Source organism: Curtobacterium sp. MCPF17_046 (assembly GCF_003224295.1).
Lineage (GTDB): Bacteria > Actinomycetota > Actinomycetes > Actinomycetales > Microbacteriaceae > Curtobacterium.
The window spans coordinates 57,672-114,658 of sequence record NZ_QKLB01000011.1; the positions used below are offsets into that span (position 1 = coordinate 57,672).

A 56,987-nucleotide genomic window follows, 5' to 3' on the forward strand; every position below is an offset into this window, starting at 1 on the left:
CAGGCCCTCGGCGAACTCGGCGACGTTCTGCGGCACGAGCGCGGCGACCTGCTCGTCGAGGAGCGGGACGCCGACGTCGCCGCCGGAGACGACCTCCTTGGCGAGCTGCCCGACGACCTGGCCGAGCTGGATCGCGAAGAGCGCACCGCCGACCCCGCGCATGGCCTTCGAGACGTCGCCGAGCATGAGCTTGAGCTCCTCGGGCGCGCGCTGGTCGATCGCCTCGGTGAGGGCGGTCGCGATGCTCGACGCCACGGGCTCGGCGATCTGCGACCACACGGGTGCGGTCGCCTTCGCCCACTGCTCGCGCGTGTAGACGCTCGGTGTCGAGGTGAGTTCCGCGACGGTGGTCACCTCGTCGAGCCAGAGCGCCGCGACCTGGAAGGCCTGCGCCGCTGCCTGCGCGGTGGCGGGGTCGAGCGGCTGCTCGCCCTCGCGGGCGATCGTGGCGGCGCGTTCGGCCGTCACGGTGAAGTCGATGCCGTCGCCGCCGTCCTGCGCGGCCCGCTGGAGCTGGCTCATGAGGTTCGCGACGAAGGTCGGGTCGTTCGGCAGGCCGGCGGCTCCGGCGAGCTGCGACGGGTCGATCTGGCCCTCGCCGGACAGGAGCTTGCGGAGCATCTCCCGGAAGTCGTCGTCCGGCCCCGGCTGCGGTTGATCAGGCATGCCGACTACGCTAACCGCTGCCCGTGAGGCCGTGCCTGGGACCGGCCCGGGCAACCGCCCGTCCGGCTGCGCCGTGGGCGAACAGCCTCCGGAAGGACCCGTGTGACCCTCTTCGCCCCCGCCCCCCGTCGTCGCTCGCGCTCACGGACGGTCGGCTGGGCCTTCGTCGTCGGCGCCCTCGTCCTGGCGGTCGTCGCGAGCCTGCTGCCGAGCCCGTACCTCATCGAGATGCCCGGCCCGGTGTTCAACACGATCGGCACGCAGCGGCAGGGGACCGGCAAGGACGCGAAGGACGTCGAACTCATCCAGATCGACGGGCACCGCACCTACCCGACGTCGGGCGCGCTCGACATGCTCACGGTCAGTGTGCAGGGCACGGCGACCGAACGGCCGCCGTGGACGAGCGTCATCCGCGCCCTCTTCTCGGAGTCCGAGGCGGTGGTGCCCGCCAGCGCGATCTACCCGCCCGGACGGACGACCGAGCAGGTGAACGAGCAGGACGCCGCGGACATGACGAACTCCCAGCAGTCCTCCGTCGCCGCGGCCCTCGTGCAGGAGGGGTTCGAGGTCCCGAGCGAACTCGAGGTGGGCACCGTGCAGCAGGGCTCCCCGGCCGACGGCGTGGTCCGTGAGGGGGACGTCATCACGGCGTTCGACGGCACGTCCCTCACCACGAACTCCGACGCGTCGACCCTCCGGCAGCTCGTCGCGGAGCACGGCACGAGCGCACCGGCGACGATCACCGTCGAGCGGGACGGGGCGACGCGGGAGCTCTCGGTCACCCCGCGGACCGAGCAGGGCACCGCGCTGCTCGGCGTCGGCGTGGTCGAGCACTACGACTTCCCCTTCGACGTCGACATCGCGCTGCAGGACGTGGGCGGGCCCTCGGCGGGCATGATGTTCGCGCTCGGGATCATCGACGAGATCACGCCCGGCGCGTTGAACGGCGGCGAGCACGTCGCGGGGACCGGCACGATCACCGCCGGTGGCGCGGTCGGACCGATCGGCGGCATCCGGCAGAAGCTCCACGGCGCCGAGTCGGCGGGCGCCACGGTGTTCCTCGCCCCGAAGGCGAACTGCGACGAGGTGGTCGGACACGTCCCGGACGGCCTCGATGTGTACGCGGTCTCGACCCTCGACCAGGCGGTCACCGACCTCGAGACGATCGCGGCGGGCCGGAGCACGGCCGGGCTCGAGCGCTGCACCTCCTGAGCGCCAGGCGCACTGCCGCGGTCTCCGGGCCGCCGGCCTCCCGGACGACCGGCAGGGACGGCCCGGACGGCTCGGCCGGGAGGCCCGGGGCGCGATCCTGAGATGCGGCACAGGTTCACTGTCGGCCGGGACGAATAGGATCGGCAGCACTGACGGCTCGGCCTGCCGGCGCCGCCGGTCCGACACGTCTGGAGCACAACAAGTGACGAACACCTCGTCCACCGCGGGACGGCGCTCGCCGCGTGTCCCGATCGTGGTCACGATCATCGTGCTGGCCGCACTGGTGATCGGCTTCTTCATCTTCGCCAGCCTGTACACCGACTACGCGTGGTTCGCGCAGCTCGGGTTCGAGCGCGTCCTGACCACCCGGTGGCTCGCCGGGACGGCCATGTTCGTCGCCGGCTTCCTGGGCATGGCGATCCCGGTCTGGCTGAGCATCGTCCTCGCCTTCCGGTTCCGTCCGGTCTACGCGAAGCTCAACGCGCAGCTCGACCGCTACCAGCAGGTCATCGAGCCGCTGCGCCGCGTCGTGGTGCTCGGCATCCCCGCGGTGCTCGGCGTCTTCGCCGGTCTGGCGACCGCACCGCGCTGGAACACCGTCCTCGAGTACCTCAACCGGACGCCGTTCGGCAAGACCGACCCGCAGTTCGGGCTCGACGTCGGGTTCTACGTCTTCGAGCTGCCGTTCTGGCGCGCCGTCGTGGCGTACTCGTCCGCCGTCGTGCTCATCGCCGGCCTCGCCGCGCTCGCCGCGACGTACCTGTACGGCGCGATCCGCTTCGGCGGTCGAGAGGTCCGCATCTCGAAGGCCGCGCGCATCCAGCTCGCGATCACGGCCGCGCTCTACATCGCGCTGCAGGCCGCCAGCCTCTGGCTCGACCAGTACACGGCGCTGACGAAGGACAACTCCCTCATCACGGGCGCGCAGTACACCGAGGTGAACGCGACGATCCCGGGCCGCGAGATCATGGCGGGCATCGCGGCGATCGTGGCGATCCTGTTCATCGTGACGGCGGTCATCGGCCGCTGGCGCGTGTCGATCATCGGGACCGGGCTGCTCCTGGTGTCCGCGATCGTCATCGGCGGGATCTACCCGTGGATCGTCCAGCGCCTGCAGGTCGCACCGAGCGAGCGCTCGTTCGAGTCCGCGTTCATCCAGCGGAACATCGACGCCACCCGGGACGCCTACAACGTCGCCGGGGTCCAGGAACAGGACTACGACGCCACCACCACGGCGACGACCGGTGCCCTGTCCGAGGACGCCCAGACGACGGCGAACATCCGCATCATCGACCCCAAGATCGTCTCGGACACGTACAGCCAGCTCCAGCAGTACCGGCAGTACTACAAGTTCCCCGACCAGCTCGACGTCGACCGCTACCAGGTGGACGGCAAGACCGAGGACACCGTGCTCGCGGTGCGTGACATCGACCTCGACGGCCTCGGTGCCTCGGCCACCCAGTACAACCGGACGTTCGTCTACACGCACGGCTACGGCGTCGTCGCGGCGTACGGCAACCAGCGGGCATCCGACGGCAAGCCGGTGTTCATCGAGTCGGGCATCCCGGCCGGCGACACCCTCGGCAAGTACCAGCCGCGCGTCTACTTCGGCGAGAACTCGCCGGCGTACTCGATCGTCGGGGCACCGGAGGGCACGAAGGACGTCGAGCTCGACTATCCGTCCGGCTCGGACGACGACGACGGCAACGCCACCACGACCTACGCGGCGGACGGCGGACCGAAGATCGGCAACTTCTTCAACCGCCTGGTCTACGCGGCGAAGTTCCAGTCGGAGCAGATCCTGCTGTCGAACGCCGTCAACGCCGACTCGCAGATCCTGTACGACCGTGACCCGGTCAAGCGCGTGCAGAACGTCGCGCCCTACCTGAAGCTGGACCAGGACGCGTACCCGGCGATCGTCGACAACCGCATCAAGTGGATCGTCGACGGCTACACGACGAGCAACGCGTACCCGTACTCGCAGAGCCAGAGCATGACGGACAGCATCAACGGCACCGAGTCCGGCAGCTTCCGCACCGACCAGGTGAACTACATCCGGAACTCGGTGAAGGCCACGGTCGACGCCTACACGGGCAAGGTCACGCTCTACGCCTGGGACACGAAGGACCCGGTGCTCAAGACGTGGCAGAAGGTCTTCCCGACGTCGCTGCAGCCGGTGTCCGCGATGAGCGCCGACCTGCTCGCCCACGTGCGCTACCCGACCGACCTGTTCAAGGTCCAGCGGAGCATCCTCGGCACGTACCACGTCACCAACGCGAACTCGTTCTACTCGGGCGACGACGCGTGGACGACGCCGGTCGACCCGACCTCGACCTCGACGAGCGCCGGGGACGCCGACTCGGCGGGCACCACCACCGGGACGAACGCGAACACCACGAACGCGCTCGGGACGCAGACCACGGCGACGAACCCGGACCAGCAGGACCCGTACTACCTGACGATGAAGGTGCCGGGCGCGGGCACGGCCTACTCGCTGTACAGCACCTACATCCCGAAGCAGAACTCGTCGTCGAACGCGCGGAACGTGCTGACCGGCTACCTGGCCGTCGGATCCGACGCCAGCGGGGCAGGCAAGGGCAAGAAGGGCGAGGGCTACGGCAAGCTCACGCTGCTGACGATCCCGAAGACCGACAGCATCCCCGGCCCGTCGCAGGTGCAGAACCTGTTCAACTCCGACCCGGCCGTCTCGCAGGAGCTCAACATCCTCAAGCGGGGCAACAGCACCGTCAAGCAGGGCAACCTGCTGACGCTGCCGGTCGGTGGTGGGTTCCTCTACGTGCAGCCGGTGTACGTGCAGTCCACGTCGAGTGGGTCGTACCCGCTGCTGCAGAAGGTGCTCGTGGCCTTCGGGGACAAGATCGCGTTCGAGGACACGCTCGACGAGGCGCTCGACGAACTGTTCGGCGGCAACTCGGGCGCGGCCGCGGGTGACTCCGGTGCGGCTGCGGGGAACTCGGACTCCGACGACGAGGGCTCCGACACGTCGACGGGTGGGAGCTCGACGGGCGGTGCCACCGGTGGTGCGACCGGCGGCGCGACCGGTGGGTCGTCCTCCGGCGCTGCGACGCCGGACCTGCAGCAGGCGCTGTCCGAAGCGGACGAGGCGCTCCGGGCTCGTGAGCAGGCGTACGCCGACAACGACCTGGTCGCCGCCGCCGAGGCCGACCAGCGACTGCAGGAGGCCGTCGAGGACGCCATCGCAGCGCAGGGTGGCAGCGGCTCCGACGGTTGATGCGGGCGGGCGGGGTGCTCGATTTGGCACCCCGCCCGATCCCGTGTAGTGTTTTCCATGTGCCGCGGGGTGGAGCAGTTCGGTAGCTCGCTGGGCTCATAACCCAGAGGTCGTAGGTTCAAATCCTGCCCCCGCAACCAACGCGACACGAGAAGCCCCGGTCCTCACGGACCGGGGCTTCTTCGCGTTCCGGTGCTTGTTCGCGGCCCGGCGCGGCCCGGCGCGGCCCGGCCCGGCACTCTCGCACGGTCCGCACCGCCGGATGTCCCTCGCTCGTCGTGGCGCATCGCCGCGTCCGCTGTCGCGGCCGACACGCCGGGGTGCGCCGAGTCGGCCGGGAGGCTCGGCGCCGGCTGGCACCGAGCCTCCCGGCCGTCACGGCTCCTGCGCGGACGCGGTCGCTCGCTCAGCTCGTGGCGCGTGCGCCACGGACGCCGCGACCGAGCGCGTCGATGCGCGCGAGCTCGTCCGAGGTGAACGTGACGTCAGCGGCCGTGACGTTCTCGGCGACGCGCCCCGGGTTCCGCGATCCCGGGATCGGGACGATGTCGTCGCGCTGCGCCAGGATCCACGCGAGCGCCAGCTGCGAGAGGGAGACGTCCTTCTCCGCAGCGAGCTCGGTGAGCCCTGCGACGACCGCGGTGTTCGCGTCCCAGTTCTCCGGGGCCCACCACTCCAGCCACTGGCGGATGTCGTCCTCCGCGTAGGCGCTCCGCGGTCGCACTGCGCCGCTGAGGAAGCCGCGTGCCAGGGGTGAGTAGGCGACGAGACCGACGCCGAGCTCGTCGACGACCGGGAACAGGTCCTCCGACTCGCGGGCGAAGACCGAGTACTCGGTCTGCAGCACGGAGATCGGGTGGACCGCGTGCGCCCGGCGGATGTTCTCGGCGTCGGTGTTCGACAGGCCGAGGTAGCGGACCTTGCCGGCCTGCACGAACTCCTGCATGACGCCGACGACGTCCTCGACCGGGACCTGCGGGTCGTGCACGTGCTGGTAGAGCAGGTCGATCGAGTCGGTGCCGAGGTTCCGCAGACTGGCGTCGACGACGTCGCGGATGTGGTCGAGCTGCGAGTTCGGGGCGTACGTGTCCGTGAAGCCGAACTTCGTCGCGATCGTGACCTGATCGCGGATCGGCGCGAGTGCGGTGCCGAGGAGCCGCTCACCGCTTCCCCAGCCGTAGAGCTCCGCGGTGTCGAAGTGGGTGACGCCGAGGTCGTGCGCGTGCCGGATCGCGGCGACGGATTCCGTGTCGTCGCCGGGGCCGTACGCGAAGGTCGTGCCCATCGCGCCGTAGCCGATCGCGCTGACGACCAGGCCCTGTCGTCCGAGTGTTCGTTGCTGCATGTCGTCCTCCTGGAACGGATCGTGGTTCGAGTGGCACTGTACGCCGGACGTGTCAGAGGCTGTCAAGTGTGGCAGACACTGACTCAGGGGTACGATCGGACCATGAGCGAGACGGCGGAGGCACGGCCCGGACTGCGGGACATCGCCCGCGACGCAGTGCGAGCGCGCATCGCCGCGGTCGCCATCGCCCGGTTCGACGCGGAGGGGTTCGACCGGGTGACGGTCGAGCAGGTGGCTGCCGAGGCGGGCATCTCGGCACGGAGCTTCCACCGGTACTTCCCGGCGAAGGAGGACGCGGTCATCGGTGACCCGGCCCGGCACGGTGCCGCCCTCGCCGCGGCGTTCGGCGCACGTCCGGCGGACGAACCGGTCTGGAGCGCCCTGCGTGAGGCCTTCGTGGCGATGCTCGAGCACGGCAGCGACGACGATCCGGAGACCGGACGGCGCTCCGTCCGGGTGATGCTGAGCACACCGTCGCTCCGGGCGCGGAACACCGAGAAGCACCACGCCTGGGCCGAGGTGCTCCTCCCGTTGGTGGTCGACCGGCTCGGGGGGACGGACGGCGACCTGCGTGCGCGGACGGTCGTGCAGGCCGCGCTCGGGTGCTTCGACGTCTCGGTGGCGAGGTGGGCGGAGGGCGGCGACGACGTCGTGGGGATCCTGCGGCGGTCGTTCGACGTCCTCGACGTCCGGTCCTGACGGAGCCCGGCGTGGTTAGCCTGGCACCGTGACGACACTGACCATCGCCGCGGCGCAGTTCGCCCCCGGAGACGACCCAGCCGCGAACCTCGAGACCGTCCGCGCCGCCGCCGTCGACGCGGTCGCGCGCGGCGCCCGCCTCCTGGTCACGCCCGAGTACACCTCGTACTTCACCGCCGACATCGACGACCGCTTCGTCGCGGCCGCGCAGCCGCTCGACGGCTCGTTCGTCACGGGCCTCCGTCGGATCGCGCGGAGCACCGGCATCGCACTCGTCGTCGGCGTCGCCGAGGCGGGGGAGTCCCCGGGTCGGTTCCGCAACACGCTCGTCGCGATCGGTGCGGACGGCTCGGTCCTCGAGACCTACCGGAAGGTGCACCTGTACGACGCGTTCGGTTCCCGGGAGTCCGACCGCATCGAGGCCGGCGACCCCGCGCAGCTGCCCGTCGTGGAGGTCGACGGCGTCCGGGTCGGGCTTGAGACCTGCTACGACCTGCGGTTCCCCGAGGTGACGCGACGTCTCGCCGCGACGGACACCGGGGCCGCGGACGTCGTCGTGCTGCCGGCCGAGTGGGTCCGCGGTCCGGGCAAGGAGGACCACTGGCGGACCCTGCTCACGGCGCGCGCCGTCGAGAACACCGTGTGGGTGCTCGGGGTCGGTCAGGCGCCCCCGGTCGGAATCGGGGCGTCGCTGGCGCTCGACCCGACGGGCACCGCGGTCGCAGCGCTCGGCGCGGAACCGGGGCTCCTCGTGGTGACGGTGGACACCGCGGTCACGGACCGCGTGCGGGCGGTGAACCCGTCGCTGTCCCTCGGTCGTTACGCGGTGGTCCCGCGGGACTGAGCGAGCCCGGCCAGCCGTGACACGGCCTCCTCGAGGACCGACCGGCGCTTGCAGAACGCGAACCGGATGAGCGACCGGTACCCGTCGACGTGGTCGGGCCGGACGAAGGCGGACACCGGCACCCCCACGACGCCGACGAGCCGCGGGAGCTCGAGGCAGAGCGCGCGGGCGTCGTCGTGTCCGAGCGGAGCGGCGTCCGCGATGACGAAGTAGCCGGCGTCCGGGCGCAGCACCCCGAACCCGGCGGCGGCCAGACCGGTGGCGAGGAGCTCCTGCTTCGCCCCGAGGTCGGCGGCGATCCCGGCGAACACCGTGTCGGGCAGGCGGAGCCCGGCCGCGATCGCCGGCTGGAAGGGTGCCCCGTTGACGAAGGTCAGGTACTGCTTGACGGTCGTGATCGCCTCGACCAGCGCTGCCGGGGCCGTGAGCCAGCCGATCTTCCAGCCCGTCGTGTTGAAGGTCTTCCCGGCGCTGGAGATCGACACCGTGCGGTCCCGCGCTCCGGGCAACGACGCCGGCGGCACGTGGGTGCCGGCGAACGCCAGGTGCTCGTAGACCTCGTCGGTGACGATCACGGCGTCGTGGCGCTCCGCGAGCTCGACCACGGTGCGGAGCACCTCGATCGGCAGCACCCGACCCGTCGGGTTGTGCGGGGTGTTCACGAGGACCACGCGCGTCCGGTCGGAGAACGCGGCGCGGAGGTCCGCCTCGTCCGGCAGGAAGTCCGGCGCCCGGAGCGGGACCGTGACGTGCGCCGCGCCGGCGAGTCGGATGAGCGCGCCGTACGCGTCGTAGAACGGCTCGAAGGTGACGACCTCGTCACCGGGCTCGACCAGCGCCAGGAGGGTCGCGGCCAGGGCCTCGGTGGCACCGGCGGTGACGAGGACCTCCCGGTCGGGGTCGACGTCGAGCCCGTACCAGCGCGCCTGGTGCTCGGCGACGGCGGCACGGAGGTCCGGGGTCCCGCGGCCGGGCGGGTACTGGTTGGCACCGTCCCGGATCGCACGGACGGCCGCGTCGAGGACCTCTGCGGGCCCGTCCTCGTCCGGGAACCCCTGCCCCAGGTTGACGGCACCGGTCGCTGCAGCGAGGGCGCTCATCTCCGCGAAGACGGTCGGCGCCGGCACCCCGTCGGGGCCCAGCAGCATCGCTCCCTCGGCGGCTCGGAGCCACGGACCGGTCTGCCGCATGCGAGACCCCTCTCACCCTCGGGGCACCGGCCGGGAGGCTCGGCGCGCGTCGGGCCCCAACTTAGCGTCCGACCGGGGGTCGCCTCCGGTGGACATCCGGGGGACCGGCCACACAGCTGACGCATACGATCGGCTTGGTCAGCTCGCAGCTGCGCCATCAGGACCGCCCAGGTCGGTGGAGAAGACTGCAGGAGCTTTGGAAGGAGCACGTCCCGCATGAGCGACACACACCACGGACACGGCGACGACGACCGTCGCGACGAGACCACCGGCCCGGACGAGTCAGCCGGTACCCGCCACGGGCACCGCGACGCCGACGACACGGACGTGGTGGGGACGACTCCGGCGCAGGAGACCGAGCAGTTCGCTGCCGCCTCCGACCACACGGACCGGTACACCGCCCCGTACCCGACCGCAGGGTCCGCGGACGCGGCACCGACGGCCGAGTACGGCCAGTACGGCCAGTACGCGCAGCAGGGTCAGTACGGCCAGGGCGGGCAGTACGGCTCGGGTCGGTACGGCTCGGACCAGTACGGCTCGGGTCAGTACGGGAGCGGCCAGTCCGGCACCGCGCAGTACGGGCAGGACCAGTACGGCACCGCCCAGTACGGGCAGGGCCAGTACGGCACCGCCCAGTACGGGCAGGGCCAGTACGGCGAGCACGACACGTCCGGCGACACCCGGTACGGCCAGCAGGACCAGTACGGCCAGGGGCAGTACGGCCAGGGCCAGTACGGCCAGCAGGGCACGTACGGCCAGGACGCTCCCCGGTACGGCGAGCACGCGAGCGACCACCACACGGCCTCCGGTGCGAGTGCGTTCGGTGCGGCGGCCGACCAGCGGCCGGAGAACGGCCACTACTTCACCGGCGCCCCGGCCGCCACGAGCACGACCCCGCGCGACCGCTCGGGTCGGAACCGTCTCGTGCTGCCGCTGGTCGCGGCCGCCGTGATCGCCGGTCTCGTCGGCGGCGGCGCCGGTTGGGCAGCGGGCGCAGCGTCGGACGGCGGCACGGTCGTCGGTGGCTCGGGCACCTCGCAGAGCGGTGGCAACCTCACCGTGAACGACTACGACTCCGCCACCGTCGTGACCGCGGTCGCCGCCAAGGCCACCCCGTCGGTCGTCACGATCAACGTCTCCGCGAGCAGCGAGGCCGGCACCGGTTCGGGCGTCGTGCTGAACAAGGAGGGCTACATCGTCACGAACACCCACGTGGTGACGCTCGACGGTGACAGCGCGAACGGCACCATCTCGGTGACGACCTCGAACGGCAAGGTCTACAAGGGCACGCTCGTCGGCACCGACCCGACGGTCGACCTCGCGGTCATCAAGATCGACGCGCCCGACCTCACGCCGATCGACTTCGCCGACTCGTCGAAGCTCAACGTCGGCGACACCGCGGTCGCGATCGGTGCGCCGCTCGGCCTGTCGAACACCGTCACCGACGGCATCGTCTCCACGCTGAACCGCAGCATCCAGGTCACCTCGAGCGACCCGAACGCCGGCGGCGACACGAACGAGGGCCAGGGCAACAACGGCAACGGCCCGTTCGACTTCTGGGGCAACGGCGACAACGGCAGCAGCTCCGGAGCCAGCACGACCGTCTCCCTCCCCGTGATCCAGACCGACGCGTCGATCAACCCCGGCAACTCGGGTGGCGCGCTGCTCGACGACAAGGGCGCGCTCATCGGCATCAACGTCGCGATCGCCAGCGCCGGCAGTTCGGACTCGTCCAGCTCGCAGGCCGGCAGCATCGGCGTCGGCTTCTCGATCCCGTCGAACCTGGTCAAGCGCGTCGCGACCGAGATCGTCGAGAACGGCAAGGCCACCCACGGTCTGCTCGGCGCATCCGTCGGCGACGCGACCGAGGACGCGAGCGCCACGCAGGTGGGCGCACTCATCAAGGACGTCACCTCGGGCGGCGCGGCGGCCGACGCCGGGCTCCAGAAGGGCGACGTCGTGACGAAGCTCGGTGACGCCTCCATCGCGGACGCCACCGACCTCACCGCGCAGGTCCGCTTCTACGCCGGTGGTGCGACGACCGAGATCACCTACGTCCGCAACGGGGAGACCCGCACGGCGAACGTCAAGCTCGGCACGTACGACAGCTCGAACTGACCCGGGACGCTCCGGACGGGAGGCTCCCCACCAGCTGGTGGGGAGCCTCCCGTCCGTCTGCCGGTCCACGGCGGGGCGCGGCCAGGTGGCCGCCGCGGGTGCTTGATAGGCTCGGGTCCGCTCTGCGGAGCGGCCCCGGCGGGCCGTCCCGCGCCCGCCGGACCCCGAGGATCACATGCAGCACGACGGACAGACCCTGCCGGGTGTCTCCTACGTCATGCCCGTCCTCAACGAGGTGACCGAGGTCCGCGCGGCGGTGGGCAGTCTGCTCGAGCAGGACTACCAGGGGCCGTTCGAGGTCATCCTGGCCCTCGGCCCCTCGATCGACGGCACGAACGAGCTCGTCGCCGAGATGAGCGCCGCGGACCCGCGGATCCGCGCGGTCGAGAACGCGGTCGGCTCCACGCCGGCCGGGCTGAACGTCGCGATCCGGGCCTCCGAGCACCCGATCGTCGTCCGGGTCGACGCCCACAGCGTCCTGCCGCGGGACTACACGCGGATCGCCGTGCGGACGCTGCAGGAGTCCGGCGCGGACAACGTCGGCGGCATCATGCGCGCCGAGGGCCGCACCCCCTTCGAGAAGGCCGTCGCCCTGGCGTACGGCAGTCGCGTCGGCCTCGGCGGCACCCCGCACCACGTCGGCGGGCAGGCCGGACCGGCCGAGACGGCGTACCTCGGGGTGTTCCGACGGGAGCGGCTGTTCGCCGTCGGGCTCTTCGACGAGGGCATCAAGCGCGGGCAGGACTGGGAGCTCAACCGGCGCCTCCGCACCACCGGCGGCACGGTCTGGTTCACCCCCGAGCTCGTCGTCACCTACCGGCCCCGGCCGAGCCTCCGCCGTCTCGTCCGCCAGTTCGTCGCGACCGGGCTGTGGCGCGGTGAGCTCGCCCGACGCTTCCCCGCCGGCAACGGCCTGCGCTACTTCGTCCCGCCGGCGATGGTCGTCGCCGTCGCGCTCGGCCTGGTCGCCGGGCTCCTCGGTGTGGTCGGAGCGTTGCTCGGCAGTCCCGTCGCCTGGGCGACGGTCGGCTTCGCGATCCCGGCGGTCTACCTCCTCTTCGTCGTCGTCGGCGCCCTCGCGGTGTCACGACGGTCGGACCCGGCGACGCGAGCGTGGCTGCTCGTCGTCCTGCCGTGCATCCACGTCGGCTGGGGCGTCGGCTTCATCATCGGGTTCCTCACCCGGACCTCCGATCTGACCACGCACACGGGACGGTGACCGACATGGCCGACGACGACCGCGGGAACGGCGGCCTGCCGGGTCCCTCCGACAGCCGCGGGTTCGCACGCCCCACCTCGATCGCGGAACTCCGCGCCGTCGCCCAGCCGGACGAGGTCCGCGCCCGGGCGAACGCGGAGCACTGGACGGCCTCGCTGTACCTGCGGGACATCTCGCCGTACCTGACCTCGGTGCTGCTCCGGACCCGGGTCAGCGCGAACCAGGTCACCGGCCTGATGATCCTGGTCGGCTGGTCGACCGCGGCCGCACTCCTCATCCCGGGCATCTGGGGCGCGCTGCTCGCCCTCGTGCTCGGGCAGCTGCAGATGCTCGTCGACTGCTCCGACGGCGAGGTCGCGCGCTGGCGGGGCACACGGTCCCCGGCCGGCATCTTCCTCGACAAGGTCGGGCACTACACCACCGAGGGACTCATCCCGATCGCGCTCGGCGTCCGCGCGGCGACGTGGCCGATCGAGGGCGTCGACTGGATGTGGACGACGATCGGCTGCGCGCTCGGCCTGGTCATCGTGCTCAACAAGGCGCTCAACGACATGGTGCACGTCGCCCGTGCCCACGGCGGCATGGAGAAGCTCGCCGACCGCCGCGACGGGGTGACGGTGCCGTCCGGTGCCCGCCTCGCGACGCTGCGTCGGGTGGCGCGGTTCCTGCCGTTCCACCGTCTGTACCACTCGGTCGAGCTGACGATCATCACGTTCGTGGTCGCGCTCGTCGCCCTCGTCGTCGGGCACCCGCTGGCCGACCGGGTCCTGGTCGGGGCGCTCCTGCCGCTCGCGGTCCTCGCGACGGCCGGGCACTTCCTCGCCATCATCTCGTCGAAGCGGGTCCGCGCGTGATGCCGGGGACCGATCGGCGTCGCGCGGTCCCGCACCGCGAGCGGCCACGGGTCGCCGTGGTCAGCCTGACGCAGGGGACCCGGCCGGAGGACCTCCGCCGTGGCCTGGACAGCGTGCTCGCGCAGCAGGACGTCGACCTCGACGTCGTGTGCGTCGGGAACGGGTGGGAACCGGTGGACCTGCCGGACGGGGTCCGGGCGCTGGCACTGCCGGAGAACCTCGGGATCCCCGCCGGTCGGAACGCCGGGGCGGCGGCGGTCGACGGCGACTACGTGTTCTTCCTCGACGACGACGCCTCGGTGCCGTCGCCGACGTTCCTGCGCGACGCGATCGCGCTCTTCGAGCGGGACCCCTCGCTCGGGCTCGTGCAGCCGCGGGTCGTCGACGCGAGCGGCGCCGCGAACCCCCGACGCTGGGTGCCGCGCATCCGCAAGGGCGACCCGGAGCAGAGCTCTCCGGTGTTCTCGGTCTGGGAGGGCGCCGTCGTCCTGCCGATGGACGTCTGGCGCGCCGTCGGAGGCTGGGGTGCGGAGTACTTCTACGCGCACGAGGGGATCGAGCTCGCGTGGCGGGTCTGGGACGCCGGTCGTCGCACCTGGTACGCGGGGGAGCTCGTCGCGAACCACCCCGCGATCGACCCCGCTCGGCACCGTGAGTACGTGCGGCTCAACGCGCGGAACCGGGTCTGGCTGGCCCGACGGAACCTGCCCGCCGTCCTCCGGCCGCTGTACGTCGGCAGTTGGGCTGCCATCCAGGTCCTGCGCTGGTGGCGCTCCCCGCGGCGCCTCACCACCTGGTTCGCCGGCGTCGCCGAGGGGTGGCGCGCGGACTGCGGGCCGGTCCGGGTGATGGGATGGTTGACGATCGGCCGGATGACGCTCGCGGGTCGACCGCCCGTCGTCTGAGCCCCGGCGCGCGCCTCGGACTCGCCCGACCCCGACACGACCACCATCCACCGACCGACCACCACGCAGGAGCAGAGCATGGCCATCGTCAAGGACGCCCGCACCGCGATCCGTCTCGTGGCCCGCCTGCTCCGGTCGCGGAAGGTCCGCGCGCAGCTGGCCCGTCGCCTGCCCTCGGTCCCGCGGCCCGCACCGGGGTCGGTCGAGATCGCCGTGTACTTCGCCGACGGTCCCGTGAACATGTACCAGATCCGGCAGTGGTACGGCCCCCTGGCGGAGCTGGCGCGGCACCGCGGGGTCGCGATCATCTCGCGGAGCCCCGGCGCGATGCTCACGCTGCTCGACGAGTCGCCGGTCCCGGTCGTCTACGCCCGGCAGGTCGTGGACCTCGAGCGGTTCGTCGCCGAGCAGGCCCCGAAGACCGTGCTCTACGTCAACCAGAACGCCCGCAACTTCCAGATGATGCGGTACGGGCGCATGTGGCACGTCTTCGTGAACCACGGCGAGAGCGACAAGATGTACATGACGACGAACCAGTTCAAGGCGTACGACTACGCCCTGATCGCCGGTGACGCCGCCCGGGACCGACTCGCCGACGCGCTGTGGGACTACGACCTGGACGCCCGGACCATCGCCATCGGGCGTCCGCAGGCCGACCACTTCGTGGGGGAGCCGCCCTACCCGTCCGACGACCGCACCGTGGTGTTGTACGCCCCGACGTGGGAGGGTGACCGCGGCGCCGCTGCCTACGGGTCCATCGCGAGTCACGGGACGACGATCGCCGACCGTGTCCTCGCGTCGCCGCAGCACCGGCTCGTGTACCGCCCGCACCCGCGGAGCGGCGTGGTCGACCCCGCGTACAAGGCCGCGCACGAGCGGATCGTCGCTGCGATCGCGGCCGCCAACGCCGCCGACCCGTCGGCGCACCACGTGTACGACGACGGGCCGACGCTTGGCTGGCAGCTCGCGGACGCCGACGTCGCGATCACCGACATCAGCGCGATGATCTACGACCGCCTGGCCGTGGGGAAGCCGTTGCTCGTGACCCGACCGGTGTCCGCCGACGCCGAGGTGGACGAGCGCGGGTACCTGTCCGACGCCGACTGGCTGCGCGCGGACGACGCCGGGGACGTCATCGCCCGTGTGGAGCGCGCCGCGAACGACGCCGAGCAGCTCGCGCGACTCCGCCACTGGGTGCAGCGGTACTTCGGCGACACGACGCCGGGCACGGCGACCGCGCGCTTCCACGCGGCCATCGACCGCCTCGTCGCCCACTGGCACGAGGTCGCCGCCGCCCGGTCCGGTTCCTGACCGGTCCGGGCGGCGGCGGGCTCAGGGCGTGAGCCCGGGACCGGCGAGGGACATCCGCCACAGGTACTCGGACCGGTCCGGGCGACGCCACCGCACGATGACGACGCCGGTCTCCTCCGGTCCTGCGCCGAAGACGGCGAGGGACAGCCCCCGACCGGGCTCGAGCCGACGGACGACGAGCGGCGGGGAGTAGCCCGTCCCGAGGTGCGTCAGGTCGATGCCGTCGAGGGTCTCGGTACTGGTGTTGATGATCTCGTACCGCCGTGGGGCGGCCGATCGGTCGACGGTGAACGGTACTGGGTACGCGGTGGTGGGGTGGTGCATGGGCAGCACAGTAGGGGTGGGGTCCGACGCCGGGGCCCCGTCAGCCCCCCGGACGACCGGGGGCTGTGGAGCGCGGTGCGGGAGGCCCCGGTTGTGCAGGAGTGGCCTCAGGCCCCGTGGTCCGCGTTGTACCGGTCGAGGGCCTCGTCGATCGGCCCGTCGAACTGCAGGCGGCCCTTGTCCAGGTACAGCCCGCGGTCGCAGAACCGGCGCAGGTCCTTGTCGCTGTGGGAGACGAAGAACAGCGTCCGCCCGCCCGCCAGGAGCTCCTCGATGCGCTTGTAGCACTTCTCGCGGAAGGCCTTGTCGCCGACCGCCAGGACCTCGTCGACCAGGATCACCGGTTCGTCCAGCCGCGAGATGACCGCGAAGGCGATCCGGACCTTCATGCCGCTGGAGAGGTGCTTGTACGGGGTGTCGACGAAGTCGCCGATCTCGGCGAACGCGATGACCTCGTCGAACGCGGCCCGGATCTCGGCGCGGGACATCCCGTGCAGACCCGCCGTCAGGTAGACGTTGTCGCGGACGGTGAGGTCCCCGACGAACCCACCGGTGATCTCGATGAGCGGCGCGACGCCGGCCCCGACGTGCACACGGCCCTCGTCCGGGAGCATGACCTGCGCCACGAGCTTCAGCAGTGTCGACTTGCCCTGCCCGTTCCGACCCACCACGCCGATCGCCTCGCCCGGGCGCACGTCGAACGAGACGTTCCGCAGCGCCCAGAACTCGTCGGCCTTGCGTCGCCGCTGCCCGCGTCCGAACAGGTCCTTGAAGCTCCGACTCGCCCGCCGGTTCCGCTTGAACCGGATGCCGGCGTCGGTGACGGAGATCACCGGGGCGGTCGTGCTCGCGGTGACGGTCGGTTCGGTGGTGGCCATCACAGCTCCTTGAGGACGCGGTGCTCGCTGCGGCGGAAGACGACGAGCCCGACGGCCAGGACGACGGCCGTGACCACGACCGAGGCGAGCACCTCGACCCAGTCGAGCTGACCCGGGAAGAACGCCGAGCGGTAGATCCCGAAGATGCCGCTGAGCGGGTTGATCGCGGCCAGGTCGTGCAACGCCGGGGGGAGGGCCTGCGTGCCGTAGATGATCGGGGACGCGTAGAACATGAAGCGGAGCACGAGCTTCACCGCACGCTCGAGATCGCGGAAGAACACCACGAGCGGGGCCACGATGAGCCCGAGGCCGTAGACCAGGGCGGCCTGCAGCACGATCGCGAGCGGCCAGAGCACGACCTGCCAGTGCAGGTGCGCCCCGGTCGCGAGCACGAACACGGCGAGCACCGGGATGCTCAGCAGGAACTCGATCGCCTTCGACGCGTCGATGCGCGCGACCCAGATGCTCCGCGGGATCGTCGTCGAGCGGATGAGCTTCGACTCCTTGATGAACGCGCGGGTGGAGTCCGAGACGCCGCCGGTGAACCACATCCAGGGCAGCAGGGCGGCGAGCAGGAACACGATGTACGGTTCCTCGCCCACCGAGCCGCGGTGGAAGACCTGCGTGAAGACGAACCAGTAGATCGCTGACATCACCAGCGGGTCGAGGATCGACCAGAAGTACCCGAGTGCGGACGTCGAGTACCGCACACGCAGGTCGCGGACGGTCAGCAGCCAGAGCGCCTGCCGGTACCGACGGCCGGCGCCCCGGGACCGCGACGGCGACGCCGCGACTGCCGTGGCGTGCGTGCGCGTTCCGCTCATGGGTTCCCTCCGGTCGGGACCACGCCGGAGGCAGGCGACGACCAGGGGGTCCTGACGACGGTCAGGCGAACAGGTCGTTCGCGCGCTCGAGGTCCTCGGCGAAGTCGATCTCGACCGCGTACAGGTCCGAGATGTCGATCGGCGTCCAGCGTAGCCCGTCCTCGGCGATGGCAGCTTCGATGCCGCCCTCGAAGTACTCCTGGTCGTCGACCCGGCCGAGCTGGCGCACCAGGGCCTGCTTGTCGGCCGCGGAGACGTAGTTGATGCCGACTGCCTCACCCAGACCACCGACGACCTTCTTGGAGAGCTTCGCGATGAAGCCCTCGGCGTCGACCGTGTACTTGACCTCTTCGTCGGAGACCTTCTCGGTGTTGACGCTGACGAACGAGCGGCCCTCGTCGATCATGTCGGCGGCACGCACGAGCGCCATCGGGTCGAAGACGACGTCGCCGTTCATCCAGAGGACGCCGCTCTTGCCGGTCGCCTTGAGGGCACGCAGCAGGCTCTTCGAGGTGTTCGTGGAGTCGTAGGACTCGTTGTAGACGAAGTTCGCCTCCGGGAAGGCTTCGACGATGTACTCCGACTTGTAGCCGACGACGATGGTCACCCGGGCGCTCGACCCGAAGGCGGCGCGGATGTTGTCGAACTGCTGCTGCATGATGGTGCGGCCGTCGCTGAGCTCGGTGAGCGGCTTCGGCAGGCTGCGCCCGAGGCGGCTGCCCATCCCCGCTGCGAGGATGACGATCTGCGTGGTCATGCTTGTCCCTTCCGGTGTCCACCGGTGCCGGTGTCCGGGAGCTGCCCTGGCTGGGCGCGCTCCCTCTGGCGCTGGGTGGACTCTTCGAGTCTGCTCGCTGCCGGTTCGGGTTCGCAGAGAGTCCGCGCGATCCGGAGCGACACGCGCTCCGACCGGCGGATGCTCCGCGCGGCGCGGGCAGGTTTCCGAGTGGTGAACACTGCGTCGTGTCCCGGTGAATGATACGGAACCAGGCCGCGTCGGGGTACGGCTCGCCCGGCATCGTGTTCATTTCGTGACCCTGCCGGACGCGGCTCCCCGACCGGTCGGAACCGTTGGTACGGTTGGGCTCGTGTCGGCAGGAACAACGGGAGACGACGACGTGTACAGCACGTCGGACGCCACATGGACGGCCGATCAGGACGACGACGACGCGACCGCTGCCCCGGGGCCGGGCACGGGCGACCACGACGACACGGGGGACACGGGCGCACACGACGCGTCCGCGGGTGACGACATGACGGACCGGACGACCGGCAGCGCGGTGCGGGCAGGGGGCGGCGCGGAAGCCGGCGTCGCTGCTGCGGCCGCCGCCACGAGCACGCCTGCGCCGCGACCGACGAAGAAGGGCAAGAAGCGGTCCGGGCGGGCGACACGCCCACAGGGTTCGGCCGCGTCCCGGACCGCCGACGAGCGCGCGGAGCCCGAGGACGGGCGGGGCGACCAGGAGGCCCGGGAGGGTTCCGGCGCCTCCGGTGCGCCCGACCGGGCAGCGCGGACGACGAAGCGCCCCTCACCCCGGCAGAACGTGCCGCAGCAGCCCGTCGTGCTCCGCGCCGACGGCCTCGTGAAGCGGTACGGACAGACGCTCGCGGCGGACGACGTCGACCTCGAGATCCGCAAGGGCTCGATCTTCGGCGTGGTCGGGCCGAACGGTGCGGGGAAGACGACGACCCTGTCGATCCTGACGGGCCTGCTCCGCCCCGACGCCGGCACCGTCACCGTCCTCGACCACGACGTGTGGGCCGACCCGACCGCGGCGAAGCGGGCGATGGGCGTCCTGCCCGACCGGCTCCGGCTCTTCGACCGCCTGACCGGCGCGCAGATGCTGTTCTACTCGGCGACGCTCCGGGGGCTCGACGGCGCGACCGCTCGCAGCCGCAGCGCCGACCTGGCCGCGGCGTTCGGTCTCGGCGACGCGCTCGGCCGCCCGGTCGCCGACTACTCGGTCGGCATGGCGAAGAAGATCGCCCTCGCCGCCACCCTCATCCACTCGCCGCGCGTGCTGGTGCTCGACGAACCGTTCGAGTCCGTCGACCCGGTCAGCGCGACGACCATCACCGACATCCTCCGCCGCTACACCGCGGGGGGCGGCACCGTCGTGCTCTCCAGTCACTCGATGGAACTGGTCCAGCGCACCTGCGACTCCGTGGCGATCATCGTCGGCGGGAAGGTCCTGGCCGCCGGCACCATGGCGCAGGTCCGCGGGCGTCGCAGCCTCGAGGACACCTTCGTCGAACTCGCCGGAGGCCGCCCCGTCACGGAGAGCATGGAATGGTTGCACAGCTTCTCCGGCTGAGGGCCGACCTGCTCGCGGGCGAGGTCCGCGGGGGAGCCCGACGGTCCGTGGCCGTGGTGGTCGGCAGCCTCGTCGCACTCGTCGTCGCCGTCTGGGTCGCGTCCGTCTTCGGCGGCCTCCGTGGAGCGGACCCCGCGGTCGCCCGCGCCGTCGTGGTCCTGGTCGGGGCCGCCGTCGCCGTCGGGTGCACCTTCGTGTCCCTCGCCGTCGGGGTCGCGGACCCGCTCGACCCGCGACGCTTCCTCGTGCACGGCATCTCCCGCCGGGACCTCGCCGTCGGACTCGGCCTGGCCGGACTCCTCGGCGTCCCGGTGCTCGCGGTGGCGGTGCTCGCCGTCGGCCAGGTGGTGACGTGGAGCCGTGGAGCCGGGCCGGCGCTCCTCGGGGTGCTCGCCGCGGTCCTGGTCATCGCGACGAACGCCCTGCTCATCCGGGTCGGCAGCACCGTCGGCGCCTGGCTCTTCGCCGCGCACCGCGCCCGGGACGCCGCCTGGTTCGTGACGTTCGTCGTGGTCGTGCTGTCGGTCCCGACGGTCCCGCTGCTGCTCCGCCCGGCGTGGGTCGAACCCGCTGGCCCGGAACTGCAGCGCGTCGCGGACGTCGCCGGCTGGACGCCGTGGGGAGCGGCGTGGGCCGTCCCCGCGGACGCCGCGAACGGGGACGTGGGGTCGGCCGTCGGCAAGCTGCTGGTCGCGCTCGTCGTCGTCGGGCTGCTCGCCCTCGCCTGGTGGGCCCTCGTGGGGCGGCTGCTCGTCACGGTCCAGGGCCGGAGCCGGAGCCGGCACTACCGCACCCTCGGCTGGTTCGACCGGCTCGGTGCCACCCCGTTCGGCGCGGTCGCCGCCCGGGCGCTGACGTACTGGGGACGGGACCCGCGCTACCGGAGCTCGTACCTCATCCTGGTGTTCGTGCCGCTCGTGGTGGTGCCGCTCGGCGTGGCCGGTGTGCCGTGGGCATGGACCGCGCTCGCGCCGCTGCCGCTCATGGCGCTCATCGCCGGGTTCCTGCCGCACAACGACGTCTCGTACGACAACACGGCCGTCTGGCTGCACGTCGCCTCGGGTGCCCCGGGGTGGACCGACCGCCTCGGGCGTCTCGTGCCGCTCATCGTCGTCGGTGTCCCGCTGCTCGTCCTCGGTGCCGCGGTGTCGGCTCGGCTGTACGGGGACCCGGACGCGTTCCCGCTGCTCGTCGGTGTCTCGGCGAGTGCGCTGCTCGGCGGGCTCGGCCTGTCGAGCGTCGTGTCGGTGGCTCTGGCCTACCCGACGGTCCGACCGGGCGACCACCCCTTCCACCAGCCCCAGGCGGCGGGTGCCACGGCGACGGTCGCACAGACGCTGATGGTCCTCGGCACGCTGGCCTGCATGGTCCCGGCCGGGTGGTCGGCGGTCCACGTCCTGCTCGACGGCGGCGACCCGTGGCCGGCGATGTGGATCGGCGCGGGCGTCGGCCTGGCGGTGCTCGTGCTCGGGGTCGTCGTCGGCGGCGCGGTGTTCGACCGACGCGGCCCGGACCTCCTGGCCGCCGCGCAGCGGAACTGACCGTCCGCAGGGTCCTCGACGAGACCGGAGGGCAGCGCGTCCGCGGACGGCGACGTACGCTGGTGTCATGAGCACGACGGAACCCGGTGGTGGCGGCCTCGACGTGATGGACCGCGAACTCGAGAAGCTCCTGGAAGAGGAGGCGATCGAGCCCGGCGACCACGAGCGGTTCTCGCACTACGTCAAGAAGGACAAGATCCTCGAGTCCGCCCTGACCGGCAAGGCCGTCAAGGCGCTCTGCGGCAAGAAGTGGATCCCGGGCCGCGACCCGGAGAAGTTCCCGGTCTGCCCGGACTGCAAGGCCATCTACGAGAAGATGAAGTCCGAGTAGGACCCCCGCCGCCCGGCGCCCGCCCGCTCAGATGACGACCGTCGGGATGGCCGGATCGCCGCGACCGATGCGCTCGGCGTCCGCCGGCAGCTCGGCCTTCGCGCGCTTGTGGTGCGCCCGGGCTGCCTCGACCCCGGTGGCGCCGAGGAACGCGGGGTCGACCTCACCGGAGGTCACGACGGGGACGAGCAGGTCCCGCTCGTCGGGTCCGACGGATCCGGAGGTCAGCACGACCTCGGCGGTCGCGATCCCGTTGCGCAGGCGCCGGCCGGCCTCCTTGCGGCCGCCCGTGGACGCCTTGTCGGCCGACTTCTTCGCCACCGGGACCCACTCGCCGGCGGGGGAGTGGTGCGCGACGAGCTTGAACACCATGCCCGCGGCGGGGTGCCCGGAGCCGGAGACGACGGACGTGCCGACGCCGTACGAGTCCACCGGGGCGGCCCGGAGCGCGGCGATCGTGTACTCGTCCAGGTCGTTCGTCACGGTGATCTTCGTGCTGGTCGCCCCGAGCCGGTCGAGTTGGGCGCGGACGCTCGCGACGACCGACGGCAGGTCGCCGCTGTCGATGCGGACGGCGCCGAGCTTGCCGTTCGTCAACCGGACGGCGGTGTCGACGGCGGCCTCGATGTCGTAGGTGTCGACGAGCAGCGTCGTGCCGGTGCCGAGCGCGTCGATCTGCGAGCGGAACGCAGCCTCCTCGGTGTCGTGCAGGAGCGTGAAGGCGTGCGCGGCCGTGCCCATCGTCGGGATGCCCCACGTCCGCCCGGCCTCCAGGTTGCTCGTGGCGCCGAATCCCGCGATGTAGGCGGCACGGGCGGCGGCCACGGCGTTCCACTCGCCGGTGCGGCGGGAGCCCATCTCGGCGAGCGGGCGTCGGTCGGCGGCGGACACCATCCGGGCGGCTGCGGAGGCGATGGCCGAGTCGGCGTTGAACACGCTCAGCGCGAGCGTCTCGAGCATCACGGCCTCGGCGAAGGTGCCCTCGATCTGCAGCACGGGGGAGTTCGGGAAGAACACCTCGCCCTCGCGGTAGGCGCGGACGTCCCCCCTGAAGCGGTAGTCGGCGAGCCAGCGTGCCGTGCCCTCGTCGATGACGCGGCGGTCCCGGAGGAAGCCGATCTCCTCGTCGCCGAAGCGGAACTCGGTGAGCTGGGTGAGGAAGCGCCCGAGTCCGGCCGCGACGCCGTACCGGCGCCCGTCCGGCAGGCGGCGGGCGAACACCTCGAAGACGCAGCGGCGGTCGGCGGTGCCGTCCTTCAACGCGGCGTCGACCATGGTGAGTTCGTACTGGTCGGTCAGGAGCGCGGTGGTCACGCGTCCGACCCTACCCAGCGGGCCCGCCGCCCGGCCAGGGACCGCCGGGAGGTCCGGTGCGCGTCCGCCCCGTCGGTGGCGTCGGTACGCTGGTCACCGTGACGGATGCACCGATCGGAGTCTTCGACAGCGGCGTCGGCGGGCTCACGGTGGCCCGGGCGATCATCGACCAGCTGCCCCGCGAGAGCGTCCGCTACGTCGGGGACACCCTGCACTCGCCGTACGGCCCGAAGCCGATCGCGGACGTCCGGCGGTACGCGCTGCAGGTGATGGACGACCTCGTCGACCAGGGCGTCAAGGCACTCGTCATCGCGTGCAACACCGCGTCCTCGGCGGTGCTCCGGGACGCCCGCGAACGGTACGAGCAGGCGACGGGCATCCCCGTCGTCGAGGTCATCCAGCCCGCGGCCCGCGCGGCCGTCAAGCAGACCCGCACCGGACGGATCGGGGTCATCGGCACGATCGGCACCATCGCGTCCCGCGCCTACGAGGACGCCTTCGCGGTCGCCGCCGACGTCACCCTCACCACGGCCGCGTGCCCGCGGTTCGTCGAGTTCGTCGAGGCGGGCGACACCTCGTCCGCCGAACTCCGCGAGGTCGCCGCCGGGTACCTCGCCCCGGTCCGGGACGCCGGGGTCGACACCCTCGTCCTCGGCTGCACGCACTACCCGCTCATGTCGGCCGCGATCCAGTACGTGATGGGGCCGGACGTCACGCTCGTCTCCAGCGCCGAGGAGACCGCGAGCGACGTCTACCGCCGCCTGGTCGAACACGGGCTCGAGCGCACGAGCACCGAGCCGCCGAGCCACTCGTTCGAGGCCACCGGTGCCGACCCCGACGGCTTCGTCCGGCTCGCCCGTCGCTTCCTCGGACCCGAGGTCGCCGCCGTCGGCCACCTCGAGACCGGCACCATCACGCTCCCACGCGCCCTGCGCTGACCTTGCCCGGCCCGCCACCCGGCGGGCGCGCGACCGACCGGACCACCCGCACCGAGCCTCCAGGCCGGACCGAGAGGAACACCATGAACGCCACCGACGGACCCGTCCGCATCGACGGTCGGACGACCACCGACCACCGCCCCGTCACGATCGAACGCGGCTGGAGCAGCCAGGCCGAGGGCAGCGCGCTCATCTCGTTCGGGAACACGAAGGTGCTGTGCACCGCCTCGTTCACGAACGGCGTCCCGCGCTGGATGGCCGGCAAGGGCACCGGCTGGGTCACCGCCGAGTACTCGATGCTCCCGCGGTCGACGAACGAACGCATGCAGCGCGAGTCGATCAAGGGCAAGGTCGGCGGTCGCACGCACGAGATCTCGCGACTGATCGGCCGGTCGCTCCGCGCGGTCGTCGACATGAAGGGCCTGGGTGAGAACACGCTCGTCCTCGACTGCGACGTGCTGCAGGCCGACGGCGGCACCCGCACGGCGTCGATCACCGGCGCGTACGTCGCGATGGCCGACGCGATCGAGTGGGGCCGGTCGAAGGGCTTCATCGGCAAGAGGGCGACGCCGCTGACGGACAGCGTGCAGGCGATCTCGGTCGGGATCGTCGGCGGGGTGCCGATGCTCGACCTGGCGTACGAGGAGGACTCGCGCGCCGACACCGACATGAACATCGTCACGACCGGGTCGGGGAAGTTCATCGAGGTGCAGGGCACGGCGGAGCACGCGCCGTTCGACCGCGAGGAGCTCGACGCGCTGCTCGACCTCGGACTCGCGGGCAACGCCTCGCTCGCGGCCGTCCAGCGCGAGGTGCTGGGGCTGTCCTCGTGACCGGCACGGTCGTCCTCGCGACGCACAACCAGGGCAAGGTCGTCGAGCTGCGGGAGATCCTCGGCGAGGCCCTCGGCGGGGTCGAGCTCGTCGCGTACGACGGCCCCGAGCCGGTCGAGGACGGCGACACCTACGCGGCGAACGCGCTCATCAAGGCCCGGGCTGCGGTCGCCCACACGGGGCTGCCCGCGCTCGCGGACGACTCCGGCATCGCGGTCGACGCGCTCGGGGGTGCGCCGGGCATCCACTCCGCCCGGTACGCCGGCACCCGGGTGGACGCGGACAACATCGCGCTGCTGCTGCAGAACCTGGAGGGTGTGGTTGAGCGGACCGCGGCCTTCGTCTGCGCGGCCGCGTTCGTGACGCCCTCCGGCACCGAGCACGTGTTCGAGGCGGTGTGGAACGGCGAGGTCGGCACCGAGCCGGTCGGTGACGGCGGCCACGGCTACGACCCGGTGTTCCGGCCGGACGACGCGGAGGGGTCGGCAGCGGAGCTGACCCGCGCCGAGAAGAACGCGCTGAGCCACCGGTCGAAGGCGTTCCGGGGCATCGCGCCGATCGTCCGCGAGTGGTTCGAGGGCGCGGAGCGGTAGCCGCTCGCGGTCGGCGCGGTGCCCGGTGCCCGCTCGCGGTTGGCGCGGTGCCCGGTGCCCGGTGCCCGGTGCCGATCGGACGCGCACAACACGATCCGGCTCGAACCGCGGATCTCCGTGGTTCGAGCCGGTTCGTGTTGTGCTGGTCCAGCTCGCGCCGGCCTCGGTCGGGCCGGCGTCCGTCGGGCCGGCGTCCGTCGGCCACTGCGGCGGCTACGGCAGCGGGTCGGCCTGCTTCGCCTTGCGGGAGTTGCGGACGTACGTGATGACGGCGGGGACCACCGTGACGACGACGGCGGCGAGCAGGATCACGTCGATGTAGTTGCGCACGATGTACGCCACCGCGGGGATGTACCCGAGGAAGTACCCGAGGAACGTCACGCCGACGCCCCAGATGACCGCCCCGACGGCGTTGTACAGCGAGTACTTCCGGTAGTTCATCCGGCCGACGCCGGCGGCGATCGGTGCGAAGGTCCGGACGACGGGGACGAAGCGGGCGAGGATCACCGCGAGGGGCCCGTACCGGTGGAAGAACGCGTTCGTCCGGTCGACGTTCGCCTTCGAGAACAGACCGCTGTCCTTCCGCTCGAAGATGGGCGGTCCGGCCTTCTTGCCGATGTAGTACCCGAGCTCGCCGCCGATGAACGCGGCGGCGCCGATCATGAGCGCGACGACCCAGATCGGGATGCCGCCGATCTGCCCGTGGCGGTCGAAGGCGAACAGGCCCGTGATGACGAGCAGGCTGTCCCCGGGGAAGATGAACCCGACCAGCAGGCCCGTCTCGGCGAAGATGATCGCGCAGACGACGAGCACGGCGAACGCCCCGAAGTGGTCGAGGATGTACTGCGGATCCAGCCAGGGGATCAGGGCGAGTGCGACGGAGTCCATGGTTCTTCCGGTCGGCGGACGAGGGCGGATGGCACCCGCCGGACCGAGGGTACCGTGCGGGCATGTCCTGGCCATCCGTCGTCAGGCTGACGTCGATCGACGAACGCCGGCGCACGGACCGGGACCGGCGGTCCCGCGTCACCCGGTGCGGAAGGAGGGACTCGAACCCTCACGCCGAAGCACAGGAACCTAAATCCTGCGTGTCTACCGATTCCACCACTCCCGCTGGCCGCACCAGTGTACGCAGGAGGGCCCGTGGCGGAGGCGCAGTGGGCCACCCGCCGGGCGGCGGCCACACGCGGCGGGACACCGCCGGGGCGGCGCCGCTCAGCGCAGCGTGCGGGGCAGGTAGCGCGGCACGTAGCGGAGCAGGACGCCGGCGCCGACGAGCCCGAGCACGCCCATCACCCCGCTCGCGACCGCGATCGTCGCGACCGCGGTGACACCCGAGATGACGAGCGGGGCTGCCGCGGAACCGACGTCCCCGGTGAACCGCCACGCCCCGAGGAACGGTGCCGGACGGTCGGCGGGCGCGAGGTCGGCACCGAGCGTCATGAGGATGCCGGAGCCGACGCCGTTCGCGAGCGACATCGCCATCGCCACCGCGACGAACCAACCGACCCGGGCGTCGAGGTGGTCGCTCCCGGCGAGCAGGAAGTAACAGACGCTCAGGCCGAGCATGCAGGGCAGGGCGCTCGCCAACCGGCCCCACCGGTCCATGATCTGACCGCTCGTGTAGAACAGCGCGAAGTCGACCGCCCCGGCGATGCCGATCACGAGCGCGGCCGCCGAGTCGTCGAGTCCGACGTTGACCGCCCAGAGCGGCAGGATCACCTGGCGGCCCGCCCGCATCGCGCCGATGAGCGCGGCACCGCTGCCGAGCCGGACGAGGACCCGGTGGTGCTGACGGAGGGTGCGGAACAGCCCCTCGGACTCCGCCTGCACGAACTGCTCGCCCTCGTGCTCCGCGGGCGCCGGCCGGGAGGCGCGGCGCGGCCACTGCAGGCCGCGCGCGCCCGTCGCCGGGTCGCGGATGACGAGGAGCACGACGGCCGCGCCGAAACAGCACACGACGTGCACCCAGAACGCGCTCTGCGTCGTCCCCGTGAGGTGCACGACGCCCGCGGCGAGGAACGGGCCGACGAAGTAGCCGAAGCGGAACACCCCGCCCAGGCTCGACAGCGCGCGGGCCCGGATCCGGAGCGGGATCGCGGTGGTCATGTAGGCGTGCCGGGCGAGGGCGAACACCGCCGTCGACAGGCCGACCAGGAAGACCCCGACCGCGAGCACGACCGGGTTCGGCGCTGCCGTGCAGACGAGCAGGCCGACGACCGACACGACCGCGGCGCCGATCATCGCGTTCCGTTCGCCGATCCGCGCGACGACGACCCCGGAGGGCACGTCGCCGATGAGCTCGCCGACGAGGATGAGGGACGCGACGAAGCCGGCGATCGCGAGGCTCGCCCCGAGGGAGGCCGCGGCGATCGGGATGATCGGGATGATCGCGCCCTCGCCGATCGCGAAGAGCGCCGCGGGCAGGAAGCCGGACAGCAGGACGCCACGGAGGTCGAAGCCGTCGTTCGGGGTGCTCGTCATCGTCGAGCAACGGTACGCCGGTGTCGGAGTTACCCTGGACGCATGCGTGTTCTGGCGGCGATGAGCGGTGGGGTCGACTCGGCGGTGGCCGCTGCCCGGGCGGTCGAGGCCGGCCACGACGTCGTCGGCGTGCACCTCGCCCTGAGCCGGATGCCGGGCACCCTCCGGACCGGCAGTCGCGGCTGCTGCACCATCGAGGACTCGATGGACGCCCAGCGGGCCGCCGCCGCACTCGGCATCCCGTACTACGTGTGGGACTTCTCGGCGCGCTTCAAGGAGGACGTCGTCGACGACTTCGTGGCCGAGTACCAGGCGGGGCGCACCCCGAACCCGTGCATGCGGTGCAACGAGCGCATCAAGTTCGCCGCGCTGCTCGAGAAGGCCCTCGCCCTCGGCTTCGACGCGGTCTGCACCGGTCACTACGCCTCGATCGTCACCGGCGCCGACGGCTCGCGCGAGCTGCACCGCTCGGCGGCGTGGGCGAAGGACCAGTCCTACGTCCTCGGCGTGCTGACCGCCGAGCAGCTCCGGCACGCGATGTTCCCGCTGGGCGCCACCCCGTCCAAGGACGAGGTCCGGGCCGAGGCGGCGGCGCGCGGGCTGACGGTCGCGCAGAAGCCCGACTCCTACGACATCTGCTTCATCCCGGACGGCGACACCCGCGGCTGGCTGGCGGACCGTGTCGGCACCGCGCCCGGCGAGGTCGTGGAGCGCGACGGCACGGTGGTCGGCTCCCACGAGGGCGCCACCGGGTACACCGTCGGACAGCGTCGCGGCCTGGCCCTCGGCCGTCCCGCAGCCGACGGCAAGCCCCGCTTCGTGCTCGAGATCCGTCCGAAGGACAACACCGTCGTGGTCGGCCCGAAGGAGGCCCTCGACGTCGCCTCGCTCTCCGGCACCCGGTACACCTGGGCGGGAACGGCCCCGTCCGACCCGTCGACGCCGTTCCGGTGCGACGTGCAGATCCGCGCCCACGCCGACCCCGAGCCGGCGACCGCACGGGTCGAGGACGGCGCCCTCGTGATCGAGCCCGACGAGCCCCTGTCCGGCGTCGCACCGGGGCAGACCGCGGTCGTGTACGTCGGCACCCGGGTGCTCGGGCAGTGCACGATCGACACCACGGTGTCGGCCGCTCCCGTCCCCGCCTGATCCGGCGGTCCACGCCCCGGGACGGGCGCACCGCTGCTGCGCGCGGCGTCGGTGGAGCACGGTAGAACTGACTGCATGAGCGAGACCGACGCGACCTTCGAGACCATCGACCCCGCGGGGCTCGACGCCGCGCAGGCCGCTCGGGAGGTCGACCGGCTCCGCGCCCGTGTCACCGAGCTGCGTCACGCCTACTACGAGGGCAACGGTTCCCCCGTCGCCGACGCCGAGTACGACGCGATGATGCGCCGGCTCGACGCGATCGAGCAGCGCTTCCCCGAGCTGCTCACCGAGGACAGCCCGACGCAGACGGTCGGCGGGCAGGCCCAGACGACGCAGTTCGCGCCGGTGGAGCACGCCGAACGCATGCTCAGTCTCGACAACGTGTTCAGCCCGGAGGAACTGACCGACTGGGCGCTCAAGGTCCAGCGGGACGCCGGGACCGAGCGCGTGCGGTTCCTCACGGAGCTGAAGATCGACGGCCTCGCCATCAACCTGCGGTACGAGCACGGCCGGCTCGTCTCGGCGGCGACCCGTGGCGACGGCGTCGTCGGTGAGGACGTCACCGGCAACGTCCGGACGATGGGCACCATCCCGGACCGGCTCGCCGGCACCGGACACCCGCCCCTCGTGGAGGTCCGCGGCGAGATCTTCTTCCCGGTCGCGCAGTTCGACGAGCTGAACGCCCGGCAGCGCGACGCCGGCGAACGCGTGTTCGCCAACCCCCGCAACGCAGCAGCGGGCTCCCTGCGCCAGAAGGAAGAGGGCAAGTCCCCGGCGAAGCGCGAGCTCATGGTCGACCGCCTCCGCCGACTCCGGATGCTCGTGCACGGCATCGGTGCCTGGCCGGTGCGGGACCTCGAGCGGGACACCGACGTCCGCGCCCAGTCCGAGGTGTACGAGCTCCTGCACGAATGGGGACTGCCGACCGGCACGCACCACCGCGTGTTCGACTCGATCGAGGACGTCCTGGGGTTCGTCACGGACTACGGGGAGCGCCGGTCGGCGGTCGAGCACCAGATCGACGGCATCGTCATCAAGGTCGACGACCTGGCCCTGCACGAGGAGCTCGGCTCGACCTCCCGCGCGCCGCGCTGGGCGATCGCGTACAAGTACCCGCCGGAGGAGGTCCACACGAAGCTGCTCGACATCGTCGTGAGCGTCGGACGGACCGGGCGCGCGACACCGTTCGCGTCGATGGCCCCGGCCGAGGTCGCCGGCTCGGTCGTGCGACAGGCGACGCTGCACAACCAGCAGGTCGTCAAGGCGAAGGGCGTGCTGATCGGCGACACCGTCGTGCTCCGCAAGGCCGGCGACGTCATCCCCGAGGTCCTCGGCCCCGTGGTGGAGCTCCGCGACGGTACCGAGCGCGAGTTCGTGATGCCGACGGACTGCCCCGAGTGCGGTACCCCGCTCCGTCCGGCGAAGGAGGGGGACATCGACCTCCGCTGCCCGAATGCGGAGAGCTGCCCGGCGCAGGTGCGCGGGCGGGTGGAGCACATCGCATCGCGCGGGTCGCTCGACATCGAGGGCCTCGGTGAGGTCGCCGCCGCCGCCCTGACCCAGCCGGTGTACCCGGAGACGCCGCCCCTGGTGACGGAGGCCGGGCTCTTCGACCTGACGATGGAGGACATCGTCCCCATCGAGGTCATCGTGCGGGACGCCGAGACCGGCATGGAGAAGACCGAGGACGGCGGCGCCCCGAAGCGCGTCACCCCGTTCAGCCGGGCACGCAAGAAGACCGACCCGCCGTTCGACCCCGAGGCCCGCGGCGCCGACTACACGGGGGAGCCGGGCCGCTACCCCTCGAAGAACGCGTTCGAGATGCTCGCGAACATCGACGCCGCGAAGACGAGGCCGCTGTGGCGGATCCTGGTCGGCCTGAACATCCGGCACGTGGGACCCGTGGCGGCCCGCGCGCTGGCGAACCACTTCGGGTCGCTCGACGCGATCCGGTCCTCCTCGCGGGAGGACCTGGCGGCGGTCGACGGCGTCGGCGGCATCATCGCGGACGCCCTCCTCGACTGGTTCGAGGTCGACTGGCACCGCGAGATCATCGACCGGTGGACCGCGGCCGGCGTGCAGCTCACCACCCCCGGCCACCCGGGCCCGGGCGCAGCCGTCGCCGAGGGCGGTGTGCTCAGCGGCGTGACCGTCGTCGCCACGGGATCGCTGGAGGGCTTCACGCGGGAGGGCGCGCTCGAGGCGATCATGGCCGCGGGCGGGAAGGCCGCGTCGAGCGTCAGCAAGAAGACCGACTTCGTCGCTGCCGGGCCGGGTGCGGGGTCGAAGCTGACCAAGGCCGAGCAGCTCGGCGTGCGGGTCATCGACGCGGCGCAGTTCGCGGTCCTCGTCACCGAGGGGCCGGCAGCGCTCGCCGATCCGGCCCCGGACGACGCTGTGCCGGACGACGCGGTGCCGGACGACACGGAGAAGCCCGCGACCTGATGCGGACGCATGCACACCGGAGCGGGATCCGGCTGCTGCGACGCGCCAGGGCCTGTCCCCAGTACGGGGGGCAAGTTGCATCCCGCATGACCCCCGAAGGGCCGTTCTCCATACACTCGACAGCGCATCACCTGTCGTCTGCAGGGGAACGACAGGCTGGCCTTCCAGGGGGAGACCCGTTTGCTGCTCTTCGCCGCGGCGCTGCTGACCGCCTCGATGCACTCGCAGGGAGTGGTCGAGGCCCCGGCCGTGCCCGCCGTCGCCGTCGTCCAGGCGACCTCGTCCGCGCCCATGCGACACGCGCCTCCCGAGCAGGGACGGGACGGAGCCGTCGACGCTCTCGCCGACGCCACCGGGCAGCGCTGGCTCGAGGTGCTCGCGGCGGCACCGCCGACCGTCCTGCGCGCGGCCGACGCCGACGGCCGGGTCCTCACCACCGCGATGGACGACCCGCCCACCAGCAGCACGGTGACGGCGTGGTGGTCGGCGCTCTCACCCGCGACGCGGACCGTCCTCACCGACGACGCCCCGGCGGTCGTCGGCAACCTCGACGGGGTCCCCTTCGACGTGCGGGACGCGGCGAACCGAGCGGTGCTGACGTCGGAACTCGCCGACCCGCAGGCCCCGACGGCGCTGGCCGCGATGCTCGGACAGGTGCAGGAATCGCTCGAGCAGGAGCCCGGCGACCCGCGCAAGTACCTCGTCACGCTGGACACGCGGGGGAGCGGTCGGTGCGCGATCTCGGTCGGTGACATCGGGACGGCCGGGCACGTGTCGGTCGTCGTCCCGGGCATCTTCTTCACCGTGAACGGGCAGATGGCGGACTTCACCGCGACCGCCGGTGACGTGTACCGGGAGCAGGCGACCGTCGCCCCCGTCGCGGCACCCGCGGACGGACCCGGGGTGGCGGTCCTGGCCTGGATGGGCTACCGCACGCCGGGCATCTCCGACTTCATGTCGCTCGACCTCGCGCACCTCGGGGCGGACCGACTCGTCCGGACGCTCGACGGCATCCGATCCGTCCGCACCGGCCACGAGCCACGGCTCGGCGTCGTGGCGCACTCGTACGGGTCCACCACCGCGATGATCGCACTCTCCTCGGGGCGGGTCACGGTCGACAGCCTCACCATGCTGGGGTCGCCCGGCAGCGCGGTCACCACGGCCGACCAACTCGCGGTGACCCCGGGGCAGGTGTACGTCGGCGGAGCGCACTGGGACCCGGTCGCCGGGACCGGCTTCTTCGGGACCGACCCGGGCCTCGCCGCGTTCGGGGCGGCACGGCTCGACCTCCTCGTCGCGGACGACCCGGACGGAGGCGGCGACGTGTTCCGACAGCCGTTCGGGCACAACGACTACCTCAAGCCGGGCACCGCGTCGCTGCACGACGTGGCGCTCATCGCGGTCGGACGGGGTGACCTGGTCCGTGGTGAGCACCACGAGGGCGACGGCCGGCACGGCGACATCGTCCAGGCGACGCCGGACATGTACCTCGTCCGGCCGCAGGACCTCCAGCCGCGCGACTGACGACCACGGGGTCGGCGGACGTGACCGGATCGTGACCCGGGGGTGCGCTGGGAGGTGATCCGTGCCTCCTGGCCGCACCGTCGGGGCGGGTGCGAGCCGGTCGTGCGCCTTCCTGTGCGGCCGCGCAGCCCCGAGCCGGCGCGCAGCAGACCCGACCCAGCGCGGCTCCCTACCGTCCTCGACATGCGGATCGCGCGCTGGCCGGGGGCCTTCCTGATGTTCGTCGTCATGTCCGTGCTCGCCGGGCTGCTCGTCGCCGTCGCGGTGACGCCGACGGTGGCGGTGGCGGGCGAGGGGGCCTCGGGGGCCGCGGAGTTCTTCGAGGACCTGCCGAGCTACCTCGACATCCAGACACCGCAACAGCTCTCGACCGTCTACGCGAAGCAGGGTGGCAAGGACGTGCCGATCGCCTCGTTCTACGCGGAGAACCGCACGGACGTGACGTCGTCGCAGATCGCCGACAGCCTCAAGCAGGCCGCGATCGACACCGAGGACCCCCGGTTCCGCGACGAGGGCGGCATCGACGTCGTCGGCACCATCCGCGCCGCCATCGCCGACGCCCTGCACGCGGGTGTCCAAGGCGGGTCGAGCATCACCCAGCAGTACGTGAAGAACGTGCTCGTGCAGCAGTGCGAGCAGCTCACCGGTAAGGACCCCGCGTCCACCAAGACGAAGGTGGACGCCTGTTACGACAAGGTCGCCGGCCAGACCGAGGCCCGGAAGCTCCAGGAGATCCGGTACGCGATCGCGGTCGACCAGAAGTACACGAAGGACCAGGTCCTGACCGGGTACCTCAACATCGTCGGCCTCGGCGGGCGTGTCTACGGTGCGGAGGCCGGTGCGGAGTACTACTTCGGCGTGCACGCGGCGGACCTCTCCCTCGTGCAGTCCGCGACCCTGGTGGCGATCCTCAACAACCCGTCGTACCTGCGCATCGACGCGCCGGACAGCACCGCGAACGGTGCGGCGAACGGGTACCGGCTGACGAAGGTCCGGCGCGACTACGTCCTGCGCCGCATGCACGCCCACGGCACGATCTCGGCGGCTACCCTGCGGAAGGCGGTCGCGACGCCGATCACACCGCGGATCACCGACACCGCGAACGGGTGCTCGAGCGCCGCGACGGAGTACGACGCGGGGTACTTCTGCGACGCCGTGCGGTCACAGCTGCTCGCGGACCCGGCATTCGGGAAGACGGCCTCGGACCGGATCGCGACCCTCGACACGAAGGGGCTGTCGATCCACACCTCGCTCGACCTCGACCTGCAGCACACCGCGCAGGCGGCGCTGTCGTCGTACGTGCCGACCACCATGGCGGGCGTCGACGCCGGTGGGGCGAACGTCACCGTCGAACCCGGGACGGGACGCGTGCTGTCGATGGTGCAGAACACGGACTACACGCAGTCGGACGCCCCGACCGCCGGTGCCACGGCGGTGAACTACAACGCGGACCAGGCCGTCGGCAGCTCGGGCGGCTTCCCGACCGGTTCCACCTACAAGGTCTTCACCCTGGCGGACTGGTTGGCGAACGGACACACGCTGTCGCAGTCGGTGTCGACGACCGAGCACACGTTCCCGCAGTCGGAGTTCACGAACTCGTGCGTCGGTGTCGGCGGTGCGCCGTGGCAGGTCGCCAACGCCGAGCAGGTGGAACCGACGATGAGTGTGCTCGCGGCCACCGTGGAGTCGATCAACACCGCGTTCGGCGCGATGGCGAAGCAGCTCGACCTGTGCGGCATCCAGAAGACCGCCGAGGCGATGGGCATCCACCAGGCCGACGGCAGTGCACCCGACTCGAACCCGGCGTCGGTCCTGGGAACGAACCCACTGTCGCCGATCGACCTCGCCGAGGCGTACGCCGGCTTCGCGAACGGCGGCATCGTCTGCACGCCGACCACGATCGACTCCGTCACGACCGCCAGCGGCGGCACGATCCGACCGACCCCGCCCACGTGCTCGCGCGGCGTCAGCGCCGAGGTCGCCGGCACCGTCGACTACGCGCTCCAGGGCGTGCTGTCGGGGAAGGGGACGGCCGCGAGTGCGAACCCCGGCGACGCGGTGCCGAAGTTCGCGAAGACCGGCACGACGGACGGTGACGAGCAGAACTGGCTCATCGCCTCGTCGACGAAGTACACGAACGCCACGTGGATCGGCAACGTGCAGGGCCACGTCCGGTTGGCGGACTGGCCGTTCCTGCAGGGGACGACCGGGTACAGCGCGAAGTTCGGGGTCGGCAAGCAGATGATGGCCTACCTGGACGGCGTCGTCGGCGGGGGGCCGTTGCCTGCGCCCGACCCGGTGCTCATCGGGTCCGCGGCGCCCGCGCCGACCGCGGCTGCGCCAGCGGCCCCGGCCCGGGCTGCGGGCCTGGGTGGAGCGGCGGCAGCCGGGCCCGGTGGTGTGGGCACGGGGTCAGCCCCCGGGCAGGCCGCTCCGGAGCGCTGAGCACCAGGCGTCCTGCTCGAACGCTCGGCTCGGCTGCGGGTCCGGGTCCGGGTCCCGAGCCGAGGAGGGGCGTCCGACCTCCGTCCGGCCCGCCCAATAGACTGGGCGGCATTCCACGAACCGATCGACGGAGCACCATGCCTGACATCACGAGCGAGCAGGTCGCCCACCTGGCGAACCTCGCACGTATCGCACTCACGCCCGACGAGATCGAGAAGATGACCGAGGAGCTGTCACTCATCGTCGACAGCGTCGCGAAGGTCACCGAGGTCGCGACCCCGGACGTCCCCGCGACGAGCCACCCGGTCCCGCTCGAGAACGTTTCCCGCCCCGACGAGGTCGGCCAAACGCTCACCCAGGAGCAGGCCCTCTCGGGTGCCCCCGACTCGGACGGCGAGCGCTTCCGCGTGACCGCGATCCTCGGCGAAGAACAGTAGGCGGAACAGTGACCGACGACATCACCACACTGAGCGCCGCTGCGCTCGCCGACGCCCTCGTGGCCCGCGACGTCTCGAGCGTCGAGGCGACCCAGGCGCACCTCGACCGCATCGCCGCCGTCGACGGGGACGTGCACGCGTTCCTGCACGTCAACCAGAACGCGCTCGCCGCGGCCAAGTCGATCGACTCGCGCCGCGCCGCCGGGGACGACCTCGGCCCGCTCGCCGGCGTGCCGATCGCCGTGAAGGACGTCCTGTGCACGCAGGACATGCCCACCACCTCCGGGTCGAAGATCCTCGAGGGCTGGGTCCCGCCGTACGACGCCACCCCCGTCGCGAAGCTCCGCCGTGCCGGCCTGGTGCCGCTCGGCAAGACGAACATGGACGAGTTCGCCATGGGCTCGTCGACCGAGTTCTCGGCCTACGGCCCGACGCGGAACCCGTGGGACCTCGACCGGATCCCCGGCGGGTCCGGCGGCGGCTCGGCCGCTGCGGTCGCCGCGTACGAGGCGCCGATCGCCCTCGGGTCCGACACCGGTGGGTCGATCCGCCAGCCGGGCGCCGTCACCGGCACCGTCGGCGTCAAGCCGACCTACGGTGGCGTCAGCCGCTACGGCGCGATCGCGCTCGCGTCGAGCCTCGACCAGATCGGCCCGGTGTCCCGCACCGTCCTCGACGCCGCGCTCCTGCACGACGTCATCGGCGGGCACGACCCGAAGGACTCGACCTCGCTCCGCCAGGAGTGGCCGTCGTTCGCCGCCGCCGCGCGGGAGGGCCTGCAGGCCGACTCGATCCAGGGCGTCCGCATCGGCGTCGTCAAGGAGCTCGCCGGTGGCGAGGGCTTCCAGGCGGGCGTGACGCAGCGCTTCCAGGAGACCGTCGCGCTGCTCGAGTCGGCCGGTGCGGTCGTCGTCGAGATCGATGCGCCGTCGTTCGCCTACGCGATCAGCGCCTACTACCTGATCCTCCCGGCCGAGGCGTCCTCGAACCTCGCCAAGTTCGACTCCGTGCGCTTCGGTCTGCGCGTCACGCCCGAGGGCGGGGCCACGGTCGAGGACGTCATGGCCGCCACGCGTGAGGCCGGCTTCGGTCCGGAGGTCAAGCGCCGCATCATCCTCGGCACCTACGCGCTGAGCGCCGGCTACTACGACGCCTACTACGGCAGCGCGCAGAAGGTCCGCACGCTGGTGCAGCGGGACTTCGCCGCCGCGTTCGACCAGGTCGACCTGCTCATCAGCCCGTCGGCGCCGACCACCGCGTTCAAGATCGGTGAGCGCATCGACGACCCGCTCGCGATGTACCTCAACGACCTCACCACGATCCCGGCGAACCTGGCGGGTGTGCCTGGGATGAGCATCCCGAACGGCCTCGCGCCGGAGGACTCCCTGCCGACCGGCGTGCAGCTCATGGCGCCGCAGCGCGAGGACGCCCGGCTCTACCGCGTCGGCGCGGCCCTCGAGCGGCTCCTCGAGCAGCAGTGGGGTGCCCCGCTCATCTCCCGGATCCCGGACCTGGACGCCGTACAGCAGTCCGCCGCAGAGGAAGGTGTCATCTGATGGCCAAGGACGCACTCATGGACTTCGACGAGGCGATCGAGCGGTTCGAGCCGGTCCTCGGCTTCGAGGTGCACGTCGAACTCGCGACGAAGACCAAGATGTTCTCGGACGCGCCGAACTTCTTCGGTGGCGAGCCGAACACGAACGTGACACCGGTCGACCTCGGCCTGCCCGGGTCCCTGCCGGTCGTCAACGAGCAGGCCGTGCGCTACTCGATCCAGCTCGGGCTCGCGCTCGGCTGCTCGATCGCCGAGAGCTCGCGGTTCGCGCGGAAGAACTACTTCTACCCGGACAACCCGAAGAACTACCAGATCTCCCAGTACGACGAGCCGATCGCGTTCGAGGGCGAGGTCGAGGTCGAACTCGCCGACGGCACCATCTTCCAGGTGCCGATCGAGCGCGCCCACATGGAGGAGGACGCCGGCAAGCTGACGCACGTCGGCGGCGCCACCGGTCGCATCCAGGGCGCCGAGTACTCGCTGGTGGACTACAACCGCGCCGGCGTGCCGCTCGTCGAGATCGTCACGAAGCCGATCATCGGCGCGAAGGAGCGCGCGCCCGAGCTCGGTGCCGCCTACGTGCAGGTCATCCGCGACCTCGTGCGTGCGCTCGGCGTCTCCGAGGCCCGGATGGAGCGCGGGAACCTGCGGTGCGACGCGAACATCTCGCTGCGCCCCTGGGGACAGGAGGAGCTCGGCACCCGGACCGAGACGAAGAACGTCAACTCGTTCCGCGCGGTCGAGCGCGCCATCCGCTACGAGATCCAGCGCCAGGCCGCGATCCTCGCTGCCGGTGGGACGATCACGCAGGAAACCCGGCACTGGCACGAGGACACCGGCCGCACCTCGGCCGGGCGCCCCAAGTCGGACGCGGACGACTACCGGTACTTCCCGGAGCCCGACCTGCTGCCCGTCGTGCCGGACCCGGCCCTCATCGAGGAGCTCCGCGCCGGCCTGCCCGAGGCACCGGTGGCCCGCCGTCGCCGGCTCAAGGGCGAGTGGGGCTTCGCCGACCTCGAGTTCCAGGACGTCGTCAACGGCGGCCTGCTCGACGAGGTCCAGGCCACGGTCGACGCCGGTGCCGCTCCGCAGGCCGCCCGCAAGTGGTGGACCGGCGAGATCAGCCGCGTTGCCAACGCGCAGGACGCCGCTCCCGGCGACCTGGTGTCACCGCAGCACGTCGCCGAGGTCATCGCGCTCGTCGAGTCCGGCGACCTGACCGACCGGCTCGCACGCCAGGTCCTCGAGGGCGTCATCGCCGGTGAGGGTTCACCGGCGCAGGTCGTCGAGGCCCGCGGGCTGAAGGTCGTCTCGGACGACAGCGCCCTCACCGCCGCGGTCGACGAAGCCCTCGCCGGCCAGCCCGACGTGCTGCAGAAGATCCGCGACGGCAAGGTCCAGGCCGCCGGCGCGATCATCGGTTCGGTCATGAAGGCCATGAAGGGCCAGGCGGACGCCGCACGCGTCCGCGAGCTGGTCCTGGAGCGCGCCCAGCAGCAGTAGGGCGGGGCACTGCGAGACGGGAGGCCCGTGGCGGGATCGCCACGGGCCTCCCGTCCGTCCGCGGGCGGCTCGGACGCCAGCCACGGCGTCCGGACCATCCTGGGGACACGTCAGTGACCTGGTGACAGGATGGAGCGTGTCAGCAACGATCCGAGCCATCGGTACCGCCGTCCCGCGGACCACCCTCGGGCAGGCGGAGGTCCGTGACCTCTTCGCCGCCCAGCCCGGCCTGGGGCGGCTGGCGACCCGACTCGTCCCGGCGGCGTTCGACGCCTCCGAGGTGGAGCACCGTCACAGCGTCCTGCCTGAGCTCGACGCAGCGGCCGAGCCCGGGCCCTTCCGCGACGCCGACGGCGTGCTCGCCTCGCCGAGCACCGGGATGCGCAACGACCGCTTCCGCGAACTCGCGCCGCCCCTGTTCGTCGGTGCCGCCCGCGACGCCCTCGAACGCGCCGCCGTCGACCCGGCGACCGTCACGCACGTCGTGACCGTGTCCTGCACCGGCTTCACGCAGCCCGGTCCGGACCTGGCGATCGTCGAGGAACTCGGCCTGCCGCGCAACGTCTTCCGCCAGCACGTCGGCTTCATGGGGTGCTTCGCGGCGTTCCCGGCCCTCCGCATCGCGGACGCCTTCGTCGGAGCCGACCCGTCGGCCGTGGTGCTCGTCGTGTGCGCCGAACTCTGCACGCTGCACGTGCGTCACTCGGCGGACCCGGACCAGATCGTCGCGAACAGCGTCTTCGGGGACGGGGCCGCCGCCGCCGTCGTCACCGCGGACGGCGCCGGGCTGCGGCTCGACGCGTTCACCACCATGGTGCTGCCCGAGGGCGCGAGTGAGATGGCGTGGAACATCGGTGACGAGGGCTTCGAGATGGTCCTCAGCACCGCGGTGCCGAAGCTCATCGGCGTGCACGCGCAGGAAGCGGTCGCCCCGCTCCTCGACCCGCGCGGCTGGACCCCCGACGACGTGCCGGTGTGGGCCGTGCACCCGGGCGGTCGGGCCATCCTCGACCGCACCCAGGACGCCCTGCACCTGCCCGACAGCGCCCTGACGGCCAGCCGGACGGTGCTGCGCGAGCACGGCAACATGTCGAGCGCGACCGTGCTGTTCGTCCTGCAGGAAGCCCTGGCCGCGGGACCGACCGACGGCACCCCTGTCGTCGCACTCGCCTTCGGGCCGGGCCTGACGGTCGAGGCCGCGGCACTGACGGTGGTGGGTGCGTGACGGACCGGATCGACCTGTCCACGCGCGCCGTCGACCTGCGCGAACTCATGGACGACCCGGACTGCGACCCGACGACGCTCGACCGGACCTACCGGCGGTTCGCCGTCGTGAACGCGGCCGTGAGCGGCTGGCGGTCGGTGTGGCAGACGCACGTGGTGCCGGCGCTGCCCGCGACCGGACGGGCCCGCGTGCTCGACCTCGGCTGCGGCGGCGGGGACCTCGCCCGGTCGCTGAGCCGGTGGGCGCGGGGCGACGGCTTCGACCTCGAGGTCGTCGGTGTCGACCCGGACCCGCGCGCGATCCGGGCGGCCGAGCGGCTGTCGGCGCCCGGAGTCACCTTCCGGCAGCAGTCGAGCGCCGAACTCGTCGCCGCTGGTGAGCGGTTCGACGTGGTCGTCTCGAACCACGTGCTGCACCACCTCGACGACGCCGAGCGCGACGCGTTCCTGCGTGACTCCGCGGTGCTCGCCGGGTCGCGCAGCGTGCACTCCGACATCCGGCGGTCCGCAGCCGCCTACCGGCTGTACGCGATCGGGTCGGTGCTCGTCACCGCGGGGACGTTCATCCGCGAGGACGGGCTCCGCTCGATCCGCCGCAGCTTCACGGTGCCGGAGCTGGCCGCCGCCCTGCCGCCGGGGTGGCGGGCCGAGTCGGCGTCCCCGCACCGGGTCCTCGCGGTCCGGGGCTGACCCCCTCCGCACGACGGCGCGAGGGACACCGACCCCTACGGGCGCAGCAGCACCTTGATCGCCCGGCGCTCGTCCATCGCGGCGTACGCCTCGGCGGCGTCGTCGAGCGGCAGTTCGAGGTCGAACACGCGGCCCGGGTCGATCGTGCGGGCGAGCACGTCGGGGAGCAGCTCCTCGATGTAGGCGCGGGCCGGGGCCATGCCGCCGCCGACCGTGATGTTCCGGGCGAACAGGAACGGCATCGGCAGCTCCGGGTCGCCCGCGGGGACGCCGACGTACCCGACGTTGCCGCCCGGACGGACGACCCGCAGCGCCTGGTCCATGCTCTCCGCGGTGCCGACGGCCTCGAGCGCGCAGTCGGCCAGGTCGCCGCCGAGCAGGTCGCGGACCGCCTGCACGCCCTCGTCACCGCGGGCTTCCACGATGTCGGTCGCGCCGAACTCGCGTGCGAGGGCCTGGCGGTCCGCGTGGCGGCTCATGGCGATGATCCGCTCCGCGCCGAGTCGCGCGGCCGCGAGGACACCGGACAGGCCGACCGCACCGTCACCGACCACGACGACGGTCCTGCCCGGACCGACCTCGGCGGAGACCGCAGCGTGGTGCCCGGTCGAGAAGACGTCGGACAGCGTCAGCAGCGACGGGACGAGGTCGTCGTCCACCGGGCCCGGCACGACCACCAGGGTGGCTGCCGCATCCGGCACGCGGACGTACTCCGCCTGTGCGCCGCCGAGCGGGTGACCGTACGCGTCCGGCGTCACGCCGAACGTGGAGCGGTGGTCGCAGCCGCTCGTCATGCCGTGCGCGCAGGCCTGGCAGGTGCCGTCGTTCGTGGTGAACGGGGCGATGACGAAGTCGCCGACGTGCAGGTCCGTGACCCCGTCGCCCACCTGGTCGACGACGCCGACGAACTCGTGGCCGATGGCGCGCGGCTCGGTGGTGTCGCGGACGCCCCGGTACGGCCAGAGGTCGGAGCCGCACACGCAGGCGGCGGTGATGCGGACCACGGCGTCGGTCGGCTCGATGATCGTCGGGGCGTCACGCTCCTCGACGCGGATGTCGCGGGGGGCGTGGATGACTGTTGCGCGCACGGGGAGTGCCTTCCGTCGTGATGGTGGGGGACCGGCCGGTCGACGTCGTCCTGCCGCCCGTCGACAGTACGCTCGTGCGGGTGGACGAGGACCGGTACGGCAGCGACGTGCTCTCGGGCGACTGGCGCTCGCGAGGCGTGCGGAAGGTGCGGCAGGTGCCGCTCGAACGGGGCATGGTGCTCGAGGACCCGGCCTCCGGCTGGGCCGGCGCCGTGGTCGGGCTCGAGGCGGGCAACGTGTCGCTCGAGGACTGGAAGGGCCGCACCCGCGCCTTCCCCTTCACGGGGCAGTTCCTGCTCGAGGGCGAACTCGTCACCCTGACCCGCCCACAGGCTCCCGTCGGCCGCGCCGCCGCCGCGGCACCGCCGGCGAGGACGAGCGGACCGGCCGGGAGGCCCGTCCAGGCCCCGGCGGTCCGGCGTGCGCCCGAGGGTGGCCGCCTGCGCACCGCGTCCGGCTCGTTCGCGGTCGAGCAGCAGCGCGCCCGCGTGGCGCTGCCATCCCGGATCATGGTCGAGGGCAAGCACGACGCCGAACTCGTCGAGAAGGTGTGGGGCGCGGACCTCCGCGTCGAGGGCGTCGTGGTCGAGGAGCTCTCCGGCGTGGACAACCTGGCCGACGTCCTCGACGACTTCCGCCCGACCCGGGAGCGCCGGGTCGGCGTGCTGGTGGACCACCTCGTGCCGGGCTCGAAGGAGTCGCGGTTCGCCGAGGCCGTGATGCGCGGGAAGTGGGGCGCGCACGTGCTCGTCGTCGGGCACCCCTTCGTGGACGTCTGGCAGTCGGTGAAGCCCGCGCGCGTCGGACTGCGCGAGTGGCCGATGATCCCGCGGTCGATCGAGTGGAAGGCCGGCATCTGCCAGGCGCTCGGCTGGCCGCACGCTGAGCAGGCCGACATCGCCCGGGCGTGGCAGCGCATCCTCGGGCAGGTGCGGACCTTCGCCGACCTCGAGCCGCAGTTGCTCGGACGGGTCGAGGAGCTCATCGACTTCGTGACCGAAGCGCCATGATCACCCGCCCTCGCGAGCTCGGTCGGCGCTGGCGCCGCGCGCCGCTGGCGCCGCGCGCCGCTGGCGCGTCGCCTGAGCGGGGCGCGCGCGACTCCGTGACCGAACCGGTCTGACCCGAGCGCACCGGTCTGGCGGACCCACACCGGGCCTCCCGTCCGGACCCGCCCGGCGCCTCCGCGCGGATCCCGGGCGCGCCGCCTACGCTGGCGGGATGGACGGCATCGACGGACGCGTGCGGAACGCCGTCGACGTCTGGCTGCGCTGGCTGCCGCGGTGGCAGATCGGTTCCACACGTCCACGCACCCGGATCTGCCGACGCTGCACCGGGTCGCCGATCGCGGCGGCCGCGGGCTTCGGGCCGGACGTGCCGCACCCCGTCCAGCACGCGCTGATCGGTCGGATGTCGGCCATCGTCGAGGACGCGGTCGACGAGTACACCGCGCGGAACCTGCCGCTCCTGCAGCGGGAACTCGAGCGCGCCGCCGCCCGGAAGCGACGGGCCGGGTACCAGCCGGCGGAGGGACTCGAGCCCGAGTTCCAGGGGCTGGACGTCGACCCGCAGCCGCAGCCGGGTGAGCCGTTCCTGTTCACGCTCGGTGAGCTCGCCGGCACCGGCGCGAGCGAGCAGGAGCCGCGCGAGCCGCTGTCGGACGAGGCGAAGGCCGCGCTCCGGCACGAGATCGAGCTATCCGACGAGTGCGCCCGGTCGACCGGGACGGCGGTCTGCCTGGCGCTCACGGACCACCGGGAGCGCATCGCCGAGGCGGTCGACCGTCTGGTCGAACCGCAGATCGCCGCACTCGTCTCGGACATGTTCCGCGGGCTGGACGGACCCGACGAGGGCCCGCGGGGCGGACTCTTCTAGCGCTGCGGAGTGGCCGCACCGGTCGGGGCACCGGTCCGGCGGGCCCGGGCGCGCAGGACCAGTCGGGCGAGCAGTCGCCACCCGACCAGGAACACCCCGAGGACGATCGTCGTGACCACCACGAACGAGATCGGCAGCGGGTTCCCGTCCACCACGCCCTGCCCGGTCGCGACCCGGATGGCCAGACCGACGAAGACGGTCAGGACCCACACCACGACCGCGGTCGGCCAGGTGACGAGCGGCCGGGACCATGCCCCGGACGTCACGTACGCGATCGCCCACCCCGCGAGGAAGGGGTACGCGGTCGTCCACAGGCCGAGCGGCGCGAACGGTTCGCCGTGCGACCCGCGGCCGATGACGGCGAACGTCACGATGAGCACGACGTCGACGACCGCCGCGAGCCAGTTCCAGGGTCGAGTCTCCACGGCACCATCCTCGCAGGCGTCCGGGTGCGGCGGGCAGCCAGGAGTTCACCGTCCCGTCACGTGCCGTTGGGGCGGTCCTCCCACCATGGAGTGGTGACGACGCTCGAGAGCCCGGCCCCCGCACCGACCGGGAGGCTCGGCCCGCGTCCGCCGCGGATCGTCGCGTCCCGCGGTGCCCCGCGCGTCCGCCGCGAGGACACGCTGCCCGCCGTCGCGGTCGCCGAGGCGCTCGGCGCGGACGTCATCGCGGTCGACGTCCGGCGCACCGCCGACGACGTCGCGGTGCTGCTGCACGACGAGACCCTCGGGCGGATGTGGGGCGACGGCCGCCCGGTGTCGGAGGTGCCCTGGTGCGACGTCGCACGGCTCGGCAACGGACTCGACCGCATCCCACGGCTCGACGCGGTGCTCGAGCGACTCGACGGGTGCTCGGCGTCACTGCTGGTCCGGCTCGCCGACCCGGCCGACGCCGCCGTGGCGGTCCGCACCGTGCAGGCCGCGGCGGGGTCCGTGCCGGTCGCCTGGCGGGGGACCACCGACGCCGTGACGGCCGTGCGCGCGCTGCTGCCCGAGGCCGACGTGTGGCTGCCGTGGGACTCGCTCGGAGCGCCGACGGCCGCGCACCTGACGACGGTACGGCCCTCGACGCTCGACCTCGACGTCGCGTTCCTGACCCCGGCGACCGTCCGGGCCGCACACGCCCTGGGCCTCTGCGTGGCGGTGTGGACCGTGGACGACCCCGAGCCGACGCGCTGGGCGACCCGACTCGGGGCCGACCTGCTGCTCACCGAGGACGTCGCCACGGTGCACGCCGTGCTCGCTGCGGCGGAGCGGGACGGCTGGGTCCCGCGTCGCGAGCCGACCGAGCCCGAGGTCGCCGGACGGGCCCAGGCCCTGGCACACCGCATCGCGCACGAGGTGATCGCCTTCACCCGGGAGCACCGGATCAGCACGGACGCCGGTGACGCCGCCGCCCGGGTCCTCGACCTCGACCGCGCGATCGAGCAGCACGTCCGCGGCCGGGTCCGCGCGGTGTTCCCGGAGCACGGCTTCACGGGCGAGGAGTACGGCGTCGCGCCCGGGGACAAGCACCGGTGGTACCTCGACCCCGTCGACGGCAGCACGAACCTGGCGAACGGCGTGCCGTGGACGAGCACCTCGCTGTGCCTGACCCGCTCCGGACGGCCCGTCGTCGGCGTCGTCGCCGACCCGTGGCGCGGCGAGGTGCTGGAGGCCCGCCGCGGCCGGGGCGCCACCGAGCGGGACCGGGTCCTGCGTCTCGACGACAGCCCACGTGCCCTCGCCGGTGCGGTGGTCGGCACCGAGCTCGACGGGCACCGTCCGTGGCCGGGCCTCACCGCGTTCGTCACGGCGCTCGCCGCGCGGTCGTGCTCCGTGCGGGTGACCGGGTCCGGCACGCTGACGATCGCGCAGGTCGCGGCCGGGCGGGGGATCGGCGCGTGCACGCCCGCGTTCGACCCGGTCGACCACGGTGCCGCGGTCCTGCTCGTGCACGAGGCCGGCGGGGTGGTGCTGACCCTGGACGGACCGGTGTCCGACTTCCCGCCGGTCGGGGCACCGTTCCTCGTGGCACACCCCGGCGCCGCCGACGAGCTGGCCGCGATCTGGTCCGCGGCGCTGCTCGGTGCGGGGTCGGAGCGGTGACGCTCTGCGGCTGCTTCTGAGCACACACCCAGTCAGTCCGGGCCGGGGGTGCCTACCGTGGGCGCCAGCGGGCACGGTGTCCGCACGAAGGAGCACGTCATGGGATTCCTCGACCGTCTGCTCGGCCGCGAGGAGCGTCCGGCACAGCCACGACCCGGCGGCGGACAGCAGCAGGGGTACCAGTACGGCCAGCAGTCGTACCAGCAGCCGTACGGCGCACCGCAGCAGCCGACCGGCGCACCGCAGCAGCAGGGCGGTGGCGAGGACGAGCGCGCCGTCGCGCGCTACCGCTACCTGCTCCGCACCGCTCCGCCCGAGCGCATCGAGGAGGTGCACGCCGAGGCCTTCGCGCAACTCACCCCGGAGCAGCGCCGCATGGTCTACGAGGAGTTCACACGCACCGCACCCGCCGGTGAGGCCCCGCGCGGCGACGACCCCCGCTCCCTGGCCCAGTCGGCGACCCGCTCCGAGCTCCGCCAGCCCGGGTACATGGAGCGCTCGCTCGGCGGCATCGGCGGCGGCGGCGGGTTCGGCGGACGGCAGGGATCCGGCTTCGGCAGCATGCTCGGCGCCTCCCTGCTCGGCACCGTCGGTGGGTACGTGATCGGGTCCGCCCTGATGAGCGCCTTCCTGCCGGACCCCGGGTCGTTCGACGGTGGAACCGATGCAGGGGCTGCGGACGACGGCGGTCAGGGGGACACTGGTGACGGATCCGGTGACGGCGGTGCGTCCGACGGCGGCGGGTACGAGAACGCCTCCTGGGGCGATGGCGGATCCGACTTCGGCGGTTCGAACGACGGCGGCGGGTTCGACCAGGACTTCGGCGGCGACTTCGGTGGTGGCTTCGACGTCTGAGTGACGCTCCGCGCTCCACCGGCCCCTCCTGTCCAGCCGGTCACGAAGGAGCGACATGGCGATCATCGAGGCCACCGGCCTCACCAAGACGTACACGTCACGGTCGGGGCCCGTCCACGCGTTGGCGGGCCTCGACCTCTCGGTGCCGGAGGGCACCGTCACCGCACTGCTCGGCCCGAACGGCGCCGGGAAGACCACGACCGTGAAGGTGCTCACCACCCTGGTCGTCCCGGACGCCGGCACCGCGACCGTCGCCGGCACCGACGTCGTCGCCGACCCGCAGGGCACCCGGCGCGCGATCGGCGTGTCCGGGCAGTACGCCGCGGTCGACGAGAACCTCACCGGGGCCGAGAACCTCGAGATGATCGGCCGGCTGTACCACCTGGGACGCCGGGCCGCGCGCGACCGGGCCCGCGAGCTCATCGACGTGTTCGGGCTCGCCGAGGCGGGGGACCGGCCCGTGAAGGGGTTCTCCGGCGGCATGCGCCGGCGGATCGACCTCGCCGGGGCACTCGTGATGAACCCGCGGGTGCTGTTCCTCGACGAACCGACGACGGGCCTGGACCCGCGCAGCCGTCTCGCGCTCTGGGGGATCATCGAGGACCTCGTCGCTGACGGTGCAACCGTGCTCCTCACCACGCAGTACCTGGAGGAGGCCGACCAGCTGGCCGACGACATCGCCGTCATCGACGACGGTCGGGTCATCGCCGAGGGCACCTCGGACGAGCTCAAGGCGCAGGTGGGCGGACACCGGCTCGCGGTGACGCTGGTCGACGCCGCCGACGGGGAGCCCGCGACGGCCGTCCTCCGGCGTCACGGCAGCGGCGAGGTCGAGACCAGTGCGGACGGTCGGTCGCTGGCGGTCGCCGTCGACGCCGGGCCGGCGGCCCTGCAACGGGTCCTGGCCGACCTCGGGGCGGCCGACGTCGCGCTGCACGACGCGGGCATGCGCCGCCCCACGCTCGACGACGTGTTCCTCCGGTTGACCGGGCACGCGGCGACGGCGGACGAGGCGGAGGCGGGCGACGGGGCGGGCGCGGGCCGGGCCTCCCGGCGGGGCCGCGGAGCACCACCGCCGGACGACGGCACCACCGGCACCGGGGCGGGGTCGCCCGGTGACCCGGACGCCGGTTCACACCTGGCGGCGGGTGCCGGACGGGAGCGGAGCCGGTGACCGCGACGTCCACCGGGTCGGCCCTCGGGCGGCAGCTGCCCGTCGTGGTGACGTCCCCGCTCGCGGTGTGGATGGAGGACGGCTGGGTCGTCACGAAGCGGAACCTCACGAAGCTCAAGCGGTCGCCGGACATGCTCGTCTTCGCCGTCCTCCAGCCGATCATGTTCGTCCTGCTGTTCAGCCAGGTGTACGGCGGTGCGATCAGCGTGCAGGGGACCGACTACACGCAGTTCCTGATGGCCGGGATCTTCGCGCAGACGGTCGTGTTCGGGGCGACGTTCTCCGGGTCGGCGATGGCGCAGGACCTGAAGGACGGGCTCGTCGACCGGTTCCGCACCCTGCCGATGTCGGCGTCAGCGGTGCTCGTGGGCCGGACGGCCTCGGACCTCGTGCTCAACGGCATCTCGATGGTCATCATGATGGTGACCGGCCTCGCCGTCGGGTGGCGGGTCACCTCGTCGCCGTTCGAGTTCCTGGCCGGCGTCGGGCTCCTGCTGCTGTTCAGCTACGCGTTCAGCTGGGTGATGGCCCTGCTCGGCATGAGTGTGGGGACGCCGGAGGTCATCAACAACGCGTCGTTCATGATCCTGTTCCCGCTGACGTTCATCTCGAACGCGTTCGTCCCGAGCGAGACCATGCCGCTCGTGCTCCGGGTCTTCGCCGAGTGGAACCCGGTGTCGTCGCTCGTGCAGGCCGCCCGGCAGCTGTTCGGCAACGCGGGGTCCGCGCCGGTGCCGGACATCTGGACCATGCAGCACCCGATCGCCACCGTGCTCATCGGGATCGTGGTGATGCTCGCGGTGTTCGTGCCGTGGGCGGTGCGCAAGTACACCCGGATCAGCAGCACCTGACGCAGGGCTCCGGGCGGCCGCGGTGGGCCGCCCGGAGTGCTCCTAGTCGCGGTCGGTGATCGCGTCGCGCACCTTGCGGCGCAGGACCTTGCCGATCATCGAGCGGGGGAGGTCCTCGACGACCACCACGCGCCGCGGCACCTTGTACGCGGCGAGCTGGTCGCGGCACCAGGCGCGCAGGGCGTCGGCGTCGAACGAGGACGGGTCGGCGGGCACCACCGCGGCGACGACCTGTTCGTTGCCGGCCTGCGTGATGCCGACGACCGCGACCTCCTTGACGCTCGGGTGCTTCATCAGGGTGTCCTCGACCTCGGACGGCGAGACGTTGAAGCCGCCCGTGATGATGAGCTCCTTGAGCCGGTCGACGATCCGCACGAAGCCGTCCGCGTCGATCGCCACGATGTCGCCGGTCCGGAACCAGCCGTCGGGGGTGAACACCTCGTCGGTGGCGTCCGCCTTGCCCCAGTAGCCGCTGAACACCTGCGGCCCGCGCACCTGCAGTTCGCCGGACTCGCCGGTGCCGAGGACCTTCGTCTCGTCGTCGGGGTCCACCACGCGGCACTCGGTCGAGGGCAGCGGGAGGCCGATCGCGCCGAGTCGACGGGCGTCGGACACCGGGTTGGCCATGAGCACCGGAGAGCACTCGGACAGGCCGTAGCCCTCGACCAGGAAGCCGCCGGTGCGGGCCTCCCACGGTTCGATGACGTCCTGGGAGAGCGGCATCGCGCCGGAGATGCCGATGTCGATGCCCTGCAGCGACACCCCGGCCGAGTCGGCGGCGTGCTGCAGCCGCGCGTAGATCGGCGGCACGGCCGGCAGGAACGTCGGCGGGCGCTTCTTGATCGCCGCTAGCACGAGGGCCGGGTCGAACGCCGGGAAGAGCACGAGGCGCCCGGCGATGCTCATCGCGAAGGTCAGGCAGAGCGTCAGGCCGTAGGCGTGGAACATCGGCAGCACGGCGTGCACGACGCTGCCGTCACCGGCGCTGATCTGGGGGATCCAGGCGCGGGCCTGTGCGGCGTTGGCGAGCAGGTTGCGGTGGGTCAGGACGGCGCCCTTCGGGGTGCCGGTCGTGCCCGAGGTGTACTGGATGAGCGCGACGTCGTCGGTCTCCGGGCGCGGGTGCCGCTTCGACAGCTTCCGGCTCGACACCAGGTCGTCCCAGCGGGTCGTACCGGTGACCGGTGCGGTGAGCTTCGCGCGCGACTCGCGGGCCTTCGCGACCGGCAGCGAGAGCGCCAGGCGGGTGCGGCGTGGCAGGGCGCGCGTGAGGTCGACCGAGACGACCGCGTCGAGGGCGAGGTCCGACGGGAAGTCCTGCAGTGTGGCGACCGACTTGTCCCAGGCGATCGCGACCTTCGCGCCGTGGTCCTCGAACTGGTGCCGGAGCTCGCGCGGGGTGTAGAGCGGGTTGTGCTCGACCACGATCGCGCCGAGCCGCAGCACGGCGTAGAACGCGACGACGTGCTGCGGGCAGTTCGGCAGCACGAGGGCCACGCGGTCGCCCTTCGTCACCCCGAGCTTCCGCAGGCCGTTGGCCGCGCGCGCAATCTGCTCCTCGAGTTCGGCGTACGTCGTCGTCCGCGTGAAGAACTCGAGCGCCACCGCCTTCGGCCAGCGCGCCGCGGACTGCTCGACCAGGTCCGGCAGGGACCCGGTCATCGGCTCGATGTCGTGCGGCACCCCTGACGCGTAGGAGGCAAGCCAGGGACGAGGCGTGTCGATGCTCACGCGGACCAACCTAGCGGGCGGACCCGAGTCCTCGTCAGGCATGCTCCCGGGCGGACGGAGGGCGCACTGTCAGGGGCGCGACGGACCATTGCACCATGTCGTTCGTCTCCGATGCCTTCCGCACCCGTCTGCAGGCCACGTTCACGGGCAGCACCGCCGGCAGTCCGGAGTGGGTGGACGCCCTCGAGCAGGGGACCGACGCCGGCTTCTTCGGCCCGGGCTCGGCCACGTGGTCGGTGCACGGCGGCAACCAGACCATCGTCGCCGGCGTGCGCGCGTTGCTCGTCCAGGCGCTGCACCCGGGTGCGCTCGCCGGCGTCGCGGACCACTCCCGGTACAAGGAGGACCCCTTCGGTCGGCTCGCCGGCACGATCCGGTGGATCTACACCGTCACGCACGGCGACACCGCGACCGCCCGGGCGGGGAGCGAGTGGGTGCTGAAGCTGCACGAGCGGGTCCGCGGCGTGTACGTCGACGGGCACGGCGTCGGACGGCCGTACACCGCGAACGACCCCGACCTGGCGCGCTGGGTGCACCTGGCGTTCACGGACGCGTTCCTGCGCACGGCGCAGCGCTGGGGGCAGCCGATCCCCGGCGGGGCGGACGCCTACGTCAAGGAGTGGGCGGTCGCCGGTCGGCTCATGCGGGTCGCGGACGCCCCCGAGTCCGAGGCCGAGCTGCGCGCCCAGATGGACGGGTACCTCGACCGCGGGGAGCTCGCGGTGACGCCCAGGACCCGGGAGGTCCTGCGCTTCATCAAGAACCCCCCGCTCGCCCAGCTGCTGCGACCGGGCTACCGGGCGGTGTACCAGGGCGCGGTCTCGACCCTCGACCCGCGGCACCGGTCGCTGCTCGGCATCCGGACGCCCGCGATCGGACCGATCGAGCTGCCCGTCGACCGGGCGACCGGGGTCGTCCTCGACGGCATCGGCAGCGTGCTCGGCACCCAGTCCGGCACCGAGCGTGCGGCGCTCGCCCGCATCGCCCGGCTGGAGCGCGAGGCGGCGGCGGAGCGGGGCATCGACGGCGCCTGACGGCGTGGCCGAGGTCGCACGATCGGCCGTCCGGACACGTCCCGGCCGAGCGTTCGTGCGACCTCGGCGCCGCGCGGGCGGCGTGTCGTGCGACCTCGCGGGCGGGACCGGCCCGGGTGCGGACAGCTCGTCCGGCCCGGGGTGCGGACAGCGCTGGCACGGACGGGAGGCGCGGCACCAGCTGGTGCCGCGCCTCCCGTCCGCCGGTGCCTCAGAAGCCGGACGGCACCCGCGGGGTGTAGGCCTGCTCGAGTCGCTTGACCTCGTCCTCGGTCAGCGTGATCGCGGTCGCCGCGACCGCGTCGTCGATGTGGTGCTCCTTCGTCGCGCCGATGATCGGCGCGGAGACGGCGGGCTTGCCGGCGACCCACGCGAGCGCGACCTGCGCCATGCTCGCGCCCCGCTCCTCGGCGACCTGCCCGACCGCGTCGACGATGGCGCGGTTCGCGTCCTCGTCCTGGCGGTACAGCGTCTTGCCGAACTCGTCGGTGTCGGCACGCGAGCCGGAGCCCTGCGCGTCCCACGGGCGGGTGACCTTGCCGCGCGCGAGCGGGCTCCACGGGATGACACCGACGCCGGTGTGCTCGCAGAACGGGTGCATCTCGCGCTCCTCCTCGCGCTCGAGCAGGTTGTACTGGTCCTGCATGCTCACGAAGGGCGTCCAGCCGTGCAGCTCGGCGACGTGCTGCATCTCGGCGAACTGCCACGCCCACATGCTCGACGCGCCGATGTACCGGGCCTTCCCGGACTTGACGACGTCGTGCAGCGCCTCCATCGTCTCCTCGACGGGCGTGTCCGGGTCGAAGCGGTGGATCTGGTACAGGTCGACGTAGTCGGTGCCGAGGCGGGTCAGCGAGGCGTCGATCTCGTGCATGACCGCCGCACGCGACAGTCCGGCACCGTTCCGCCCGGGGCGCATCCGGTTGTAGACCTTCGTGAAGACCTGGACGTCCTCGCGCGGAGCGAGTTCCGCCAGGAGCTTCCCGGTGATCTCCTCGCTGCTGCCAGCGGAGTAGACGTTCGCGGTGTCGAACGTGGTGATGCCCGCCTCGAAGGCACGGCGGACGAAGGGCCGGGCGTCATCGAGTCCGACGCTCCAGGCGTGCGAGCCGGCGGCCGGGTCCCCGTAGGACATCATCCCGAGGACGATGCTCGAGATCTCGAGGCCGGAGCTGCCGAGGCGGGTGGTGGGGACGGTCGTGGTGTCGGACATGCGGGTCCTCCCGGGACGTGACGGTGCAGGTACCGACGGGACGGTCAGGCGGTCGTGCGGGCGTCGCGCCCGGTGACCGCGAGGAGCTTCACCTGCAGCGGAGCATCGTCGTCCACCTGCACTGGGGCCGCGTACAGGCCGGTCGCGGCGAGGGACTGGATCTGCGGCTCGAAGTGCGTCCACACCGCCTCGACGAGTTCGTCCGGCAGGTGCTCGTCGCTGCCGGTGGCCCGCGCGAGGTCCCACGTGTGGATCGCGATGTCGCTCGTCTGCTCCGCCAGGTACTCCCCGGCGCTCACCACGTCGGTGGCCAGGTGCACCGGGGTGTCCTGCGGTGCACGCTGCCACGCCTCGATCGCCGCGCTCGAGTGCCGCTCCCACGCCGCCACCAGGTCGTCACCGATCGGCTCGAGGTCGGCCGCGGCCTGCTCGTGGTCGCACCCCGTCAGGAGCTTCGGGATCCACCGCTGCTCGTCGACCACGTGGGCGACGAGGTCCCGGGTCGTCCACTCCGAGTCGGGGGTGGCGGCGTCCCAGTCGGTGACCGCGGCGACGCGGCGGCCGAACTCCGCGGCCGCGATGGTCTGCAGGGCGATCCAGTCGGTGGGCATCGTGGTGACTCCTGTTCGTCAGCGGTGCTGCTCACGCTACCGCTCGGCACGTCGTGCGTCGGGACACGGGACGAGCCCCGACGCCGAGGGCGCCGGGGCTCGTCGAGTGGGACCGCGGGTCAGGCCGCCTGGAGGACGAACTGCACGTCGAGGTTGATCGTGACGTCGTTGCCGAGCGTGAAGCCACCGGCCTCGAGCGCGGCGTTCCAGTTCACGCCGAACTCGGTGCGGTCGATCTTGGTCGTCGCCTCGGCGCCGAGCTTGGTCTGGCCGTAGCCGTCGGTGGTGACGCCGCCGAACTCGGTCTTGAGCGTGACGTTCTTGGTGACGCCGCGGAGCGAGAGCTCGCCGTCGATGAGCATGTCGTCGCCGCCCTCGCGGATGCCCGTCGAGCGGAACGTCATGTGCGGGTGCTCCTCGGTGAGGAAGAAGTCACCGGTCGCGAGGTGCTGGTCGCGCTGCGCCTGGTTGGTGTTGATGCTGGCGACGTCGATCGAGGCCTCGAGGGTGGTGTCGAGGGGGTTCTCGGCGGTGACGAGCGTCGCGTCGAACTGCTCGAACTTGCCCTTGACCTTGCTGATCGCGAGGTGGCGGACGGAGAAGCTGACCTCGGAGTGGGTCGGGTCGAGCTTCCAGGTGCCGGTGACGTAGCCGGGGATGGCGGAGGCGGTGAGAGCCATGGTGTGTCCTTCTTCGAGCGATGTGTCTTCGAGCGGTGAGTCGGGGGGCCGGCGCGGTGGTGCATGCGCCTGCATCGACCTTGATGCTACCCCATCCTGCACCCGTTTGGTTGAAGCATCAACCATTGTTCACCGAGGAGTCGACCCGGGTACTGCGGAGACCCCTCACGAGAGCGCTCACTCCAGTAGCGTCGGGCACATGGAATTCAGGTACCTGGGCAACTCCGGACTCAAGATCTCCGAGATCACCTACGGCAACTGGCTGACGCACGGCTCGCAGGTCGAGAACGACGTCGCCACCCAGTGCGTGCGGGCAGCGCTCGACGCCGGCATCACCACGTTCGACACCGCGGACACGTACGCCAACACCGCCGCCGAGACCGTCCTCGGCGAGGCGCTCAAGGGTGAGCGTCGGCAGTCCCTCGAGGTCTTCACGAAGGTGTACTGGCCGACCGGCCCGAAGGGGCACAACGACGTCGGCCTCAGCCGCAAGCACATCATGGAGTCGATCAACGGCTCGCTCGAGCGGCTGCAGACCGACTACGTCGACCTCTACCAGGCGCACCGCTACGACTACGAGACGCCGCTCGAGGAGACCATGCAGGCCTTCGCGGACGTCGTCCGCCAGGGCAAGGCGCTCTACATCGGCGTCAGCGAGTGGACCGCCGAGCAGATCCGCGCCGGTGCCGCGCTGGCGAAGGAGCTCGGCTTCCAGCTCATCTCGAACCAGCCGCAGTACTCGATGCTGTGGCGCGTCATCGAGGGCGAGGTCGTCCCGGCCTCGAAGCAGCTCGGTCTGTCCCAGATCGTCTGGTCCCCGATCGCGCAGGGCGTGCTCACCGGCAAGTACAAGCCGGGCCAGCCGCTCCCCGAGGGCTCGCGCGCCACGGACGAGAAGGGCGGCGCCGACATGATCAAGCGGTTCATGCGCGACGAGGTCCTCGAGGCCGTGCAGCGCCTGCAGCCGGTCGCGGACCAGGCCGGACTCACGCTCGCCCAGCTCGCCATCGCGTGGACGCTGCAGAACGAGAACGTCGCGTCCGCGATCGTCGGGGCATCGCGCCCGGAGCAGGTCACGGACAACGTCAAGGCCGCGGGCGTCACCCTCGACGCCGACGCGCTCGCCGCGATCGACGACGCACTCGGCGACATCCCCGAGCGCGACGCGTCGAAGAACGTGTCGCCGGCGCAGCGCCCTGCCTGATCCGGCGGGTCGCGGTCGCGACCGACCAACCGACGGGAGGCCCGGTACCAGCTGGTACCGGGCCTCCCGTCCGTCGTGCACCCACCGGCAGGCGACCGCTGCTCGGCTCGTGACCGGCGGCGGAGGCGCAGGGCACTCCGGTGGGGACACCGCGTGATCGGTGCGGGAAACCGCAGACGCGTCCTCGTGCCCTGTGCGGGAACCCGGGCCGGTGTTGTGATGACGGAGCACCGCTCACCACGCTGCTGCCCGGCGACCCGAACGACCGAAGGCTCCACGATGCCCCTGCTCCCGCACGCCCGCGACCTGCTGCGGTGCCCGTGACCGCCTCCTCGATCGGAGCCCGCCGGTCGTTCGCCGACAGCGCCGTCGCCGCCGCGGCGCGCACGTCCGCGAGCGACCTGGCCTGGCTGCTCCCGGTCCTCGCCGTGACGGCCGCCGTGCTCGTGGTCGGCCTGGAGGGCAACCCGCAGCGGATCGACGACGAGGGCACGTACGCGGCCCAGGCGTGGTCGGTGTTCCACCTCGGCGGCCTCACCCACTACACCTACTGGTACGACCACCCGCCGCTCGGGTGGATCCAGATCGCGTTGTACACCGAGGCGACCGGAGCCTGGGTGCGGCACGCGACCGCGGTCGGCGCCGCGCGCGAGGCGATGGTGGTGTTCGCGGTCGCATCCGCCGCCCTGCTGTACGTGCTCGCGCGCAAGCTGCACGTCAGCCGCCCGGCCGCCGCCGCGGCGGTGCTGGTGTTCGCCCTCTCGCCCCTGGCGGTGCAGTACCACCGCGACGTGTACATCGACAACGTCGCGACCCCCTGGCTCCTCGCGGCCTTCGTGCTCGCCGTGTCCCGTCACCACCAGCTCGTCGAGTTCGCCGGCTCGGCCGCCTGCATGGTCGCGGCGGTCCTCAGCAAGGAGACCTTCCTGCTCGCCCTGCCGTTCCTGGCGTGGACGATGTGGCGGTCGGCGCACCCGGAGATCCGCCGGTACACGCTCAGCGTCGCCGCGGTCGTCCTGGCGCTGGGCGGGTCGTCGTACCTGGTCTTCGCGGCGACGAAGGGCGAGCTCGTGCCCGGGCCCGGACACGTCAGCCTGTGGCAGGGCGTCACGTTCCAGCTCGGGGACCGGAGCGGCAGCGGCTCGGTGTTCGACCCGGCGACGCCCGCGAACCACGTGGTGAGCCTGTGGCTCGGCCTCGACCCCGCCTTCGTGGCGCTCGGGGTGGTCGCGAGCGTCGCCGCTCTGGCGGTGCCGCGTCTGCGCTCGGTCGCAGCCGTCGCCGTCTTCCTCATCGCGGTCGTGCTGCGTCCGAACGGGTACCTGCCCGTGCCGTACCCGATCGCGATCCTGCCGTTCGCCGCCCTCGCGATCGCCGGTGTCTCGGACGTCCTCGTCCGGGCGGTGGTCGATGCGGTCCGACGGGCACGGCTGGCCCGGGCGTCCGGCGAGCCGTCGGGCAGACCGGGTCGCCTGGTCGTCTCGGTCGTCGGACTGACGGTCTGGTCGGTCGCGGCGGTCGGGGTCGTCGGCGCCGCCGCTCCCGCCTCCGCCGCCCGGCTCGGGTCGTTCATGACGACCTCCGCGGACGCGCCGATGCTCGGCGCGCAGGACTGGAT

The 56,987-nt window shown here is 72.3% G+C and carries 49 protein-coding genes and 2 tRNA genes (2 of these 51 cut by a window edge); 34 read left to right on the forward strand and 17 right to left on the reverse strand.

The window, feature by feature from the left end; genetic code table 11:
- Window positions 1-666, reverse strand: partial view of a zinc-dependent metalloprotease gene (locus tag DEJ32_RS10980; RefSeq protein WP_110823700.1) — the start only. The gene continues 771 nt to the left of window position 1, outside the view; the window shows 666 of its 1,437 coding nt (coding positions 1-666); the start codon lies at window positions 664-666; the stop codon falls past the left edge of the window.
- 102 nt (window positions 667-768) lie between these two features.
- Between DEJ32_RS10980 and DEJ32_RS10985 the strand changes: the two genes are divergently transcribed.
- From DEJ32_RS10985 to DEJ32_RS10995, 3 genes are all read left to right on the forward strand, one after another.
- Window positions 769-1,878: a PDZ domain-containing protein gene (locus tag DEJ32_RS10985; protein WP_110823701.1), complete on the forward strand. Its 1,110-nt coding sequence runs from the start codon at window positions 769-771 to the stop codon at window positions 1,876-1,878.
- 202 nt (window positions 1,879-2,080) lie between these two features.
- Window positions 2,081-5,131, forward strand: a complete 3,051-nt coding sequence (locus DEJ32_RS10990; RefSeq protein ID WP_181420657.1) for a UPF0182 family protein — start codon at window positions 2,081-2,083, stop codon at window positions 5,129-5,131.
- A gap of 63 nt (window positions 5,132-5,194) precedes the next feature.
- Window positions 5,195-5,271: transfer RNA gene (locus DEJ32_RS10995), tRNA-Met, on the forward strand.
- Window positions 5,272-5,537: 266 nt separating this feature from the next.
- Here the strand turns inward: DEJ32_RS10995 and DEJ32_RS11000 are convergent.
- Window positions 5,538-6,476: an aldo/keto reductase gene (locus DEJ32_RS11000; protein ID WP_110901312.1), complete on the reverse strand. Its 939-nt coding sequence runs from the start codon at window positions 6,474-6,476 to the stop codon at window positions 5,538-5,540.
- 102 nt (window positions 6,477-6,578) lie between these two features.
- On the opposite strand from DEJ32_RS11000, the gene DEJ32_RS11005 reads away from it, so the two are divergent.
- On the forward strand, window positions 6,579-7,175 hold the full coding sequence (locus DEJ32_RS11005; RefSeq protein ID WP_110823703.1) for a TetR family transcriptional regulator: 597 nt from the start codon (window positions 6,579-6,581) through the stop codon (window positions 7,173-7,175).
- Between the two features lie 28 nt (window positions 7,176-7,203).
- The gene (locus tag DEJ32_RS11010) at window positions 7,204-8,019 is read left to right on the forward strand and encodes a carbon-nitrogen hydrolase family protein (RefSeq protein WP_110901313.1); all 816 of its coding nucleotides are present in this window, start codon (window positions 7,204-7,206) and stop codon (window positions 8,017-8,019) included.
- Here the strand turns inward: DEJ32_RS11010 and DEJ32_RS11015 are convergent.
- A complete protein-coding gene (locus tag DEJ32_RS11015) occupies window positions 7,995-9,209 on the reverse strand; it encodes an aminotransferase class I/II-fold pyridoxal phosphate-dependent enzyme (RefSeq protein WP_110901314.1) in 1,215 nt (404 codons plus the stop codon). The two genes, DEJ32_RS11010 and DEJ32_RS11015, sit on opposite strands and share 25 nt — an antisense overlap.
- Before the next feature lie 216 nt (window positions 9,210-9,425).
- Here DEJ32_RS11015 and DEJ32_RS11020 point away from each other — a divergent pair, with 216 nt between their 5' ends.
- The 5 genes from DEJ32_RS11020 to DEJ32_RS11040 all read left to right on the forward strand — a co-directional run bounded on the left by DEJ32_RS11020 (window position 9,426) and on the right by DEJ32_RS11040 (window position 15,616).
- Window positions 9,426-11,327 (forward strand): S1C family serine protease, encoded by a 1,902-nt coding sequence (locus DEJ32_RS11020; RefSeq protein WP_110901315.1) that lies wholly within the window; start codon window positions 9,426-9,428, stop codon window positions 11,325-11,327.
- Between the two features lie 175 nt (window positions 11,328-11,502).
- On the forward strand, window positions 11,503-12,546 hold the full coding sequence (locus DEJ32_RS11025) for a glycosyltransferase family 2 protein (protein ID WP_110901316.1): 1,044 nt from the start codon (window positions 11,503-11,505) through the stop codon (window positions 12,544-12,546).
- Between the two features lie 5 nt (window positions 12,547-12,551).
- A complete protein-coding gene (locus tag DEJ32_RS11030) occupies window positions 12,552-13,400 on the forward strand; it encodes a CDP-alcohol phosphatidyltransferase family protein (RefSeq protein WP_110823999.1) in 849 nt (282 codons plus the stop codon).
- Entirely contained in the window at window positions 13,400-14,305 is a 906-nt protein-coding gene (locus DEJ32_RS11035) for a glycosyltransferase family 2 protein (RefSeq protein ID WP_110901317.1), read from the forward strand. The genes DEJ32_RS11030 and DEJ32_RS11035 overlap by 1 nt, the downstream gene beginning before the upstream one ends.
- 78 nt (window positions 14,306-14,383) lie before the next feature.
- Window positions 14,384-15,616: a CDP-glycerol glycerophosphotransferase family protein gene (locus tag DEJ32_RS11040; RefSeq protein WP_110890289.1), complete on the forward strand. Its 1,233-nt coding sequence runs from the start codon at window positions 14,384-14,386 to the stop codon at window positions 15,614-15,616.
- A gap of 21 nt (window positions 15,617-15,637) precedes the next feature.
- Here DEJ32_RS11040 and DEJ32_RS11045 read toward each other — a convergent pair whose 3' ends face one another.
- From DEJ32_RS11045 to DEJ32_RS11060, 4 genes are all read right to left on the reverse strand, one after another.
- Window positions 15,638-15,940: a hypothetical protein gene (locus tag DEJ32_RS11045; RefSeq protein WP_110901318.1), complete on the reverse strand. Its 303-nt coding sequence runs from the start codon at window positions 15,938-15,940 to the stop codon at window positions 15,638-15,640.
- A 107-nt stretch (window positions 15,941-16,047) separates the two neighbouring features.
- On the reverse strand, window positions 16,048-16,818 hold the full coding sequence (locus DEJ32_RS11050; RefSeq protein ID WP_110890288.1) for an ABC transporter ATP-binding protein: 771 nt from the start codon (window positions 16,816-16,818) through the stop codon (window positions 16,048-16,050).
- Entirely contained in the window at window positions 16,818-17,642 is an 825-nt protein-coding gene (locus DEJ32_RS11055; protein WP_110901319.1) for an ABC transporter permease, read from the reverse strand. The genes DEJ32_RS11050 and DEJ32_RS11055 overlap by 1 nt, the downstream gene beginning before the upstream one ends.
- Before the next feature lie 61 nt (window positions 17,643-17,703).
- Window positions 17,704-18,399, reverse strand: coding sequence for an NTP transferase domain-containing protein (locus tag DEJ32_RS11060; protein WP_110823712.1), 696 nt, complete (start codon window positions 18,397-18,399; stop codon window positions 17,704-17,706).
- Window positions 18,400-18,730: 331 nt separating this feature from the next.
- Here DEJ32_RS11060 and DEJ32_RS11065 point away from each other — a divergent pair, with 331 nt between their 5' ends.
- The 3 genes from DEJ32_RS11065 to DEJ32_RS11075 all read left to right on the forward strand — a co-directional run bounded on the left by DEJ32_RS11065 (window position 18,731) and on the right by DEJ32_RS11075 (window position 21,829).
- Window positions 18,731-19,957, forward strand: a complete 1,227-nt coding sequence (locus DEJ32_RS11065) for an ABC transporter ATP-binding protein (protein ID WP_258369016.1) — start codon at window positions 18,731-18,733, stop codon at window positions 19,955-19,957.
- Window positions 19,933-21,498, forward strand: coding sequence for an ABC transporter permease (locus tag DEJ32_RS11070; protein WP_146234140.1), 1,566 nt, complete (start codon window positions 19,933-19,935; stop codon window positions 21,496-21,498). Before DEJ32_RS11065 ends, DEJ32_RS11070 begins: the two co-directional genes overlap by 25 nt.
- A gap of 67 nt (window positions 21,499-21,565) precedes the next feature.
- Entirely contained in the window at window positions 21,566-21,829 is a 264-nt protein-coding gene (locus DEJ32_RS11075) for a DUF3039 domain-containing protein (protein WP_110823714.1), read from the forward strand.
- Window positions 21,830-21,856: 27 nt separating this feature from the next.
- Here the strand turns inward: DEJ32_RS11075 and DEJ32_RS11080 are convergent, their stop codons facing one another.
- On the reverse strand, window positions 21,857-23,104 hold the full coding sequence (locus tag DEJ32_RS11080) for a nicotinate phosphoribosyltransferase (RefSeq protein WP_375342318.1): 1,248 nt from the start codon (window positions 23,102-23,104) through the stop codon (window positions 21,857-21,859).
- A gap of 137 nt (window positions 23,105-23,241) precedes the next feature.
- Here DEJ32_RS11080 and murI point away from each other — a divergent pair, with 137 nt between their 5' ends.
- The 3 genes from murI to rdgB all read left to right on the forward strand — a co-directional run bounded on the left by murI (window position 23,242) and on the right by rdgB (window position 25,507).
- Complete coding sequence (gene murI / locus DEJ32_RS11085) at window positions 23,242-24,081, forward strand: glutamate racemase (protein ID WP_110890467.1); 840 nt, start codon at window positions 23,242-23,244, stop codon at window positions 24,079-24,081.
- Window positions 24,082-24,164: 83 nt separating this feature from the next.
- Window positions 24,165-24,914 carry a ribonuclease PH gene (gene rph, locus DEJ32_RS11090; protein ID WP_110901322.1) on the forward strand — a complete coding sequence of 250 codons (750 nt, stop codon included), beginning with the start codon at window positions 24,165-24,167 and terminating at the stop codon, window positions 24,912-24,914.
- Window positions 24,911-25,507, forward strand: a complete 597-nt coding sequence (rdgB, locus tag DEJ32_RS11095) for an RdgB/HAM1 family non-canonical purine NTP pyrophosphatase (RefSeq protein ID WP_110890284.1) — start codon at window positions 24,911-24,913, stop codon at window positions 25,505-25,507. The genes rph and rdgB overlap by 4 nt, the downstream gene beginning before the upstream one ends.
- A gap of 213 nt (window positions 25,508-25,720) precedes the next feature.
- On the opposite strand, the gene DEJ32_RS11100 is transcribed toward rdgB, so the two are convergent.
- From DEJ32_RS11100 to DEJ32_RS11110, 3 genes are all read right to left on the reverse strand, one after another.
- On the reverse strand, window positions 25,721-26,395 hold the full coding sequence (locus tag DEJ32_RS11100) for a DedA family protein (RefSeq protein WP_110901323.1): 675 nt from the start codon (window positions 26,393-26,395) through the stop codon (window positions 25,721-25,723).
- 146 nt (window positions 26,396-26,541) lie between these two features.
- A tRNA-Leu gene (locus DEJ32_RS11105) sits at window positions 26,542-26,621 on the reverse strand.
- A 101-nt stretch (window positions 26,622-26,722) separates the two neighbouring features.
- Window positions 26,723-27,991, reverse strand: a complete 1,269-nt coding sequence (locus DEJ32_RS11110; protein WP_110901324.1) for an MFS transporter — start codon at window positions 27,989-27,991, stop codon at window positions 26,723-26,725.
- A gap of 42 nt (window positions 27,992-28,033) precedes the next feature.
- Here DEJ32_RS11110 and mnmA point away from each other — a divergent pair, with 42 nt between their 5' ends.
- From mnmA to DEJ32_RS11155, 9 genes are all read left to right on the forward strand, one after another.
- Entirely contained in the window at window positions 28,034-29,140 is a 1,107-nt protein-coding gene (mnmA, locus tag DEJ32_RS11115) for a tRNA 2-thiouridine(34) synthase MnmA (protein ID WP_110901325.1), read from the forward strand.
- 75 nt (window positions 29,141-29,215) lie between these two features.
- Window positions 29,216-31,585 carry an NAD-dependent DNA ligase LigA gene (gene ligA / locus DEJ32_RS11120; protein ID WP_110901326.1) on the forward strand — a complete coding sequence of 790 codons (2,370 nt, stop codon included), beginning with the start codon at window positions 29,216-29,218 and terminating at the stop codon, window positions 31,583-31,585.
- 180 nt (window positions 31,586-31,765) lie between these two features.
- Window positions 31,766-33,109 (forward strand): alpha/beta hydrolase, encoded by a 1,344-nt coding sequence (locus DEJ32_RS11125; RefSeq protein WP_110901327.1) that lies wholly within the window; start codon window positions 31,766-31,768, stop codon window positions 33,107-33,109.
- A 183-nt stretch (window positions 33,110-33,292) separates the two neighbouring features.
- On the forward strand, window positions 33,293-35,554 hold the full coding sequence (locus DEJ32_RS11130; RefSeq protein WP_110901328.1) for a transglycosylase domain-containing protein: 2,262 nt from the start codon (window positions 33,293-33,295) through the stop codon (window positions 35,552-35,554).
- Between the two features lie 137 nt (window positions 35,555-35,691).
- The gene (gene gatC, locus DEJ32_RS11135) at window positions 35,692-35,991 is read left to right on the forward strand and encodes an Asp-tRNA(Asn)/Glu-tRNA(Gln) amidotransferase subunit GatC (protein WP_110823724.1); all 300 of its coding nucleotides are present in this window, start codon (window positions 35,692-35,694) and stop codon (window positions 35,989-35,991) included.
- Window positions 35,992-35,999: 8 nt separating this feature from the next.
- Complete coding sequence (gatA, locus tag DEJ32_RS11140) at window positions 36,000-37,547, forward strand: Asp-tRNA(Asn)/Glu-tRNA(Gln) amidotransferase subunit GatA (protein ID WP_110901329.1); 1,548 nt, start codon at window positions 36,000-36,002, stop codon at window positions 37,545-37,547.
- On the forward strand, window positions 37,547-39,049 hold the full coding sequence (gatB, locus tag DEJ32_RS11145) for an Asp-tRNA(Asn)/Glu-tRNA(Gln) amidotransferase subunit GatB (protein WP_110823726.1): 1,503 nt from the start codon (window positions 37,547-37,549) through the stop codon (window positions 39,047-39,049). The genes gatA and gatB overlap by 1 nt, the downstream gene beginning before the upstream one ends.
- A 136-nt stretch (window positions 39,050-39,185) precedes the next feature.
- On the forward strand, window positions 39,186-40,274 hold the full coding sequence (locus tag DEJ32_RS11150) for a type III polyketide synthase (RefSeq protein ID WP_110901330.1): 1,089 nt from the start codon (window positions 39,186-39,188) through the stop codon (window positions 40,272-40,274).
- Window positions 40,271-40,963: a methyltransferase domain-containing protein gene (locus tag DEJ32_RS11155; protein ID WP_258369018.1), complete on the forward strand. Its 693-nt coding sequence runs from the start codon at window positions 40,271-40,273 to the stop codon at window positions 40,961-40,963. The genes DEJ32_RS11150 and DEJ32_RS11155 overlap by 4 nt, the downstream gene beginning before the upstream one ends.
- 35 nt (window positions 40,964-40,998) lie before the next feature.
- On the opposite strand, the gene DEJ32_RS11160 is transcribed toward DEJ32_RS11155, so the two are convergent.
- On the reverse strand, window positions 40,999-42,051 hold the full coding sequence (locus tag DEJ32_RS11160; RefSeq protein WP_110823728.1) for a zinc-dependent alcohol dehydrogenase family protein: 1,053 nt from the start codon (window positions 42,049-42,051) through the stop codon (window positions 40,999-41,001).
- A gap of 80 nt (window positions 42,052-42,131) precedes the next feature.
- Here DEJ32_RS11160 and DEJ32_RS11165 point away from each other — a divergent pair, with 80 nt between their 5' ends.
- Together DEJ32_RS11165 and DEJ32_RS11170 are read left to right on the forward strand one after the other, a co-directional pair.
- A complete protein-coding gene (locus DEJ32_RS11165) occupies window positions 42,132-43,061 on the forward strand; it encodes a DUF3097 domain-containing protein (protein WP_258369019.1) in 930 nt (309 codons plus the stop codon).
- A 211-nt stretch (window positions 43,062-43,272) separates the two neighbouring features.
- Window positions 43,273-43,926 (forward strand): spermidine/putrescine ABC transporter substrate-binding protein, encoded by a 654-nt coding sequence (locus DEJ32_RS11170; protein WP_110901332.1) that lies wholly within the window; start codon window positions 43,273-43,275, stop codon window positions 43,924-43,926.
- On the opposite strand, the gene DEJ32_RS11175 is transcribed toward DEJ32_RS11170, so the two are convergent.
- Window positions 43,923-44,351: a DUF3054 domain-containing protein gene (locus DEJ32_RS11175; RefSeq protein ID WP_110901348.1), complete on the reverse strand. Its 429-nt coding sequence runs from the start codon at window positions 44,349-44,351 to the stop codon at window positions 43,923-43,925. The genes DEJ32_RS11170 and DEJ32_RS11175 overlap by 4 nt on opposite strands.
- Window positions 44,352-44,444: 93 nt before the next feature.
- On the opposite strand from DEJ32_RS11175, the gene DEJ32_RS11180 reads away from it, so the two are divergent.
- The 4 genes from DEJ32_RS11180 (at window position 44,445) to DEJ32_RS11195 (ending at window position 48,896) form a co-directional block, all read left to right on the forward strand.
- Window positions 44,445-46,016 carry an inositol monophosphatase family protein gene (locus DEJ32_RS11180; protein WP_181420658.1) on the forward strand — a complete coding sequence of 524 codons (1,572 nt, stop codon included), beginning with the start codon at window positions 44,445-44,447 and terminating at the stop codon, window positions 46,014-46,016.
- A gap of 99 nt (window positions 46,017-46,115) precedes the next feature.
- Complete coding sequence (locus tag DEJ32_RS11185) at window positions 46,116-46,871, forward strand: hypothetical protein (RefSeq protein WP_110823732.1); 756 nt, start codon at window positions 46,116-46,118, stop codon at window positions 46,869-46,871.
- Window positions 46,872-46,926: 55 nt separating this feature from the next.
- Window positions 46,927-48,045, forward strand: a complete 1,119-nt coding sequence (locus tag DEJ32_RS11190; RefSeq protein WP_110901334.1) for an ATP-binding cassette domain-containing protein — start codon at window positions 46,927-46,929, stop codon at window positions 48,043-48,045.
- 71 nt (window positions 48,046-48,116) lie between these two features.
- Window positions 48,117-48,896 carry an ABC transporter permease gene (locus DEJ32_RS11195; RefSeq protein WP_110901349.1) on the forward strand — a complete coding sequence of 260 codons (780 nt, stop codon included), beginning with the start codon at window positions 48,117-48,119 and terminating at the stop codon, window positions 48,894-48,896.
- Window positions 48,897-48,938: 42 nt separating this feature from the next.
- On the opposite strand, the gene DEJ32_RS11200 is transcribed toward DEJ32_RS11195, so the two are convergent.
- Window positions 48,939-50,669 carry a long-chain-fatty-acid--CoA ligase gene (locus DEJ32_RS11200; RefSeq protein WP_110901335.1) on the reverse strand — a complete coding sequence of 577 codons (1,731 nt, stop codon included), beginning with the start codon at window positions 50,667-50,669 and terminating at the stop codon, window positions 48,939-48,941.
- Window positions 50,670-50,722: 53 nt separating this feature from the next.
- On the opposite strand from DEJ32_RS11200, the gene DEJ32_RS11205 reads away from it, so the two are divergent.
- A complete protein-coding gene (locus DEJ32_RS11205) occupies window positions 50,723-51,661 on the forward strand; it encodes an oxygenase MpaB family protein (protein WP_110823735.1) in 939 nt (312 codons plus the stop codon).
- 211 nt (window positions 51,662-51,872) lie between these two features.
- On the opposite strand, the gene DEJ32_RS11210 is transcribed toward DEJ32_RS11205, so the two are convergent.
- The 3 genes from DEJ32_RS11210 to DEJ32_RS11220 all read right to left on the reverse strand — a co-directional run bounded on the left by DEJ32_RS11210 (window position 51,873) and on the right by DEJ32_RS11220 (window position 54,165).
- Complete coding sequence (locus DEJ32_RS11210; RefSeq protein ID WP_110901336.1) at window positions 51,873-52,874, reverse strand: aldo/keto reductase; 1,002 nt, start codon at window positions 52,872-52,874, stop codon at window positions 51,873-51,875.
- A 44-nt stretch (window positions 52,875-52,918) separates the two neighbouring features.
- On the reverse strand, window positions 52,919-53,485 hold the full coding sequence (locus DEJ32_RS11215) for a TIGR03086 family metal-binding protein (RefSeq protein WP_110890271.1): 567 nt from the start codon (window positions 53,483-53,485) through the stop codon (window positions 52,919-52,921).
- A 119-nt stretch (window positions 53,486-53,604) separates the two neighbouring features.
- Window positions 53,605-54,165 carry a YceI family protein gene (locus DEJ32_RS11220; protein ID WP_110901337.1) on the reverse strand — a complete coding sequence of 187 codons (561 nt, stop codon included), beginning with the start codon at window positions 54,163-54,165 and terminating at the stop codon, window positions 53,605-53,607.
- 199 nt (window positions 54,166-54,364) lie between these two features.
- On the opposite strand from DEJ32_RS11220, the gene DEJ32_RS11225 reads away from it, so the two are divergent.
- Together DEJ32_RS11225 and DEJ32_RS11230 are read left to right on the forward strand one after the other, a co-directional pair.
- Window positions 54,365-55,369 carry an aldo/keto reductase family protein gene (locus DEJ32_RS11225; RefSeq protein ID WP_110890270.1) on the forward strand — a complete coding sequence of 335 codons (1,005 nt, stop codon included), beginning with the start codon at window positions 54,365-54,367 and terminating at the stop codon, window positions 55,367-55,369.
- A gap of 320 nt (window positions 55,370-55,689) precedes the next feature.
- Window positions 55,690-56,987, forward strand: partial view of a glycosyltransferase family 39 protein gene (locus DEJ32_RS11230; RefSeq protein WP_146234141.1) — the 5' portion only. 721 nt of this gene lie beyond the right edge of the window; 1,298 of the gene's 2,019 nt are visible here — the first part of the coding sequence; its start codon is at window positions 55,690-55,692; its stop codon lies beyond the right edge, outside the window.

Excerpts from the sequence above, each read along its gene's own strand:
- DEJ32_RS11000 (WP_110901312.1), bottom strand. The coding sequence starts at position 6,476 with ATGCAGCAACGAACACTCGGACGACAGGGCCTGGTCGTCAGCGCGATC.
- DEJ32_RS11005 (WP_110823703.1), top strand. The coding sequence starts at position 6,579 with ATGAGCGAGACGGCGGAGGCACGGCCCGGACTGCGGGACATCGCCCGC.
- DEJ32_RS11015 (WP_110901314.1), bottom strand. The coding sequence starts at position 9,209 with ATGCGGCAGACCGGTCCGTGGCTCCGAGCCGCCGAGGGAGCGATGCTG.
- DEJ32_RS11020 (WP_110901315.1), top strand. The coding sequence starts at position 9,426 with ATGAGCGACACACACCACGGACACGGCGACGACGACCGTCGCGACGAG.
- DEJ32_RS11025 (WP_110901316.1), top strand. The coding sequence starts at position 11,503 with ATGCAGCACGACGGACAGACCCTGCCGGGTGTCTCCTACGTCATGCCC.
- DEJ32_RS11030 (WP_110823999.1), top strand. The coding sequence starts at position 12,552 with ATGGCCGACGACGACCGCGGGAACGGCGGCCTGCCGGGTCCCTCCGAC.
- DEJ32_RS11035 (WP_110901317.1), top strand. The coding sequence starts at position 13,400 with ATGCCGGGGACCGATCGGCGTCGCGCGGTCCCGCACCGCGAGCGGCCA.
- DEJ32_RS11040 (WP_110890289.1), top strand. The coding sequence starts at position 14,384 with ATGGCCATCGTCAAGGACGCCCGCACCGCGATCCGTCTCGTGGCCCGC.
- DEJ32_RS11045 (WP_110901318.1), bottom strand. The coding sequence starts at position 15,940 with ATGCACCACCCCACCACCGCGTACCCAGTACCGTTCACCGTCGACCGA.
- DEJ32_RS11050 (WP_110890288.1), bottom strand. The coding sequence starts at position 16,818 with ATGGCCACCACCGAACCGACCGTCACCGCGAGCACGACCGCCCCGGTG.
- DEJ32_RS11055 (WP_110901319.1), bottom strand. The coding sequence starts at position 17,642 with ATGAGCGGAACGCGCACGCACGCCACGGCAGTCGCGGCGTCGCCGTCG.
- DEJ32_RS11060 (WP_110823712.1), bottom strand. The coding sequence starts at position 18,399 with ATGACCACGCAGATCGTCATCCTCGCAGCGGGGATGGGCAGCCGCCTC.
- DEJ32_RS11070 (WP_146234140.1), top strand. The coding sequence starts at position 19,933 with ATGGTTGCACAGCTTCTCCGGCTGAGGGCCGACCTGCTCGCGGGCGAG.
- DEJ32_RS11075 (WP_110823714.1), top strand. The coding sequence starts at position 21,566 with ATGAGCACGACGGAACCCGGTGGTGGCGGCCTCGACGTGATGGACCGC.
- DEJ32_RS11080 (WP_375342318.1), bottom strand. The coding sequence starts at position 23,104 with ATGGTCGACGCCGCGTTGAAGGACGGCACCGCCGACCGCCGCTGCGTC.
- rph (WP_110901322.1), top strand. The coding sequence starts at position 24,165 with ATGAACGCCACCGACGGACCCGTCCGCATCGACGGTCGGACGACCACC.
- DEJ32_RS11100 (WP_110901323.1), bottom strand. The coding sequence starts at position 26,395 with ATGGACTCCGTCGCACTCGCCCTGATCCCCTGGCTGGATCCGCAGTAC.
- DEJ32_RS11110 (WP_110901324.1), bottom strand. The coding sequence starts at position 27,991 with ATGACGAGCACCCCGAACGACGGCTTCGACCTCCGTGGCGTCCTGCTG.
- mnmA (WP_110901325.1), top strand. The coding sequence starts at position 28,034 with ATGCGTGTTCTGGCGGCGATGAGCGGTGGGGTCGACTCGGCGGTGGCC.
- ligA (WP_110901326.1), top strand. The coding sequence starts at position 29,216 with ATGAGCGAGACCGACGCGACCTTCGAGACCATCGACCCCGCGGGGCTC.
- DEJ32_RS11130 (WP_110901328.1), top strand. The coding sequence starts at position 33,293 with ATGCGGATCGCGCGCTGGCCGGGGGCCTTCCTGATGTTCGTCGTCATG.
- gatC (WP_110823724.1), top strand. The coding sequence starts at position 35,692 with ATGCCTGACATCACGAGCGAGCAGGTCGCCCACCTGGCGAACCTCGCA.
- gatB (WP_110823726.1), top strand. The coding sequence starts at position 37,547 with ATGGCCAAGGACGCACTCATGGACTTCGACGAGGCGATCGAGCGGTTC.
- DEJ32_RS11170 (WP_110901332.1), top strand. The coding sequence starts at position 43,273 with ATGGACGGCATCGACGGACGCGTGCGGAACGCCGTCGACGTCTGGCTG.
- DEJ32_RS11185 (WP_110823732.1), top strand. The coding sequence starts at position 46,116 with ATGGGATTCCTCGACCGTCTGCTCGGCCGCGAGGAGCGTCCGGCACAG.
- DEJ32_RS11190 (WP_110901334.1), top strand. The coding sequence starts at position 46,927 with ATGGCGATCATCGAGGCCACCGGCCTCACCAAGACGTACACGTCACGG.
- DEJ32_RS11195 (WP_110901349.1), top strand. The coding sequence starts at position 48,117 with ATGGAGGACGGCTGGGTCGTCACGAAGCGGAACCTCACGAAGCTCAAG.
- DEJ32_RS11200 (WP_110901335.1), bottom strand. The coding sequence starts at position 50,669 with ATGCCTGACGAGGACTCGGGTCCGCCCGCTAGGTTGGTCCGCGTGAGC.
- DEJ32_RS11205 (WP_110823735.1), top strand. The coding sequence starts at position 50,723 with ATGTCGTTCGTCTCCGATGCCTTCCGCACCCGTCTGCAGGCCACGTTC.
- DEJ32_RS11210 (WP_110901336.1), bottom strand. The coding sequence starts at position 52,874 with ATGTCCGACACCACGACCGTCCCCACCACCCGCCTCGGCAGCTCCGGC.
- DEJ32_RS11215 (WP_110890271.1), bottom strand. The coding sequence starts at position 53,485 with ATGCCCACCGACTGGATCGCCCTGCAGACCATCGCGGCCGCGGAGTTC.
- DEJ32_RS11220 (WP_110901337.1), bottom strand. The coding sequence starts at position 54,165 with ATGGCTCTCACCGCCTCCGCCATCCCCGGCTACGTCACCGGCACCTGG.
- DEJ32_RS11225 (WP_110890270.1), top strand. The coding sequence starts at position 54,365 with ATGGAATTCAGGTACCTGGGCAACTCCGGACTCAAGATCTCCGAGATC.